We start from the raw sequence: 57359 nt of genomic DNA, 5'->3' as shown, positions 1-57359 counted from the left end.
TTTATATTCAGGATGGCACTTTGGTTCAGGCGGGTCAAAAGCTGGCTTTACTCAGCAGTGACGAATATCTTGCTGCAGGCGAAAGTCTGACCGATCACCTGCAAAGCAGCCTTGCACTTCAATTGGCATTAAACTCTCAGAAACAGCATGAACTTTTACAGAGTTTTGCTCAGCAGCGTGAACAATTGTCAGCGCAAATTACTAATGTCAAACGACAACTGGCAGAGAATCAACGCCAGCAGCAGCTATTGTCTCAGCGTATTGATATACAAAATCAACGCCTGTTGTCTCAGCAGGAACTGGCACTAAAAGGCCATGTGCCAAAACTACAACTGGAGCAGCAGCAAGATCAGCACCTGATGTTGCTGCAACAGTTAGCTGAGGTGCAAACTCTGGCTCAATCCATCCTTCAGCAACAGATCCAGTGGGACAATCAACTTCAGGCGTTACCCCTTGAACAGCAACGTCAGCTGCAGCAATTACAGGCCGAGCGGCTTAGTTTTGAGCAACAAAAAACTGAACTGCTGGCTCGTAAAGAGGTTGTACTGACAGCTCCTGTTGCAGGCAGAGTGACAAATTTAGTGGTGAGCACAGGCCAGCATCTGCAGGGCAGCCAGGTCTTGATGCAATTGCTGCCCGAATCAGGATTTTTATACGCTCAATTATTAGTTCCGACCCGGGCTTTTGGTTTTATTCAGCCAGGCCAGACGACCTGGCTGCGTTTTGATGCTTTTCCTTACCAGCGCTTTGGTTTGTATCAGGGCGAAATCAGCCAGCTTTCAAAAGCTGTATTAATGGCACAAGACCCCGACAGCCCAGTGCAAATTCAGGAACCTGTGTATCAGGTACAAGTGCAGCTAAATCAGCAATTTATAGAGGCTTATGGTGAGCAAATGCCGCTGCAGGCTGGCATGCTGCTAAGTGCAGACATAGTGCTGGAACAAAGATCGGTGCTGAGTTGGTTGCTGGAACCTTTAGTTAGCCTAAGAGGGCGTTTTCAGATTTGAATCAGGCTCTGTAGCAACAGATACATTACTTCGGGTGGCTGCCGGGCGAGAATCTCAGCTTAGTAGTGATCACCGATGGAACTAAAGTCGCTGACCATCAGGGTTTAAATTAGATAGCTATAGCGATGAAGGAGGGCCAATGAAAAGGATTAGCGGACGGCAGGGGCTGAGCGTTTTTGTGTTTGTCTCCATGCTTGGATTTGTTCATTCAATCTTTGTTGATGATCTGTGGGGCTTTCTGTCGTGGAGCGGGATGCTGCTGTTTTTTACCACCAGCTATTTTCACAGTGATTTGATGGACGCTCCGGTTTCGTCACTTAAGCAACTGTTGCAACTCAGGTTTGAATTGGAAGTTATTCCTGCATTGTTGCTGTGGATCGGTCAGCTGCTATGGATTGCCGGGCTGTTGGGCCCGGTTTATTTTGTATAAGCGGGAATGCTGCGATGCAAACTATCTACCAATCCGAAGCTGCTGAATGCGGATTAGCCTGTCTGGCTATGGTGGCTGGTGCTTATGGTTATAAAACCGATATGGCCAATTTGCGTCAACGTTATCCTTTGTCGCTTAAAGGCTTAACTTTGCAACATCTGATGCAACTGGCTGATAATCTGGGGCTGGCGGGCCGGGCTTTACGACTGGAGCCTGAAGAGCTGGCTCAGTTGAAGTTACCCTGTATTTTGCATTGGCAAATGAGCCACTTTGTTGTGCTGGTTAAAGTGAAAGGGCAAAAAATTCAGATCCATGACCCTGCTTTTGGTAAACGAGAGCTGAGCTTTGCCGACGTTGATCAGTGTTTTACCGGTATTGCCCTTGAGCTGAGTCCTACCACTGAGTTTAAAAAACAAGATCAACGGCAAAAGTTAAGTGTGCGGCAGTTTTGGTCTTCGGCGTCAGGTTTATGGTCTGCATTATTCAGAATACTGTTGATGTCGCTGGTGCTGCAGTTTTTCTTACTGGTGGCACCTTATTACATGCAATTGGTGGTTGATGAAGTGCTGGTAAGCAGAGACCTGGATTTATTGCATGTGCTGGCCATAGGTTTTGCCTTATTGCTGTTGTTGCAAATTCTGACCAATATTCTGCGCAGCTGGCTGGTACTGCATTTAGGGTCGGTATTAAATCTGCAGTTGGCTACTAATCTGTTCCGGCATTTATTGCATTTGCCTATGAGTTTTTTTGAGAAACGTCATATGGGCGATATTGTGTCGCGTTTTGGTTCTTTGCAGCAGTTGCGGGACTTGTTGACCAATAGCCTGATTGAAGCGCTGATCGATGGTCTTATGGCTTGTACTGTGCTGGTGCTGTTATTTGTTTATCATCCGGTGTTAGCCGCTGTTGTGCTGGCGGCTGTACTGCTTTACGCGCTGCTACGATATATTTTTTACTCACCACTGAAGCAATGTACTGAGCAAGGCATAGTGGCTCAGGCTAAAGAACAATCCGGTTTTATGGAAAGTGTTCGTGCCATCCAATGTTTGCAGCTGTTCTCAAAACAAAGCCAAAGGTTAAGCCTGTGGCAAAATCAGTACTCAGATGCTGTGGATCAGCAGTTCAGGCTGGGACGCTGGCACTTATCATTGCAGGCTGTGCATCAACTGTTATTTGGTATTGAGCATATAGTAGTGATTTATCTGGCGGCTTTGGCCGTAATAGATAATGCCTTTAGTGTCGGAATGTTATTTGCTTTTGCCAGTTACAAAAGCCAGTTTACCCAAAGAGCTGCCGCTTTTATTGATCACTGGATTGAATTCCGCATGCTTGAGCTACACCTGCAACGTCTGGCGGATATTGCTCTGACCGATACAGAGAACTTAGGAGAAAGTCAGACTTATTTACAGCTGCAAGGTCATATTGAATTACGTGATCTGAGCTTTCAGCAGACAGCACAGGACCCCTGGCTGTTTCATCAACTGAGTTTCAGATTATCTCCCGGTGAAAGCGTGGCTATTGTAGGGCCATCCGGTTGTGGCAAAACCAGCCTGTTAAAAATTATGCTTGGACTGGCAACAGCACAACAAGGCAAAGTACTGATAGATGGTATGGAACTGAGCAGCTTTGGTCTGCAGCATTATCGCAGTCAGATTGCCGCAGTGATGCAAAATGATCAGTTGTTATCCGGTTCTGTGATGGACAATATCAGTTTTTTTAGTCCTAAACCTGATGTGCAGCATCTGATGCATTGTGCAGAGCTTGCAGCCATTCATCAGGATATTATTGCCATGCCTATGGGCTACAACACCTTAATTGGAGATATGGGATCGGCCTTGTCTGGCGGGCAAAAACAACGTTTACTGATCGCCAGAGCTTTATACCACAAGCCCAGGGTATTGCTGTTGGACGAAGCGACCAGTCATCTGGATCTGGCGCTGGAAGTCAGGGTTAATCAGGCTATCCGGCAGCTACAGATAGCCCGCATTATAGTGGCGCATAGGCCTGACAGTATTTTAACTGCAGATCGGATCCTGTTGTTGCAGCAAGGGCAACTGACTGATATCAGCTGCGAGTTTCGTCAGCTGCATAGGTCAGCGAAGCCGATTCTCCATGGACAGGAGCTTTAGGTTTTGGGTTGCCAGAGTTCAAATCTGTTGCCTTCTGGGTCCATAGCCCAGCCAAATTTTCCATAATCGCCATCTTCAATCTGATCATCAACCCAGACATCAGCTGCCTTGAGTTGCTTTAACATAGCCTCTAAATCAGTCACCCTGTAATTGATCATACTTTGCTGGTTCGCTGAGCCAAAATAAGCAGTGTCGGCAGCAAAGGCCGACCAGACAGTTTCATCTCCAGTTTTAGCTATAAAACTGCCATAAGGAGCCTCAGGGCAAAGTGGAATGCCTAAATGCTGCTGATACCAAAGTGCCAGCGCCTGCGGGTCTTTGGCCCGGATAAAGACTCCGCCAATGCCTGTTACTTTTTGCATAAATCACCTCTGTTATTCTGCAGTTTTTGATAATAAATCCTGCAAAGTCATATGCTTACGCTCTGTGATTAAAGATTGGCCTAATGCCAGTATTTGCTGCTGAGCCTGCTGTTTAAAAGGGCCGTCTTTTAGCTGTGTTAATTCTTCTGCTGCTGCCCAGCCGATAGTGCGGCGGATCAGTTCACAGCCTGCGTAGCCTAAGGTATCCTGCCACAATTGCTGCAGGTACCAGTCTTGGTATGATTCATTCTGAAAGCTCTGATCTGTGGTTTGCTTTTGCATCAGGTTGCTGAAAACAGTGGAGAATTCATGCCAGAACACTTCGATTTGGCTTAATAAGTAGTGGCGCCGGGAGCTTGCTTCGGTTTGCTCCTGAGTCAGCAGGTTTAAAATAACACTTGCCAAAAAAGTTCCGGTATCAAAACCTATAGGGCCGTAGCAGCCGAATTCGGCGCCTATTATTTTATGCTGCTGATGATTCACTAACACATTGCCACACTGCAAATCTCCATGCAGCAAGGCCTGAGGTTTTGTCAGAAAACCGGCTTTCAGCTGGGCCACTTCGGCTTGCAGGGCTTCATTGCGCCATAAATCCCGGACTTGTGGCAGTTGCGCTAAACTCAGGCTGTTACGCTCATGGTTACAGTAGGGGTCGGTAAATACCAAATCCTCAAGCACTAAACACAGTTCCGGATTATTAAACTGCAGCTGCCTGGATTTTTTCACTGGGCCTGTTAAGACAAAGTCACTACTGTAAAAACTGGTATTGGCCAGATAACGACCCAGATGCAGTCCGGTATCCTGTGGTAATACCCCTGTCCTGATGGCATCTCTCAAACTCATGCAATCAGATAAATCTTCCAGTAATAATGCACACAACTCTGCATCATAAAATAAGACTTCCACCAGATAATCCGGACATACTTTGGCATGGTGTTTTAATACGTCCGCTTCAATTTTTGCCCTGTCTAAGCTGACAAGCCAGTGTTGGGTCAAATCTGAAGGTTCAGGTAAAGCCTGTTTAACAATAAGGCTGGTGCCTCTGTTATTTTTTACCCTGAACACCTGATTCAGGCCATCGTTTTTCAGTAGCTCAGTGGTTAATTGACTATGGTCACCAAACAAATCGCTGTATTTGTCAGCGAATAATGCAGCTTCTTTTGGGGTTAATACGTGGTAAGGCATCAGATAAAAGATCCATAAAAAAGCAAAAGGCCATCATCGCAAACCCCTTTGGGTAGCACAATGGCCTTTTTGTACTGCTGAACGTCAGTTTATGGCGATGGGGTTTAAGGCTGCACTTGTACTGCAGTAAAACGTGCCAAAGCTGCTGTACGGGCTTTATAAAACGCCAAACCTGAGTCACTCAGACTGTAATTGTCTATGCCCTGAATGGTGCTGAGAAATTGATCTTCTACAGAGCCATTCAGACAGGCTTTTTGTGTGGTGGCCATAGGTTTAAACTGTAAACCTAAACCTTCAGTCTCGTAAGCACCAGTAAACTGGTTACAGCCTGCAAAACCACTGACTCTGTTATCTGCTGTAAACTCCAGATAAGGCGTCATATCGGGTTCTGTCGCCGGAACCGGTTGCCCCATTAATTCGGTGAGTTTCCAGCGAACTCCTGTCAGTTGGACTTGCGCTTGCTGAGCTTGCTTGTTCAGTTTGTAATTTTCCGCTAAATCACCAGTGATGACCTGACCAGCCATATCCAATTGAAACAGCTGATTTTCTCCCACTTTATACAAAGCCGGACCCTCTTTCTGGTTCAGCAACTGAATCACTGAACCCTTAGCATCCCATTCAAAGGTACCTTGTTGCTGTATAGCATCGCCTTCTTTACCCAGATAAGTAGTACTGAGCAGATAGCTGTTATCCATATTCAGTGTTAACAGGGTGTCGATACCTTCGCAGTCGGCACAAGGTACTACACCTCTGTATGTTCCTGCCCAGTCCAGAGAATTCTGGCTGTTATGCTGATCGACCTGAGTTTCTGTTTTTGCTGGTTCAGCAGGTGTTGTTGCTGACTGCTCTGTGGGTGCAGGTCCGCACGCTGCTAATACTAACCAGGCGGTCAGGCACAAGATCAGGGGTTTAGACATAAAAAATCTCCTTGTTTCTGGTGATACAAATCTTTGCATTTCGCAGCAGTTTAAAGGTGTTGGGCTTTACCAAAACTGAATTAACCGGAAAAAAGCAGCCTCAACCTATATTCACAACCACTGGTCACAGCAGGCTGGAGTGCATTTAGGACACTGTTAGACTTTTAGTGAATTGCTATCTTATCCATAAAAAGCAGAGCAGCGGAATGAACTTAACCCGAGCCAGTATAAAAAATCCTGCGGCCATTGTAGTGGTCAGCCTGATTATGGTGTTATTTGGTTTGCTTGCTGTGGCTAAATTGCCCGTTCAGCTTTTGCCTTCCATAGAGCAACCACAAATTTTTATCCAGAATGGCTGGCGTGCGGCAGCACCTGAAGAAATGGAATCCACTATTATTGAACCGCAGGAAGCGGCGCTTCGCACTGTGCCTGGTGTAACGGAAAGCAGCAGCTTTATTGGTGCTGGTTTTGGTTTTATTACCCTGACCTTTGATGTGGGGCAGGATATGCAGCAGGCCATGCTGAATGTGATCAATGCGCTGAATCAGGCACCGCCTCGTCCAAGGGAAGCTGCTGAACCAGTTGTCTCGCTGAACAGTGGTACAGGTCCTGTCGCCAGTTTGTTGATCCGTAAGTTAAATGAAGACGCTGATGCTGATTTTACCGCCTTGCAACCTGTGATTGATGATGTGGTTTATCCGAGGTTAAAAGCTATAGCTGGTGTATCACAGGTTGATTTAGCCAGCCGCAGGGCAAAAGAGCTACATATAGTATTTGACCCTTATCGGCTGGCGGCTATGGGGTTGTCTGTCGATCAATTAAGTTCCCGCATTGGCAGGGCTGGTAATGTGACAGGGGGCTTTGCAGAAGTGGGGCGGCGTGAATACACAGTGCGTTTTGTCGGCCAGTACGAGCCTGCCCAATACGAGCAAATGGTGGTGGCCTATCAGAACGACAGGCCAGTGTATTTGCATGAAGTGGCCGAAGTGCGGGTTGAATACGCCGAACAGGCAGGTTTTACCAAACGTAATGGTTTTCCGGCATTTTATCTGACGTTACAGCGTGCAGCAGGTTCCAATACAGTCGAAATTCTTGACAGTGTGAACAGAGAAATCGCTGATTTAAATCAACATGAACTGAAAAATAAAGGCATTGAAATAGTGCTGAGTTTTGATGCTTCAGTACATATCAAAAGAGCTATAGAGCTGGTGAATGGCAATCTGGTGTTAGGTATAGTGCTGGCGCTGGTTATTCTCTATCTGTTTTTACGCGGCTGGCAGGCCACTTTGCTGATCGGCCTGACCATCCCTGTGTCGCTGATGATGTCCATTATGGCGCTGGATTTATTTGGCCGTTCACTGAATGTAGTATCTTTGGCTGGCCTGGCTTTTGCGGTAGGTATGGTGTTGGACGCTGCCATCATAGTGCAGGAAAACATAGTGCGGTTGTTACAGCAGGGGCTGGCACTGCAGCACGCTGTGAAAAAAGGCACAGCTCAGGTCAGCAGCGCACTTTGGGCTTCCACAGCCACTACAGTCGCTATTTTTGTACCAGTTCTGTTTATGCAAGGTGTGGAAGGTCAGCTGTTTTACGATTTGGCGCTTACGCTGGCGGTGGCTGTGATGGCCTCTTTGCTGGTGGCCTTAACTGTATTGCCTGTTGCCTCATTATTCTGGTTAAAACCACAAGCCAGCGCTGTGACCTCCGCTTTTTTCTGGCAAAAACTAGCCAGACGTTTTTGCCGTTTCACTCAGAATCGCAGGCTGGCATCAGGCTGGGTGCTCTTTTTTGTGCCCGGAGCTGTGTTACTGGCAGCCTTATTGTTACCTAAAGCCGACTTTTTGCCCCAGGCTTCTATTGATACGGTATTTTCGGGTTTCTCCTTACCTCCAGGTGCCAATATGCAGGTATTGGAGCAAGAAATTGGTGATCTGCTGGTGGCTCGTCTGCGGCCTTATTATCAGGACAAAAAATACCCGGCAATCAAAGGCTATAACTTGTCGATCAACAGAGGTTTTAATGTCTTGTTTGTTTATGCAGAAGATCCGGACAGTATCGACGATATGATTAAACTGCTGCGCGAAGAGATCCTGGTGGGGCTGCCTGACACCCGTTCTTTTAGTGTGCAGGGGTCGTTGTTTAACTTTGGATTTGGCAGTGGCCGTGAGTTAAATCTGGATTTCCAGGGGCCTGATGTGCCGCAGTTGATGGAACAAGCCGCAGCCGCCATGCCAAAAATAGAAAAATTATTGCCTGGCGCTACAGTGCGGCCCGTGCCTGATTTAGCATTAGCTCAGCCTGAATTACGTTTAACTCCTGATGAAAACCGTATAGCTCAAAGTGGCGTGGATCGTTTTACTGTAGCCAATATGGTGCGTGCAGTCACAGACGGTATTTACATAGGTGAATACTTTGATGGCAACGAACGGATGGACATTATTCTTAAAGGTCAGGGCTGGCAGACTCCTGAGCAATTAACTGCAACACCTTTATATACACCTGGTGCTGGTGGTCAGACTCTGGGCCAGCTCAGTGAGCTGACTTACACCACAGGCCCCACTTCCTTGCAGCGGATCAATGGCCTGCGCACCATCAGTCTGCAAGTGACACCACCTGCGACTATGGCATTGGATGAAGCAATGCAGATTCTGCAGCGCGACTTGATGACGGCATTACGTGAATCAATGCCAGCTCAGAGTTCAGTGCAATTCCGTGGTAATGCCGATCGGTTGTCTCATGCCATGACAGAAATGGGCAAAAACTTTGCGGTGGCAGTGTTTATTCTGTTCCTGCTGATGGCCGCTTTGTTTCGCTCAGCCAAAGACAGTTTACTGGTGGTTCTGGCTATGCCTATGGCCATTCTGGGTGGTGTAGTAGCGCTACGTTTATTAAATCTGGTGACTTTTCAGTCGCTGGACCTGCTGACCATGATTGGTTTTGTCATTCTGCTTGGATTGGTGGTGAACAACGCTATTTTATTAGTGGACCAGTGCCGGCAAAGCCAAAGGGAAGGATACTCTGTGGATCAAGCCTTGTATCAGGCCATTTTAACCCGAGCCAGGCCCATATTTATGAGCACCTTAACCAGTATCTTTGGCATGCTACCGCTGGTACTGGTACCAGGTGTTGGCTCCGAAATTTACCGGGGTTTAGCTGCGGTCATAGTGGGCGGTATGACTTTTAGTATGTTGTTCAGTCTGGTGTTGATCCCGGCGTTGTTACGTTTGACCTCGACAGTTCAGCACACTGAACGGACAGCCCCTTCTTTGGAGATCTCTGATGCAGCTTAATACACTAGTTTTAACCGCAGTTTTGTTGTACTCCACTGCTCTTGTGGCGCAAACGCCATCAGAAAAAGTGGTCAGTGTAGCGCAAGTGCAACAACAGGTGATGTTGCCTCATACTATGGTGACAGCTCAGGTGCAAAGCCGTTATCAGGCCGATGTGACTGCAGGGGTTGAGGGGCGTTTATTGTGGTTGGCTGAACCCGGCACTCAGATTAAACAGGATGAAGTTATAGCCAGGCTGGACATCACCCCTTTGCAATTGCGGGTTGATGAAATGAATGCCCGTATCAGCAGGGCTGATATTCAGTGGCGGCGTTTGCAAAAAGACACAGCCCGGCTGTTAGAGCTGAGCAAAAACAATAGTGTGGCTCTAACTCAACTGGATCAAATCAGTGCTGACCGCGACAGCGCTGAAGCTGAACTGAAATTACTACGGGCTCAACTGGCGCAACTGCAGGATCAAATCAACCGCAGCTCAGTCAAAGCACCTTTTGCCGGAGTGGTGGCGCAACGTTTTCATCAGCACGGAGAAGATATCAGCAGAACCGACGCTTTAGTGCGGTTGGTGAATTTAAATGATCTGGAAGTTGTGGTGTTTGCTCCGCTGAAATATGCCGCATTTTTACAGCACAATCAGTTGCTGCAGGTATTTCACAGTGGAGGTGAAAGTCAGTTGCCAGTACGTAATCTGATCCCTGTGTCCGATATGCGTTCGCAAACCTTTGAAGCCCGGATTAAAGTGCCGGAACAATTACTGGCGAACTTTCAGGTTGGACAACTTGTTTCTGTCGCAGTACCCACGGCTTTAGCCCGTCAGCAGTTGTTAGTGCCACGGGATGCTGTGGTGGTGAAAAGTGAAGGTCAGTTTGTGTTTGTGGTGGATAACGAACAAAAAGCTCAGCAAAAGGCTGTGCTGTTAGGACAGGGCATGGGCAAACTGATAGCTGTAGATGCAGAGCTGTCGGCTGGTGAACAAATCGTGATACGAGGTGGCGACACCTTAACCCAGGGCGACAAAGTTAAGGTGCTGACCGATCAGGAGTTTCCGGTAAAAACCTAAGGTGTTTTTACTGCAGGAGCTTGCCAGGCCGCTGTGCCCCAAAGTGGCACGCTGGTCAGCGAATGTTTGTAGCTGCCAGTCGTTTCTTTGGTGGAGTAAGACAAGTACAACAAAGTCTGACTGCTGCTGTCCAGAATACGGCGAATTTTTAAGTTCTTAAATAAAATGCTTTTGGATGTGCTGAAAATCACTTCGCCGTTTTTAGAACGATCGATGTCCTTCAGCATAGCTGCTGTGATTTCACCGGTTTGACGACAGGCAATAGACATATCGGACGGGTCTGCAAAATCCAGATTGGCTTCAACATGGCTGATATGGCAAGTGACACCGGGAATTTTCGGGTCGTCAAAGGTCTGTACTTTAATGTCTTTGGTGGTAAATAAACCTAAACTGACATCTGCTACTTCTTTGTCAGAACAGGCCACCAGGCCCAAAGCGGTAAAAACCAAAAGCCATTTTTTCATAGTCATATCATCCTTTTTAGCCTTGATAACAAAACGGAGTCTTGCGACTCCGTTTGATTCTGTTTAGTGACCAGCGTGGCCGTCTAAACCATGCACATGGCCATGGGCCAGTTCTTCGTCTGTCGCATCGCGGACTAAAATCACTTCCACATCAAACGTCAGATCAATACCTGACAGTGGGTGATTACCGTCTACAACTACTTCGTCTTCTGTAACGTCTAAAACAATTACAGATTGCTCACGGCCGTCCGGGCCTGCAGCGCGAAAACGCATGCCAACCTGTACATCCATGCCTTCGAATAAATTACGTGGCACCGCCTGAGTTAATTCATCATGACGCTCGCCGTACGCTTCTGCTGCTGGTACTTCAGCTTTGAATTTGTCGCCGACAGCTTTACCTAATAAAGCCTGCTCTAAACCGTGAATTAAAGCGCCCGTACCAAAAATAAATACCAGCGGTTCTCCGCCAGCTGAACTATCTAATTCGTTGCCTGCTTTGTCTGCCACAGTGTAATGAATGGCGACTACTTTTTCTGCTTGTATGCTCATGCAAACCTCAGTTACGCGAGTGAATAGGGCAAAGGTGATATAACTACAACCGATGCATCCGGAGTTGCTAATCGCAGTGGATCAGCTGGGTTGATATCGTTCGGTAACACCGCCAACACCCAAAGTTGCCCCTGAATATTCACCGCATTAATGACCTGGCCAACCCGACGCCAGTTTTCCGACCATTGTACTTCAATATCTGTGCCGCTGGCCGGAGTTTCCTCAGTTTGACCTTTAAGGATGTACGCAGCTCTTTTATTTTTACCCAGATATTTCATTCGGGCCACAGTTTCCTGCCCTATGTAACAGCCTTTGGTAAAACTAATGGCATCCAGAGCCTGTAAATTCAGCATCTGTGGTACGTATTCGCCAATCACGGCCTGCTCTAAACAGGACAAGCCTTGCTGAATATGCCGGGCTAACCATAAGGTTGGAGCCGCCAAAAACGCTGATTGTTCCGCTAAAAGTTGTCGGGCGTGGCCAAAATCCAGCACTAACAGGTAATGCTCGTCCGCCAAACGCATCAGCTTACCGCCGGGCACTGAACTTAACTGACCCACAGAGGCAGGCTGTGCATAACCTAATTTATTCAGTAAAGCTGCAGTATCAGGACCACTGATACCTAAAATCGCCAGACTGTCATGACCTGCTTCAAAACTGACTTTGGAAAAGACGCCAAACTTTTTCAGTTGAGTGGCCGAGGCTTGTAGTTCGTCACGAAAGCCGATGTACCATAAGTTTTCGCCTTCGGCACATAAATGAAACTGAGCCCACATTTTACCCTTGGCATCACAATGTGCGCCACGCAGAAAATTTTCCGCTGTCAACGTATTCAGATCTGCGGTCACCTGACCCTGCAGGTATTTACGGCTGTCCGGACCCGCAATAATCAGGCTTTCAAAGCCGGGTAAGGGGCTGATAAAGGCGCCTTGGACTGAAGTTGATAAAGCGGCGAGTTGATCGGCACTGATCCAGGATGCTTGCATATAGGTAAGTCTCTTAGAATACTAAGATGATCATTGGGGGAATTGGCCAAAAGCTCAACCCCTCTATGGTTTTTTTGTTAGAATCCGGCCAGTATCATCAAAAGGAAAGCAGTATATGACTGAATTAATGGGCAAACCCCGTCTGCGTTGGGCCTGCCGTCGTGGCATGCTGGAGCTGGATGTTTTGTTGGCGCCTTTTGTTGAAGAAGGCTATGACGCTTTAACAGATACACAAAAATACACCTTCGAAGCTTTATTAGCCTGTGACGACCCGGATTTGTTCGCATGGTTTATGGGGCATGGTAAGTCAACTGATCCAGAGCTGCAGGCAATGGTGAATATCATTGTTAACAGAGTACGGGTATAACCTTAGTTTTGTGCCATCCCGCATGCGCCGGATTGTCTATCTGGCGCAAAGCTTATTGATCCTGCTTATTTTTTTACTTCAGCCTTTTTATGCGCTGTGGTGGCTGTTGCTTTGGCCCTGGCTGTTTTTCTGCTTTTATCAGCTGTTACGACAGTGGCAACAACCTGTCAAAGCGCGTTTATTGTTTTTAACTGAAAAAGGCCAGCTGAAATGGTGGCAGGATGAACTGCCGGCAGGGCAGTTGTCGGCAGGATCTTTGGTGTCACAACTGGGAATTTGGTTACGCTGGCAGGATACAACACAACAACCCAGGCAATTATGGGTCTACCGGGATAATTTATCTGAAGAGCATTTTCGCAGTCTGGCACGGGTATGCCAGACCGTAAAATGGCAGCAGCAAGCCGGTTCTGTCAACCGGCGTTAGGGCTTCAATATGGTTGGCGTAGGCTCTGCCAGTTGATCCGGATAATCCAGATTATAATGCAGACCACGGCTTTCTTTACGCTCCATGGCACTGCGGATAATCAGTTCAGCCACCATGGTTAAATTGCGCAGTTCCAGCAAATTATTGCTGACACGGAAGTTGCGGTAATAATCCTGAATTTCACGTTGCAATAATTCTACTCTGTGTAAAGCGCGCTCTAAGCGTTTTTCAGTGCGAACTATACCGACATAATCCCACATAAAAAGCCGTAATTCGTGCCAGTTGTGAGTAATCACTACCTCTTCATCTGAATCAATGACACGGCTTTCATCCCAGCAAGGCAGTTCAGTGACTAAGCGGGCTGACTCCAGTTGCTGTTTAATATGCCGGGCTGCCGATTGAGCAAAAACCACACATTCTAACAAGGAATTGCTGGCCATACGGTTAGCGCCATGCAGTCCTGTATAAGCCACTTCACCAATAGCATAAAGATTAGAAATATCGGTTTGGCCATTTAAATTGGTCACCACGCCACCACAAGTGTAATGCGCAGCTGGCACCACTGGAATAGGTTGTCTGGTGATGTCGATACCCACACTTAAACATTTGGCATAAATGGTGGGGAAATGCTCGATGATAAAGTCTTTTGGTTTGTGGCTGATGTCCAGATACACACACTGAGCGCCGAGCTTTTTCATTTCATAGTCGATAGCACGGGCGACTATGTCGCGCGGTGCTAATTCGGCGCGCTCGTCAAAATCCGGCATAAAACGGCTGCCATCCGGCCGTTTTAAATAAGCACCTTCACCCCGCATGGCCTCAGTGATCAGGTAATTCTGCGCTTCAGGGTGATACAAACTGGTGGGGTGGAATTGATTAAATTCCATATTGGCCACACTACAACCTGCGCGCCACGCCATAGCAATACCGTCACCGCTGGCGACATCAGGATTGCTGGTATAGAGATAAACTTTACTGGCTCCGCCTGTGGCAAGTGCAATACATTTAGCACCTATCACTTCCACATGTTCTTCTTCACGGTTCCAGACATAAGCGCCATGGCATTTTTGTTCAGCTAAGCCCAGCTTGCTGGAGGTGATCAAATCAATAGCGTTGTAGTTTTCCAACAATTGAATATTCGGGTGGCCTTTGACTTGTTCTACCAAGGTTATTTGCACAGCCCGGCCTGTCGCATCAGCTGCATGCAAAATACGTCTGTGGCTATGACCGCCTTCCCGGGTCAGGTGATATTTCAGTACACCGTCTTCGTCTTTGTACTGATCAAAAGGCACACCCTGAGCAATTAACCATTCCATCGCGTCTTTGGCATGTTCAGCGGTAAACTGCACTGCTGCGGCTTCACATAAGCCAGCACCTGCAATTAAAGTGTCGTCGACATGAGAGGCAATACTGTCGTTTTCATCAAATACGGCAGCTATGCCACCCTGAGCATATAGGGTAGAGCCTTCACGCAAAGGACCTTTGCTCAGCACTATCACTTTAGCACTGTCCGCCAGATGTAAAGCCAGCGATAAACCTGCAGCGCCACTGCCTATAATTAATACGTCACAAAGATGTTTTTTTTGTTGTTGCATGGGATACACTTATTCAGTCAAAAACACATAAATGTCTGTAATTTGGGTCTTTATACGCTACTTTCTGGCAGCTGGCCGTGCTATTTGCGGCAAATTGTAACTTTTTTTACTTATTCCAAGAACTATTCATATAGCTTCCAGTCATAAGGGTACGCTTGACGAGCGCCAGTTGCAAAAAGAAAGTAGTATTTAGCATTAGGGGAAAGGCTCGGATGAGCGAGCAAGAATTGGATTGGCAAATTGTCCAGCGGGTACAACAAGGGGATAAAGCAGCCTTTAATGTGTTGGTAAAAAAATACCAGCATCGTATTGCGAACTTAATCTCGCGTTATGTCTCTAACCATGGCGATGTGGCGGATGTAGCTCAGGAAGCCTTTATTAAAGCTTACCGTGCTATTCCCGGCTTTCGTGGCGAGAGTGCATTTTACACCTGGTTGTACCGTATAGCTGTGAACAGCGCTAAAAATTACCTGGTAGCGACAGGACGCAAGCCGCCATCTACAGACGTAGATGCGGACGATGCCGAGTTTTATGACGGTAGCGATGCGTTAAAAGAGCAGGATTCTCCGGAGAAACTTTTGTTATCCGATGAAATCCGTAACGTAGTGTTCGATACCATTGAAAAGTTGCCGGACGAATTACGCACTGCTATTACTTTGCGTGAATTGGATGGCTTAAGTTACGAAGAGATTGCGGAAGTGATGGGCTGTCCTATAGGGACAGTAAGAAGTCGGATTTTCCGTGCACGTGAAGCTATTGATGCGCAGTTAAAACCGCTCATTAGCTGAACCTCTACTATACAGGAATCGGTATGTCGTCAGAAAAATCAGATTGGATCTCGGCTGCTAGTGATAACCAAGCAATTAGCCCTGAACAATTAGACAGATTACTGCAAGATGCTGAAGTACAGCAAAGTTTTGCGCGTTATCATTTGATTGGCGCTGCCATTCGCAATGAGTTACCGGCCAAGCTTGATATGCAGTTTGCAGATAACTTTGCCAGCCTGTTGGATCAGGAGCCTGCTTATCAGTTAGAAAGCAGCCCTGTAGTGCACCATCAAAAAGCGCCAGTGTCGTTCTGGACAAAACTGGGCGAAGCAGCCAATACGGGCTGGTTTAAAACAGGTTTTCAGGGCACTGTCGCGGCCAGCGTGGCATTAGTTGCTGTGTTGGGTGTGCAACAGTTCCAGGGTGCTGGTCAGGATGCAGATCTGAATTCACCTTTACCTGTGTTACAAACTCAGCCAGTGGCTGGTTTTGCCACTCCGGTCAGCTTAAGCCAGACTTCGGTAAATTCCCGTTTTGAACAGGAACAACGTCAGGCTATGCTGGAACAGCAACAACGTTTGCAGCAATTACTGCAGGCACATCGTCAGCAAATCAGGGTGATGGACACTGCACAGCAGAAAGCCCCGGAAACCCCAGCTGAGAAACCAAGACAAGAGCAATAAATATGGGTTGGAAAGGCTTAAGCAGTGCCTTGATCATCTTGTGTTACTCCAGCCTGAGCTTCGCCGAAGTCTCGGGGTGGGAGTGGTTTGAGCGAAGTCAGAGTTCAGTTCGTCAATATAATTTCGAAGCCTCTTTTGTTGTTATTAAACCCAATCAGGTGGATAGCTACCGTTGGATCCATGGTGTACAGGATGATTCAGAAATAGAACAACTGATGCCGCTGGAGCAAAGTGGCGTCGAAATTTTGCGTCGTGATCAGATGGTGTATTACATAGCACCTGAAAAAACACCCTTGGCGACCAGCAGCAGTACCATCAAAGAATTACCAGCGCTGTTGTACCGTGATATTGAGTCGATCAAAAGCTTGTACGATGCAGTGCCAGGTGGAGCGACGCAACTATCGGGTCGGTCTGCGCAATTGTTGCGTTTAACGCCACTGCAAAATGGCCGGCCAGGTTATTGGTTGTGGTTAGACAGCCAGACAGGTTTTCCGCTGAAAATAGATACCTTAACGGTTCAGAATGAAGTGCTGGAGCGTTGGGTTATCACCCATATTTTGCCCCATGCCACTTTACCTGAAGCATTAAATGTTGCAGCGAGCGCTGAATTGCCAGCAGCTGCAGAAACAATGCCGGCAGTAGCTTTGCCTGAAACTCCGCTGGAATTGTCCTGGTTGCCGGAAGGTTATCAGGAGGTTTCTGTAACTTCTGCCATGGTGCCACAGCAGGTGTTGGAGCAATGGTTGTTGTCCGATGGGTTGCATCAGGTGTCCGTTTTTGTGCAGCACAGTGCCAGTTTGCCGGCTCAGGCCTTCCGCGATGGCGCGACCACTATTTTTGTTATGCCAAACAACCAGTTTGATGTCACAGTCATAGGCCCTGTGTCTATTGAGACGGCCAGACAAATAGCTGAATCGGTGCGTTAAATGCTGGAAGAAATAGCCACTGTGATGAAAAGCCAAAGCGATGGTGTCTGGCTGAAAACTCAAAGTGTCAGCAGCTGCAACGCCTGTCAGTCGAATAACGACTGTGGTACCGGTGTGGTGGCTAAAGCTTTAACCCCACGTGAAAATCTGTTTTTTGTCAAAAGCCCATTGCAGTTGCTGGAAGGGCAAAAAGTTAAAATTGCCGTCAGCGAACAACATCTGTTGTCTGCTGCGGCTTTATTGTATTTATTCCCCTTGTTTTGCCTGATTGCTGTGGCTGCTTTATTAAGCCGGCTGCAGCTGGCTGAGACGGCTATAGTACTGGGTTCTTTCACTGCTTTAGCTGCTGGTTTTGCCGTGGCGCGACTGATAAGTGGCCCATCAGCACAGCAGGAACAGATTGAGATCCTTGCGGTATTGCCAGAACTGGCTGTGCAACATGTCCGCATTACAGATTAATCCTCTGCTGAAATCCGCTGTAACATCTGAACACATAGCAACCAATGCCGAGATCGAGTACAATTCGCGGCAAATTTATCTGAATCAACTTTGGTGTTCGCCCGGTTTGTGACCATAAGGGTCAGAGTGGGGCCACCTGATAGCAGCTTTAGCGGAAAAAATGCCAAAAATTACTCATATTCGTAACTTTTCAGTCATAGCCCACATAGACCACGGCAAATCTACGCTGTCGGATCGTCTGATCCAGTTTTGTGGTGGTTTAACCGATCGTGAAATGCAGGCGCAGGTTTTAGATTCAATGGATCTGGAACGTGAGCGTGGTATCACCATTAAAGCGCAAAGCGTAACTTTGCATTACAAAGCCAAAGACGGTGAAACTTACCAGCTGAACTTTATCGATACGCCGGGCCACGTTGACTTTACCTATGAAGTCAGTCGTTCTTTAGCTGCCTGCGAAGGTGCTTTATTGGTAGTTGATGCGGGGCAGGGCGTTGAAGCTCAAACCGTAGCCAACTGCTACACAGCCTTGGAAATGAACCTCGAAGTCTTGCCAATTCTGAATAAAATCGACTTACCTCAAGCCGATCCGGATCGTGTTGCCGAAGAAATTGAAGACATTATTGGTATCGAAGCCATAGGCGCAGTGCAGTGTTCTGCCAAAACCGGTTTAGGTATCGAAGATGTACTGGAGACTATAGTCGCCAATATTCCATGCCCTGAAGGTAATCCGGATGGCCCAACTCAGGCGCTGATTATCGATTCCTGGTTTGACCCTTACCAGGGCGTTGTGTCGCTGGTACGTGTAAAACACGGCAAAATTCAGTTAAAAGACAAAATCAAAGTCATGTCGACTGGCATGGTCTACGAAGTGGACAAAGTGGGTGTATTTACCCCTAAAGCCAACAACACAGGTATTTTAAATACAGGTGAAGTAGGTTTTGTCATCTGTGGTATTAAAGAAATTAAAGGCGCGCCAGTTGGCGATACGTTAACGCTGTCGAAAAACTCAGCCACTGAGCCTTTACCTGGTTTTAAACGTATTAAGCCTCAGGTATATGCAGGTGTATTCCCTGTCTCTTCAGACGACTACGAAGATTTCCGTGATGCGCTGGAAAAACTCAGCTTAAACGACTCTTCACTGTTTTATGAACCAGAAAGCTCAGGCGCTTTAGGTTTTGGTTTCCGTATTGGTTTCCTTGGTATGTTACATATGGAAATCATTCAGGAACGTTTAGAGCGTGAATACGATCTGGATTTAATCACTACAGCGCCGACCGTAGTGTATGAAGTGATCACCAAAAATGGTGAAACAGTGATGGTCGATAACCCAAGTGCATTACCGCCAGTGGGTAATATTGATGAAATTCGTGAGCCTATAGTTGAAGCTCATATTCTGGTGCCACAAGAATACTTAGGTAACGTCATTAACCTTTGTATTGAAAAACGTGGTGTGCAGATGAATATGACCTACCATGGTCGTCAGGTGGCAGTGGTCTATGAACTGCCAATGGCTGAAGTGGTGATGGACTTCTTCGACCGCTTAAAGTCGACCAGCCGCGGTTATGCGTCGCTGGATTATGCCTTTAAACGTTTCCAGACCTCAGAAATGTCACGGGTTGATATTCTGATCAACGGTGAGCGGGTAGATGCTTTGGCTATTATCAGCCATAAAGACTTTGCTCAGGGCCGTGGTCGTGAGCTGGCTGAAAAACTGAAAGAGCTGATCCCTCGTCAGATGTTTGATATCGCTATTCAGGCTGCTATAGGTGCACACGTGATTGCCCGTACTACGGTAAAACAATTACGTAAAAACGTATTAGCCAAATGTTATGGCGGCGATATCAGCCGGAAGAAAAAGCTGTTGCAGAAACAGAAAGACGGTAAAAAACGTATGAAGCAGGTAGGTAATGTGGAAGTTCCACAGGAAGCCTTCCTTGCCATTCTGAAAGTCGGTAAATAACAACAAGGGTAGTTATGGCAGGTTATTTTGCAATTTTCCTCGTAGTATTGACCTTAGTCAGTGGTTTGATCTGGCTGATTGATATACTGGTATTTGCTCCAAAACGTAAAGTTAAAGTTGCGACCGCTCAGGCGGCTGCAGCGGGTGGCCTGCCATTAAGCGCTATTGAAGAGCTGGAAAAACCTTCTTATCTGGCAGAAACTGCCAAAGAAATTTTCCCGCTGATTTTAGCCATTACCATTATCCGTTCGTTTTTATACGAGCCCTTCCAGATCCCATCAGGTTCTATGATGCCTACCTTATTGGTCGGCGACTTTATTCTGGTGGAAAAGTACTCCTACGACGTGAAGGATCCAGTCTGGCGTAAGCCGCTGATCACCACAGGCCGGCCAGAACGGGGTGATGTGATTGTATTTAAATACCCGGAACAACCTACTATTGATTTTATCAAGCGTACTGTAGGTTTACCTGGTGATCGCATTATCTACAAAAACAAGCAGCTGTTTATTCAGCCTGCTTGTACCGCAGCTGACAAAAGTACCTGCCCTGGTTTAGAAGCAGTGCCTTTAACCTTGCAGGCCGAAGGCGAGTTTATGGATGGCGAACTGCCAACCAAACGCTACTCTGAGCAATTTGGCGAGCATACACACCACATACTGCAGCATCCGTTTAAAGCCGAAGATTTAATGCAGTACTACAAACAGCCAGGGACTGCCATCGAAGAGTTTATTGTGCCTGAAGGCCACTATTTTGCGATGGGCGATAACCGCGATAACAGCCGTGACAGCCGTGCCTGGGGTTTTGTGCCTGAAGAAAATCTGGTGGGTAAAGCTGTATTTATCTGGATGAGTTTTGAATTTAGTGAAGACCCGGACAACTGGTTGCCTTCATGGGTGCCTGTTGGCGTGCGTTTTGAACGTTTAGGCAAAATTAATTAATGCAAAAACCTGTTAGCGGCCTGATGAAAAAACTGGGTTACCAGTTTCAGCAGGTCGCGTTACTCGAACAAGCCCTGACTCACCGCAGCTGCAAAGGTGAGCACAACGAGCGGCTGGAATTTTTAGGCGACGCCATATTAAGTATGGTGATTGCCGAAGCCTTGTATATCCATTTTCCGAAAGCCCGCGAAGGCGACTTAACCCGCATGCGTTCGTCTTTAGTGAAAGGCGTGACTCTGGCTGAAATTGCCAAAGAACTGGAGCTGGCCGAATTCCTGCGCTTAGGCCCTGGTGAAATGAAAAGCGGTGGCTTACGCCGTGAATCCATTCAGGCCGACGCAGTGGAAGCCATTTTAGGTGCTATCTTTTTAGATGCTGGCATTGAAGCCTGTAAAGAGCGGATATTAAGCTGGTATGGCAGCCGTTTAACTGTGATTCAGCCCGGTGTGCATAAGGACAGTAAAACCCAGTTGCAGGAATATCTGCAAGGGCGTCGTTTGCCTTTACCTTTGTATGAAGTGATAGATACGCAAGGCGACGATCACGATCAAATATTTACCGTGCGTTGTACTGTGCAGGGCAGAGCGCCTGTTACCGCGTCTGGCAACTCCAGACGTAAAGCTGAACAGGATTCAGCGCGGATTTTGTTGGAACAAGTAAAAAATGACCTCTGAGACTTTTGCAGGATTGGTTGCCATAGTTGGCCGTCCGAACGTGGGTAAATCCACTCTATTAAACCAGTTGGTGGGTCAGAAGGTCAGTATTACATCGCGTAAACCACAGACCACCCGCCACCGTATTGTTGGTATAGACACACAGGATAATTACCAGACTGTGTATGTCGACACCCCAGGTTTACATATCGAAGAAAAGCGCGCCATTAACCGTCTGATGAATAAAGCTGCCGCCAGCACCATACTGGATGTAGAGCTGATTATTTTTGTCGTTGAAGGCACACGCTGGACGGACGACGATCAGATGGTATTAAACCGTTTGATCGCGGCAAAAAAACCAGTGCTGTTGGTGGTGAATAAAGTCGATTTATACAAAGACAAAGAAGACTTGCTGCCCCATTTACAGTGGCTTGGCAGTCAGCTTGAGTTTCAACAAATCATCCCTTTATCCGCGGAGAAGGGCACCAATGTGCAGACATTACGCGAACTGGTGCAAAAACAATTACCCCCTTGTGAATTTTTCTTCCCTGAAGAATATGTGACTGACCGCAGCAGCCGCTTTATGGCCTCGGAAATAGTGCGCGAAAAGCTGATGCGTTTCCTTGGCGATGAATTGCCTTATGCAGTGACAGTTGAAATTGAACGCTTTAAATGGGAAGAAAAACATTACCATATCGCCGCTTTAGTGCTGGTTGAACGTGACACACAAAAGCAGATGGTGATAGGTAAAAAAGGCGAACGGATAAAAACCATAGCTACGGAAGCCCGTAAAGATATGGAAACCCTGTTTGAACAGCCGGTATTTTTGCAGGTATGGGTGAAAGTGAAATCAGGTTGGGCTGATGACGAGCGCGCTTTACGCAGCTTAGGTTACGGCGAAGACTAAAATGGACAATCGCAGCTGGCCAGCTTTTATTCTGCACAGCCGCGCTTTTAAGGAACAGCAGTTGTTATTGCAGCTGCTGGTACCTGAACTGGGTCGGGTCAGCGCTGTGATCCGCAAATCCAGCAGTAAAAAACAACAACGTTTGTCATTGCAGCCTTTCCAGTTATTGCAGCTGGAACTGCTGGGTCGTTCTGAATTAAAAACTGTCAGTAAAGCTGAAGAAGCAGGCCCAGCCTTTTTGCTGCAAGGTGAAAAGCTGTTTGGTGCCATGTACTTAAACGAGCTGATTTGCCGCTTGTGGCCAGAAAACGTTGGTTCCGACGCTTTATTTGAGTTTTACCAGCAGACCTTGCAGCAACTGTTAACTAACGATCTGGAGCCTTGTTTACGTCAGTTTGAGTTTTCATTACTGACCGAATTAGGGCAGCCGGTGGACTGGGATTACGATTCACAAGGTGAAGCTTTACAGGACGGCGCTTTGTATCAGTGGTGGCCCGAGCAAGGCTGGCAAATTGCTGGCAAAGGTTGGAAAGGCGAGGTGCTCAAAGCCATAGGCCAACAGCACTGGCAACAGCACGACGTATTAAAAACCGCCAAACAGTTAAGCCGCTTATTATTAGCCCCTTTGCTTGGCAGCAAACCTTTAACCAGCAGAGCATTATTTCAACCGATCAGGAACTAGTTATGAGCGCCATTTATTTAGGTATCAATATCGATCACGTCGCCACTTTACGTCAGGCCCGTGGCACTTATTACCCTGAACCTGTGCATGCGGCTTTATTGGCTGAGCAATTTGGCGCTGATGGTATTACTGTGCATTTACGCGAAGACCGCCGCCATATTCAGGACCGCGATTTATTTGTATTGCGCGAAACTATTGCCACCCGCTTAAATTTTGAAATGGCAGTGACTGAAGAAATGTTAGGTATTGCCGCTCAGTTAAAACCTGAATTCTGCTGTTTAGTGCCGGAAAAACGCCAGGAACTGACCACAGAAGGTGGCTTAGAAGTGGCAGGCCAGTTCGATAAAATTCAGGATGCTGTGTTACGCCTGCAGCAGGACAATATTTTAGTCTCGTTGTTTATCGACGCCGATGAAAAACAAATAGCAGCAGCAGCTAAAGCTGGTGCTCCTTATATTGAAATTCATACAGGCCAGTATGCAGAAGCGACGGATCCGAAAAAGCAAAAAGTAGAGCTGGATCGCATTACTGAAGCCGCTGCTTATGCCGCCTCTTTGGGTTTAACAGTGAATGCTGGTCATGGCCTGCATTACCATAATGTGCAGCCTATAGCCGCTATTCCTCAAATGTACGAGCTGAATATTGGTCATGCTATTGTGGCCCGCGCCATTTTCTCTGGCTTAGGCCCTGCTGTGGCTGAAATGAAACGCCTGATGGTGGAGGCACGCCGTTAATGGCTATTGTTGGTTTAGGCACCGACATCATCGAAATTGCGCGCATAGAGCAAAGCCTGGCGCGTTCACCCCGTTTAGTACAAAGGGTATTGACTGAATCGGAGCAGCAAATTTTAGCTGTTCATGGCCAGCCAGCCCGTTATTTCGCCAAACGTTTTGCCGCCAAAGAAGCAGCGGCTAAAGCCCTTGGTACTGGCATAGGCCGTGGTATCTCCTTCCAGCATTTTATTGTCAGCAACGACCCTTCAGGTCGCCCTCAACTTGAATTGACAGGCCCGGCCAAAGAGCTGGCTGACTCAATGCAAGTGCGTTCGGTCTGGCTCTCCATCAGCGACGAACAGGCTTATGCCTGTGCTACCGTTATTCTCGAATCCTGATTTTTGCGGGCGGGGATAAAGCCGCGGCCCAACCAGACATAATAAAACTGGTCAAAAGTACAGACTCAGCGTTAGTATCGAAACGGGCACATTAGAGTTGCCTGAACGGGCTATATTATTTATGCCCCGTAATGAGCTTATTTATTAAGGAAATTCAAATGTCTACAGTGATCAGCTTATTGGAAAAAATGGGCCAGGACGCCAATTTACGTTATGCCGATAAAACCACAGTGACAGCAGAGTTAGACCCGGCTTTAGCCGCTGCTATTCTGGCTGGCTCTCAGGAGCAACTGGCTGCAGTTTTAGGCGCCCGCACTAACGTAGTCTGCGGTGTATATGCAGCAGAAGAAACTGACGAGCAGGAAGAAATTACATCATTGGCCAAAGTTGGCTAATCTGGTATCAAAGCTGCCTGCGGGCAGCTTTTTCGCAACTGTGGCAGCAGGAGAAATTAATGCAAAAAGGTAGTTTGGTGTGTGTAGGCACTGGTATGACTTTGGGTTCTCATATCAGCCCTTTATCCCGCAGTTATATAGAACAAGCCGATGTGGTTTTTGTATTAATGGCAGATGGCACTACTGAGCTGTGGATCCAGGGCATGAATGCCGATGTGCGTAGCTTGCAGCCTTATTATTCTGAAGGCCAATCCCGTATGATCACCTATAAACAAATGGTGGCTGCTATGCTGGCTGAAGTGCATGCAGGCAAAAAAGTTTGTGGTGCTTTTTATGGCCATCCCGGCGTCTTTGCCTGGGTGCCGCATCAGGCTATTAAAGAAGCGGTAGCTGAAGGTTATATGGCTCATATGGAACCAGGTATTTCAGCTGAAGACTGTTTATATGCCGATTTGGGGTTAGACCCCGGCACTTATGGTTGCCAGCATTATGAAGCCAGCAACCTGATGTTTTATCAGCGTACTATAGACACTGCCGCTTATCTGATTTTATGGCAAATAGGAGTAGCTGGTGATAAGTCGCTGGCTAAATTCACTACAGGCAGCGCCTATCGCGACGTCTTGGTAGAGTTGTTAAGCCAATGGTATCCGCTGGATCATCAGGTGATTTTATACGAAGCCGTGACTTTACCTATTCAGCAACCCCGGATTGAGCGGTTGGCTTTATCTGACTTACCTAAAGCACAAATGGATTTAAAAACTACCTTAGTTATACCGCCGGCCACTGTAGCTAAAGCCAATCAGCTGGTTTTGGATAAACTAAAAGCTGTGGTGGCGCAAGAAGGCCAGCTATGACAGCGGACTGGACCAAAGTTGCTGTTGCAGATCACTTTATGATCCAGACCAGCCGTTTACTGATCAGGCCTTTAACTACGCAGGACCAGCAACTCTATCTGGATTTATACACCAGCACAGCTGTGATGGCCTTTATTGGCCCGCCGCTGCAGTTGGAAAAAGCCAAAAACAGCTTTCAGATTGCGTTGCGCCTCAATGCCAAAGTACCTTTTAAGCGCTTATTTTTGGCGATATGCCGTGATAACCAGCCCATAGGGTTGTGTGCTATTAACCAATGGAGTGCCCAGTTGGCCACTGTTGAAGTGGGGTTGATGTTATTGCCCGCCTGGCAAGGTCAGGGTTACGGTACAGAAGCCAAGCTGGCATTAAGTCAAAAAGTGCAACAGCTCTTTAGCGGGGGGCAAGTCTGGACTCAAACCAACCCAAATAACAAAGCCGCAGTTCAGTCGAATATCACAGCAGGTTATCAGGCTGATCCCATTCAATCCGGTATATTTTGGTTTAAGCCAGACTAAATTAGCTTTGAATGTAGCGATAAATGAACCAGGATAATCTTCCGCTCTTGTACTTTTAATTTTATCGTTTTACAGTGGTTTCAGTTGTTGAGCCTGTCTGCGGTAAGTCGCAGATGTTTTGCTTAAATTCAGGGGAGTACCTATGTCTGTTATTATTCAGTTATTAGAAAAAATGGGTCAGAGTTCAGAGTTGCGTTATGCCGATGCAGAGCAATTAGCAAAGCTAATGGCGGATACAGATCCTGCATTAATTGCAGCTGTTAGTGCAGGCGATCAGCATGCTATTGAAACGCTGTTAGGAGCCAGAACTAATGTGGTGTGTGGAATTCATCCGGCTGATCAGCCTGAGCAGGATGAACCTGCTGAACCTGAGCAAGAGCCAGAGCAAGAAAAAATCAGCTTTTTGAATGTGGGCTAAACTTTGTTTGCAAGGGCAAATACAGTGTTGATTAAAGTTGGGCGGGTCATTTTGATTCCGCTCATTTTTATGCTGTCTCCCGTAAATGCCTTTGCTACAGTTTGGGTCGATAGCCTCTTGCATTTAGATAAATTGAAGAGCAGTGACTTCAATAGCTTTTCGATAAAACTAGATGAGCTGATAGCCGAAGAAAATAAGTTGTCAGACTTTGAGCAAGACTACTTAACCCTTATGAAAGCCTATAGGGAAGCATATAGAGGCAATACCCAATCAACACTTTCGATTTTAACCCCATTAATTGAAAACTCCGATCTTGTGATTTCATTCAGAGCAAAAGCTTTGGCGATCAACAGCCTGGTGGTAGCTCGCCGATATCTTGATGCCTTTGTTTATCTTGAACAACTGATCACTCAGTTAAACAAGGTGTCTCAGCCAGAAGCGCGTGAGCAAGGGCTGCGAGTCATTGCGCTGATGTATAATCTGATTGGTAAATATGATTTTTCATTAAGTTTTATTGAACAGTTAATTGATGAAAGTCCAAGTTCAAATGCTGTGTGTGCTGCACATCAACTCAGAGCAGAAGCGCTTTATTTATCTGGTCGGACAGATGATTTTAAATTGAAGTCTGTTGAAGGACTGGGCTACTGCACACAACATAATGAGCCTTTGTGGGCTAATATAATAGTGTCGCTTATCGCTCAGAATATGATGGACGAGAAGGATTACCAAGGTGCGGTCAGTTTGCTGCAGTCTCATAATAATCAAGTTGAATCTACTCGCTATAACTCATTGATACTGAAATTTAATAGTATTCTTGCACAAAGCTACTACGGTCTTGGTGACTTTTCTTTAGCAAAAGAAAATGCTTTGAAAGTTATAGGTGCTGCAAAACAAGACAGAGTTAGCTTGGTCGCAGTGGAAACATTTGCGGTATTGCATCAAATAGCCAAAACCGAAAAAAACTACCAACAAGCTCTGGAGTACCACGAGCACTATATGGCCGCTTTTACCGCTTATATGGATGATAAATCGGCGCAACAGATGGCTTACCATACGGCTCACTCGGAAATTCTGGCGCAAAATCAAAAAATATCTTTGCTGGATAAAGACAATCGACTGTTGCAACTGGAGCAGGAAGCGCTTAAGCATCAGGCTGCTTTTAATAAGCTGATGATCGCAGCTTTAGTGGCGCTGGTGCTGGGGCTGGCCTTTTTGGCTTATCGCAGTTTTATTGCCCGTCAGCGTTTTAAAGCTTTGGCTGAGTACGACGATTTAACCGCTATCAGCAACAGATATCACTTTTCAGCTTCGGCCAAAGAAGCGCTGACTTTATGCGAAAAGGGCCAATTACCTGCCGCCCTTATAGTGTTTGATTTAGACCATTTTAAGCAAATTAACGACCAGTATGGTCATGCGGCAGGCGACTGGGCTTTGCGCCAGACTGTGGATACCTGTCGCAATTTTATGCGGAATAACGACGTATTTGGCCGTATTGGTGGTGAAGAGTTTTCCATTTTGTTGCCTGGTTGCCAAAGCGATAAAGCCCACTTACTGGCCGATATTTGTCGGGATGCTATTTACAGTATCGATACTGCAGCTTCGGGTTATGAGTTTAAGTTAAGCGCCAGTTTTGGTGTTACTTCGGCAGAGATCTCCGGTTACCATTTAACCAAACTGATTGAGGATGCAGACACCGCCATGTATCAGGCTAAGCAGTTGGGTCGCAACAGGGTGCATTTTTTCCAGGGCTAAGTTTGTCTGTTTATGGTGACTTTTGTGCAGTTTGGGGGCTGGCTACTTTGGATCGGCAAAAATCCTGCTGAATGAATAGGGAGATGTGTTGAAAGCATTTTTGTGGTCATTGTGTTTGCACATAGTGCTGTTAGGTTTGCTGACCTATCATCATTTTGCGCCGGATGATGCCGCAAAAGTAACAGCAGAACCTCCTATTCTGGCTTACGCTTATCAGCCAGTGAAAGCCAAACCTGCTCCTGTAGTAGCAACGCCTGTAGCTGTTCCTGCCAAAGTAACTGCAGCAAAACCCGCTGTGAAGCCCGTGCAAAAAACACCAGCAAAAGCAGCCGTTAAAAAGGCTGTAGTTAAGAAGCCGCCAGCGAAAAAACCACCGGAGAAAAAGCCAGCTGTAAAGGCTAAACCTCAAGCCAAAACAAAACCTGCCCCAGCCAAAGCCAAAACAGCAGTTGTTCAGCCGCCGCCACGTAAACCTTTTGTGCCTGTGCGTAAGCCTGCTATGGTCAAGCCTATGCCTGTAGCAGCAAAACCTGTACCAGCGCCCAAGCCCATGCCAAAACCAGCTGAAGTAATAGCGGCTAAGCCTTTGCCCGCACCCCTACCAGCTGAAGTAGTAGCAGCTAAGCCTGCACCTGTGCCCAAACCCGTTGAAGTAGTTGCAGCTAAGCCTTTGCCTGCGCCTGTGCCCAAACCAGCTGAAGTAGTAGCAGCTAAGCCTTTGCCTGCACCTGTGCCCAAACCAGTTGAAGTAGTAGCAGCCAAGGCTTTGCCTGCACCTGTGCCAAAACCAGTTGAAGTAGTAGCGGCTAAGCCTTTGCCTGCACCCCTACCCGTTGAAGTGGTAGCGGCTAAGCCGTTGCCTGCGCCTAAACCAGCAGCTGTGATCCCTGAACCCAGGTCAGCCGGGGTAGCAAGCACTGCTGCTGATATCAATACAGTGGAACAGAAAGCGGCGTCAAATGCAGTTGCTGCCAGCCTGGATCAACGCAAAAGCATGGCAAACAGCGCGCTACGAGCGGCCAGACAAGGAGACGCTTCAGGTTCTGCAACCTGGAAAGAAAAACAAAAACAGCTGGCGCTGGAAATTACTGCAACAAAAAGCGAACAAAAACCAGAGGTGGGTAGAAAAGTAAAAACTTTTGCCGACGGCAGTGCATTAATTGATACCAATCCAGGTTGCTGGAAAGTACCTCCGCCTGAATCGCGTAAAGACGCTATCTGGTTACATACCGGCATCCCTTGTAAACCAGATACCACAGTGGAACAAATAGAGGCTATTCTGGAAAAACGCCGCAGTTACCGCAGAGATTAAACTGCAGCAGGATTAGCCCGGCACTTTTGTCTCTGCTTGCTCTGTCACCAACACAGGCCAGCTTTTAGCGTCCTGCAGCAAGGACTGAACCCTGTCTTGTAATTCAAATAACTCAGGCTCCAGTTGCAGCGGTTGTTTGCCTTTTTTCAGTTCAGTTTCAATCAGTTCTGTCAGTTGTTTGAGTACGGGCAAGCCGGTGTAGCAGCTGGCACCATGTAATTTATGGATATGTTGCAGCAGCTGTTCTGCATCCTGTTGTTGCATGGCCTGCTGAATTAAGGCCAGGCTTTCAGGTAAAGACTGCACCAGCATCCATAACATCTCTTTGGCTAAATCCAGTTTGCCGCCTGCTCTTTGCAAGGCCAAGGTCCAGTCCAGTTGTTTGCTTTGGGGCAGTTGGTTTTCGCCAACAGAAGCAGCTAAAGCCTGCTGAAAATCCGGGCAGCATTCACGCAAAGTGTAATGCAGTAGTTTTTCATCCAGAGGTTTGGTTAAAAACTCACAAAAACCTAAAGCTAACAGCCGGTCTCTTTCGCCGTCTAAGGCATGAGCTGTTACAGCAATAATAGGGGTAGCTTCGTTTAACGAACTTTGCTGAATACGCTGACAAGCCTGAATGCCGTCCATCACCGGCATATTAATATCCATAAAAATCAGATCGTAATGTTGCTGATTGGCTTTTTGCCATGCTTCAGCACCATTACGGGCTGAATCGACCTGCTCGACCATTTCAGACAACAAGGTATTAATCAGTTTTAAGTTGGCTTCGTTATCGTCCACTGACAACACCCGTAAGCGGGCTTTGGGTTTGTCCTGCAATGGGTTTTGTTCAGGGAAATCTAAATAAGGCTGAGCCAGCGTCATCGCCAGTTTGCGGTAATGCGCGGGTTTGGATAACACAGCTTTGGCGCCTGAGGCCTGTAATACTTCACGTAAATTCGGCGATAAAGTGTTGACCAGTAAATACAGCTGTTCGCTGTGCAGCTGTAACTGCTGCAGCAATTCAATCACCTGATTCACCTGATTCAGTGAAATAGAGCGGCCAATCAAGGCCATATCAATTTGTGGCTGTAAAGCCAGGGTTTGGCTAAGCTGGCTCATATTGCTGCAACTGATAATATTGAGCCCCCAATGATCCAGCTGGGCCAGCATGGCCTCGCGGGAATACTGTTGAGGTTCAAAATACAACACAGTTTTTTGTTTCAGCTCGGCCAGAGGCAAAGGCTCAGCTATGGATAAATGGTGGCGTTTGCACATCAGGGTAAACCAGAAGGTTGAACCTTCACCTGCTTTACTGTCAAAGCCAATTTTGCCGCCCATAGCCGAAACTAAACGCTGTGAAATCACTAAACCTAAGCCTGTGCCCCCATAACGGCGGCCTATGCTGTTGTCGGCCTGAGCAAAACCGCCAAATAAACTTTTTTGCTGATCTTCATGAATACCAATGCCGGTATCCTGCACTGAAAAACGCAGTTGCCATTGTTCATCCGGCATAGGGCGACAACTAACACGGATCACTACACTGCCTTGTTCGGTAAATTTAATCGCATTGCCGGCAATATTGGTCAGAATTTGGTTAATCCGCATAGGGTCTGCTATTAAATCGTCCGGACAGCTGTTTTCAATCAGCAAAACTAATTCCAGCTGTTTATCAAAGGCATTGGACGCCAGCAATTCCACCGAATCGTTTAATAAATCGCGTAATGAAAAAGGCTCTGGGTTAATTGGCATCCGGCCTTCTTCCAGTTTGGCGTAATCCAACACGTCATTGACCAGGCTGAGTAAACTGTTGGCTGATTTTTGAATAGTGGCCAGATAATCCTGCTGGTTATGGGTCAGATTGGTTTTCAGCAACTGGCGGGCAAAACCAATAACGGCATTCAGCGGTGTGCGTAATTCGTGGCTCATTTTGGCGAGGAAGTCAGATTTGCTGCGGTTATCTTCCATGGCTTTTTTACGGGACAGATCCAGCTCGATATTCTGCATCTCCAGCTGTTCCATACTTTGTTGCAAGTCGCTGGTGGCCTGTTCAATGCTTTGCTGCATTTCTTCGTCATGGGTTTTCAGTGCTGTCGCCAGTGCATTAATACCAGAACGTAATTGTTCCAGCTCACCTAAAAAAGGTTGCTGCAATTGGCTTTGATACTGACCTTCGCGTAGTTGATCAATCACATCACCCATTTGCTGCAAAGGCTGGCTGACTCTTTTGATCAGGCGCAAGCTGAAATACACACAAGCGCCAAGCCCTGCCAAAATAATCAGCAGGCTGCTCAGTAAAGAGGTTTGTTGCGCCAGCATGACTTTGTCTTTGGCTACCTGCACTGAGATATAACCCAAAGGCTGGTCGGCCGGATCTGTGCTGAAATCCGCCTGTTCCGGCAAAATAGGAGTGCGGATCACCAGCCAGTCGCCAAGATCGGTGATGGTACTTTGCTGTGGAATAGCGCTGTCTGGCGCATATTTCAGCATGGCAAAATCTTTATGATAATTGGTGGTGACAAAGAGCTCGTGGTCGGCGTTAAAAATGGCGATACTTTTTACCAGCGCTGAGTTTTTTCTGTGGCTGACATCCAGCAAACGTTTGACGTCTTGTCTGCTGTTGTGTAATAAGGCATGTTCACTGGCAATAGCTAAAGGCACAGCAATGTTTTCAGCCTGATCTTCCAGATACTGGGCCAAATCATGATGGCGGGCATAGCTAAAATAACCCCCAAGGAATAAACTGACCAACAAGGTCGGTACCAGGGTGGTCAATAAGACCCAATCTCTTAAACCAATTTTCGTCATCTGTAGCGCTGCTTGATAGAATAGTCCGGAGCGAATTTATAATGACACAAGGCTTACCAAAAGCCCACCACAGGTACTAAGTCCAGATGGTCAAAATTTATCAGGCTGCCAAAGGCACCAGAGATAAACCTCAACAGTTAAAACAAATCGAAATACAGATCGAACGTCTGGATCACGAAGCTCAGGGCATTGGCTTTGAGCAAAAGCGTATTGTGTTTGTCAGCGGCGCTTTACCCGGAGAGCGGGTGAAAGTGCAGCTTACTGAACAAAAAGATAAATCGGCCAAAGCCAAAGTGGTGAAAGTGCTGCAGGCTTCGCCATTGCGTCAGGCTCCGCTATGTAAGCATTTTGCCGACTGCGGTGGTTGTCAGCTGCAGTATCTGTCGGTTGAACACCAGCTGGAATTAAAACAGCAGGGTGTGGATCAGTTGATCCGCCATCAAACCGGCTTAACCAGTTTACCCTGGCAGGCAGCGCTAAAAAGCGCTGGTGAAGGTTACCGCCGTAAAGCCCGTATTGGCGTCTGGTTTGACAAAAAAACGCAGCAGTTTACTGTAGGTTTTCGCAAAGCTAACGACAAAGTCATTACCTCTATTGAGCACTGTTTAGTGCTAAGCCCGGCTTTGGCTTCAGTCTTTACTCTGTTACAACAGCAACTGCCAAAACTGCAACAAGGCTCTGCTATTACTCATGTGGAAGCGCTGGATGCCGATGGGCAGGTGTATTTAATAGTGCGGCATATCCGGCCCTTGCCAGAATCTGATCAACAAGCACTGATCCAGGCCTGGCCTGAAGCCATATGGATAGGCGAAGCAGAGCCTGAACTTTATCAGCATTGGCAAGTCGGAACAGCAGAACCTTGTTATGAGTTGCCAGCATTGGGTTTAAAGCTGAAGTTTTCTGCCGCTGATTTTATTCAGGTGAATCAGGGTATCAATCAGCAAATGGTGCAGCAGGCACTGGATTGGCTCAATCCGCAACCTCAGGATCAGGTGCTGGAGCTTTATTCCGGTATAGGCAATTTCAGTCTGGCTTTAGCGCAGCGCGCCAAATGGGTGCATGCGCTGGAAGGTGTCACCACTATGGTGCAAAGGGCAGAAAGCAATGCGGTATTGAATGGCCTGACCAACCTGAGTTTTAGTCAGGCAGATTTGCATTTGCCCTGGCCCAAAGCCGACTGGAATAAGCCGCAGTATCAAAAAGTACTGCTCGATCCAGCCCGGGCCGGTGCTGTGGGGGCAGTAGAGCAAATAGCGGCTTTAAGTCCGGCACAGATATTGTACGTGTCCTGCTATCCGGTCACTTTTGCCCGTGATGCAAAAGTTTTACTGGCTTGTGGTTATCAGCTGGATAAAATCAGTGTGATGGACATGTTTCCACAAACCAGCCATCTGGAGTTGATGGCGTTGTTTCAAAGGAGAAAGTAGCGAATGGTAACGGTAAGGCAATCACATAGCGCCGAATACCACCCAGGCGGCACTCAAAGCTGGTTAAGTGCATTAGGTTTGCCAGAAGCAAAAATTAATGCGCTGCTGGATGCTGAGCTCTGGTTACATCAACAGAATTTAACCGACCAGGAACCCGAAGTACAAACGGGCTGGGAAATGGTCGAAATTCTGGCTGATTTGCGTATGGACAAAGATGCCTTAACTGCTGCCTTGTTATTCCCTTTGGTCGAAGCAAAGTTGCTGGATTTAGAGCAGGTGGAAGCACAATTTTGCCCTGCAGTGCTGACGATGTTAAATGCAGTGCGCCAGATGGAAGCCATTCGTTCTATTCCTGTAGGGCCAAATCAAAGCAGTAACCCACAACAAGCCGATAACCTGCGTCGTATGTTATTGGCCATGGTGGAAGATGTGCGCGCTGTGGTGTTAAAGCTCGCGGCACAAATTTGTTACCTGCGGGGCGTAAAAAACGCCGACGAAGAAACCCGGGTTTTGGCGGCCAAAGAAACCAATGCTATTTTTGGCCCACTCGCTAACCGCCTGGGCATAGGCCAGATCAAATGGGAGCTGGAAGATTTAGCTTTTCGTTATCTGCACCCACAAACCTATAAACAAATTGCCAGTTTGCTGGAAGAAAAACGTTTAGACCGTGAACAATATATGCAGGATTTTGTCGGCTCAGTGCGGCAAAAAATGCAGGACGCTGCTATTTCGGTGGAAGTGTACGGCAGGCCTAAACATATTTTCAGTATCTGGAAAAAGATGCAGAAAAAACAGCTGGCTTTTGATCAACTGTACGACATTCGTGCCGTGCGTATTGTTACCACCAAAGTGCAGGACTGCTATGCCGCTTTGGGTATAGTGCATACCTCCTGGCGCCATCTGCCCAAAGAATTCGACGACTATATAGCCACGCCAAAACAAAATGGCTATCAGTCTATTCATACAGTGGTACTTGGCCCTGCCGGACGCCCTGTGGAAATTCAAATTCGTACTCATCAGATGCACGACGATGCCGAACTCGGGGTTGCTGCACACTGGCGTTATAAAGAAGGGGCCGGCCATGCGGCTAAAGAAGGCCAACTGGATGAAAAAATCAGCTGGTTACGTAAACTGCTGGCCTGGCAGGAAGAGCTGGTGGATGGCTCTGATTTAGCCGAAGAGTTAAAAAATCAGGTCACCGAAGACAGGGTTTATGTCTTTACCCCTAAAGGCGATATTGTTGACTTGCCAGTCGGCTCCACGCCACTGGATTTTGCATATTATGTGCATTCCAACGTAGGCCACCGCTGCATAGGCGCTAAAATTTCCGGCCGTATAGTGCCTTTTACCTATCAGCTGAAAACCGGCGATCAAATTGAAATATTAACAGGCCGCGAACCTAACCCAAGCCGCGACTGGTTAAACCCAAACTCAGGTTATTTAAAATCCAGCCGTGCCCGCTCCAAGGTGCAGTACTGGTTCCGCCTGCAGGACAGAGATAAAAACATAGCGGCAGGTAAAGATCTGCTGGATACCGAATTAAACCGGCTGAATTTGAGCATCGACAGCCTGCCTAAAGTGCTGGCGCGTTTTAACGTCAACAGCATGGAAGAGTTGCTAGCCGGTATTGGTGGCGGTGAAATTAAAGTCACGCAAGTGGTGCATTATGTGCAAAGTCAGTCGGGTAAATTGCAACAACCAGAGATTGATCCACGCCTGATCAGCAAGCCTATTTCCACTCAGCCGAAAAGCCATGTGGTGGTGCAGGGCGTAGGTAACTTATTGACTCATATGGCCGGTTGCTGTCAGCCTTTGCCTGGTGATGCCATAGTGGGTTATATCACTCAGGGCCGTGGTATAGCTGTGCACCGCGACGACTGCGACCAGTTTAAAACCTTGCAGGAAGCGCATCGTGAGCGTGTGGTTGAAGCCACCTGGGGCGATAAATACGCTTCAGGGTATGAAGTGACTATTCGCATTGTGGCGCATGACCGCAACGGCTTATTACGGGATATCACCAGCATTCTGGCCAATGAAAAAGCCAACGTGCTGCGTATGAGCAGTAACTCGGATATCTCTCAGCAAACCGCCACTATCATTATGACGATGGAGCTGTATAACCTGGATTCACTGAACAAACTGCTGACCAAAGTCAGCCAGATTGATGATGTAATAGAAGCCAAACGTTTCCATTAACTGATGAATTGAACAACCAACAGCACCGGAGTTTTAGCTCCGGTTGCTTCTTCTGCAGGACAAACTGTGTCACAACCACTTCAGCAATTATTAACCATCATGGCCAGACTTCGGGACCCACAAAACGGCTGCCCATGGGACAAAGAACAAAGCTACCAGACCATAGTGCCTTATACGCTGGAAGAAGCCTATGAAGTGGCTGACGCTATAGCCCGTGAAGACTATGCTGAGCTTAAAGACGAGCTGGGCGACTTATTATTCCAGGTGGTGTTTTACGCTCAGATAGCCAAAGAAGAAGGTCGTTTTGAGTTTGACGATTGCGCTGCCGCCATTAACGACAAGCTGATCCGCCGCCACCCTCATGTCTTTGCCGATATGAATTTAGACAGCAGCAAAGCTGTGCTGCAAAACTGGGAGGCCATCAAAACCACAGAACGCACTGCCTCTGGCAAAACCTCTGTGCTGGATAATATTCCACTCGCCATGCCTGCTTTAAGCCGTGCTTACAAACTGCAAAAACGTTGTGCCCAGGTGGGTTTTGACTGGCCTGATGTACAAGGTGCATGGGATAAAGTGCAGGAAGAAATTCAGGAAGTGGCTGAATTACCTGCAGGAGCAGCTGAACTGGAAGAAGAGTTGGGTGATTTGATGTTTGCGCTGGTGAATGTAGTGCGTAAACAAGGTTTTGATCCGGAAAAAGTAATGCGTCAGGCCAATCAGAAGTTTGAACGACGTTTCCGGCAGGTGGAGCAGGCTTTAGTGGATCAAGGCTCTAGTCCGGCGCAGAGTAATCTGGTAGAAATGGATGGGTTGTGGGAGAGGGTGAAGAGGCAGGAGAAGCTGGGGAAAGCATAAAGGCTTGTGTTGAACGGCGTAGGTTCTAATCGCCTCGAAGCTGTAGGTTGTACTCGACGCGAAGCGGCAGTACAACAGGGCAACGTGCAGCAACAATTCAGATAAAGCATTGACTTCAAAGCTTTCGCCTTTGGCGAGCCGCTTTCTTTTGCGTAGCCAAAAGAAAGTATCCAAAGCAAGAAAGTGCAGGAAGCACTTTCTAACAGCCGAAGGCTGGCCCGCAGGGTGAATTGCAGGGATGCAATTCATAAAACGCGACCCAATGGGGATTTGGTGCCAGTAGTTGGAAATAATTGGTCGCAAACGTTGCTGTCAAATATTTCCCGATATTAACGGGATCCGACAACGTAAACTAGCTAAACTCAACCATAACAATCTTAAGCACAATTTCTCATTTGGAAAAAAAACGCGTTGCCAATCCCATTTTAACTGCTTGTTATACATACTTATTTAAAGTGAATCGTCACTTTCAAACCAAACATCTGGACGACGAAACTGTTTCGACTGGATGTAATGTTCGAGATCTAAAAGCTCTTCTTTAAGCGCCCCACTAAGTTCAGCCCTGTCACTATCTAGCAGTACAGTGGAGCTAACTATAAAGTTTTTAACTGATTCGACCATTTTGGTTTGGTCTCTTTGTTGCCACATGTCTTTGATAAATTCTATTTCTTTATGGATCTCTCCATTTCTTTTACACAATGCCTCATGTGCTTCATATTTGTCTGGGGTGATTGTGCCAAAACCTTTGAATTTTTCTTGATGCTCGCTTTGACGATTTTTGAGTACTTTGATTAATTGCTGAAAGATCGGTGTAGCTAAATCAAAAGTATTGAAAAAATGCCAGTCAACTTTAGCCGCTTCAAGTTGTTCTAAAGAGACACCACACTTCTGAAGTTCACGTTCAATTTGATTCAGCAATCCGTATCGTTGTCTGCGAGGCATTATGGTTCCTAAACGCCCCATCCTTGCTGTTGATGAAAGCAACATTTCAGCAATTGGGATTGTTATGCCTCTCAGTCGACTAATTAGGTCATCTGCTTCTTCTATTTTTCTATCTAAAAGCTCTGCCTCAATACCAAGCCCTTTAAAAGTTTTGAATTCCGTCAAAAATGCGAATATTAAAGCTAATATCGCAGCGCCGTATGTAGCAGTGGCTGCGGCGACTTGATCAATCAAACTAAAATACGCTCCACAGCAAAATAGACAAATTGCCATAATAAAAATTACGATTTTCAATATACTCTCCATTGTTTGCCTAATGGGCTCACCCCATAGGGTCAAGTCGTGCCCTTGCCCTAAGAAACGTCAACATGGCAAATGCCCGAAATACGCTCGAGATTTGAGTATGTAATTCATCTCAGTAAGAGACGTTGCTAACGTTGTAACTACTTAAAAAGCATACGCTTAAACAGACATTTATAGTAAAAAACTAAATCACTTTAAATTCAGGGTACGGGAAAATACTAGACCATGAAGGTTTCTAGTAGCCCATTGACGCTATAAATTCTAAAGCCATATTTGCGCGATCTACATATTCAGTTTCATTAGGGAAGTTGGTTATGGCGTATTCAAAGTAGTGCTTAGCCTCCGGGTATTGTCTAGCATTACAATAACAACCTGCTAGCTCAAACCAAGGCAAGTGATAGTCTGACTCAATCTCAATACTTTGGCGATAATTCCCTATTGCACCTTCAAGGTCACCGATTTGTATTTTAGCGGAGGCTAGCTGATTGAAATATAAACCATCTATTTCGTGATCCAGACTTGGATTTTCAAGGATATCAATAGCCTCCTGATATTTTTCGGTATTAATTAGGGACACGGCAAGGCAATAACCGTATTTGCTGGGCTCTTTTTCATAGGCCTTTTGATAGCACTTTAAAGCATTGAGCCAATCACCGTCATACTGAGCCCAATGGCCAGCACGATCCCACAGGAAGCTCACATTTTCCATATGTTCTGAAGCATATACCGTTATCAATTCTTTAAAAGAATCAAAGGTATATTGATTGGAAACACCTAGCTGCTTCAGACGAAAGATAGTAAGTATTTTGTAATAATGACCTTGAAATCTGCTAGGGAAGCATTCGATAAATTTTTCCCAAAACGTCAGCGCGTATTGATAATAGTATGTGTCTTCGGATCGATGTTTTAGAATTAGCTGGTAACACCAAGGCCAAATCCATTGCTCTTTATCCGCTTCGAGCAATAGTGCGTTGACCTCACGGAAAGCCGATCTATATTCTCCTAGATTGAACAGTACGTCAGCTCGCCAACCTTGAAGGGTCGCAGTTTTAACGTGTTTGTTATCAGAGATCGTGACTCTGTCCAGATGATCGAGCGCTTCAGCAAAATTATTTTCGCGAAGATGCCACATACCAAGAGAAAAATGAGCTTCAACTAACTGAGGTGATAAAGCTATTGCTTGCTGGTAGTGCCGAAAGGCTTTTTTTGGTCTGCCCATTTCCTGATAACAGCCACCAAGGTTTTTGTGGCACTGTGCTTTAAAAGCTTTTCTTTCACCAAATTTCCTAAGTGAGATAATAAAATTACGTCGGGCTTTTGGGTAGTCTTTCAATCCTAAGTAGGCATTACCTAAATTGTAATAATTGCCTGCAAGATTTATTTTGGGGTTGGTATTGTTTGACTCAAGAACGGGAATTGCTTGTCGAATAATGTCGTTAGAATACGGCCGGTGGCATACCGCCAAGTTGATTTCTGCTAAATAGACTAAACCAAATTCTTGGATATCTCCTGAATCTAATATCGCTGAAAATTGATTATGTGCCTTACTTATGATGGCATCGTGCCCTTTATCATATAATTCGCGAAGATAGGTAAGAGCTAGCTGTTTATCGTTTGGAACGTCAATGTTAGGAACATATTCTTCCATAACCCTCAATAAATGTTCTGGGGGCGTATTGAGTAAATTCAGCCTGTCTTGGTCCCGTATTTTTGCGCTAGCAATGACGCGTTTGTGAAAACAGGTTTGTGCCTCTGGTGTAAACAGGTCCCGAAACCGAACCGTAATGGTGTCCTGCTGACGCCATGCAGGATTAGTGTGCTCCAAATCTCGAATAAGATCTTCAACCACCTTAAAAAATAATTGTCCCGAAGGAACATGGTAGCCAATGTATAAAGAATGCGGTTGCCGGAATAAGTAATTAACGTTAGCGATATCAATATCCGAGATACTGAGAGATCCATCATTATTTAAGTTACTTTCTGTTCCTTTTACTTGGGTGTGAATGCGGATATTGGTTGCACTGTCCGAGGTCATGGCTTCAATGTGAATATCTGTACCGTAATCTTTTTCATCGGAACAACTTTGCTCCAAAAACAATTGATCGCTTAATTGTAATCGTAACGCGTTGACCGCTCTGCTTTCCGTTTTGTGTTGTTGCGGGCGTTTGGGAAGCTTATCAAAAGAATCACTCATGTTACGACCTCATCACATAGTCAATTGTAGTAATGTTGAATGAGCTATATTTTGCCTGTAATCCTCCTCCCAAAACCTAAGGCATCCCGCTGGTCGGTAGTCTTGGGGGAACTTGCTACTATCCATTCAGTTATCTCGATTTAATGGGTTGTAGGAATAATGCTTACCGGAAGGCTCCGCGCCCACAAGCCGAACATTTATTTGCCTTCTTTCCTGATTTTTACTTATATCAAACTAGCGCCAATGTACCTGTTGTTCAATGTTTTTTTCTAAACCCCGCTAAATGGATTCTGACAAAGTTTATAAAGGCCATACGCAAGTTGTGCTTCAATTCACTCAAGCGCCACAGCTGAAGATTTAACCAGTTATTGTCTAAGGTTTTAGACGACTGAAGCCCTGTTTTCCAGATATCAGAGGCGGCACATCATCCCGCTTTAACAACTTATTCACCAAACTAAACCAATACTCTGTGGTCTGCGTATAATATTGACTATTGATAACAAGCGGCGAGAGCTTTTATGTTAACTGAATCTGCTTTAGTGGTGCGCAGCGCTCTGGAAGCTGCTGGGCTGGAAACGCCTATGCTGGATAATGGTCTGTCGAATGATCAGAAAAAACAGCGTTTAACTGAATTGATGACGCAGGTGGTGCATACCCTTGGGCTGGATTTAACAGATGATAGTCTGGCGGAAACGCCTGCCCGTATTGCCAAAATGTATGTGGATGAAGTGTTTTCTGGTTTGGATTACAGCACTTTTCCGAAGATTTCGATGATCGACAATAAGATGCGCACTGAAGAAATGGTGAAGGTGCAAAACATTAGTTTTACCAGCACCTGCGAGCATCATTTTGTCACTATAGATGGCACTGCTACTGTGGCTTATATACCGGGCCAGAAAATTATTGGTTTGTCGAAGCTGAACCGTATAGTGCGGTTTTTTGCGCAGCGGCCGCAGGTGCAGGAGCGTTTAACTCAGCAAATTCAGGTGTCGTTACAAGCTTTGTTGGGTGTGAAGGATGTGGCTGTCAGTATTGATGCTGTGCATTATTGTGTGAAATCCCGTGGTGTTATGGATACCAGTTCCAGCACTAAAACTATGGCTTTGGGTGGAACCTTTAAAACCAATGCCGGAACACGTTCTGAGTTTTTATCGAAGTTTTAAGCTGGCTGATCCCTTCTTCAACTGGCACACTGGCAAGTAGTATTATTGCCAGAGACTAAAAGCATGCTGGCCGGTATTCACCATGTGGCGCTGATTTGTAGTGACTATCAGCGCTCAAAACATTTTTACACTGAAATTCTGGGTCTGACAGTTTTGGCTGAACACTACAGGGCTGAACGTTTGTCTTACAAATTGGACTTGCAGCTGCCTGATGGTTGTCAGCTCGAGTTATTTTCTTTTCCCAATCCACAGCCTCGGCCCAGCACACCTGAAGCTCAGGGTTTACGCCATCTGGCCTTTCAGGTGCTGGATGTAGCTCAGGTGGTCACGTATTTAGAACAGCATGGCATTGCAGTAGAGCCAGTACGGATAGACCCTTACACAGAGCGTGCTTATACCTTTTTTAAAGACCCTGACGGTTTGCCGCTGGAGTTATATCAGATACTGCCAGCTGAGCTGAGGCGTTAAACTCAAAAGCAGGTGCAGCTTTAGGTTGTACTGCCTGATAATCAAAACCCAGAGCCGCCGCCATAGTTGCGGCCATCTGGCCTTGTTGCCAGCTTTGTGTTGTACGTATTAAACCTGCGGCCGGAATGCCTGGCCCTATAGCCGCCAGCCACACCTGTTCTGAACCTGCAATTTGAGGTTTTGGGCCTTTGTAACCCGGTACTGCAGCAGCTTTACCATGAGATCGCCACTGGGCTGCTTCACCACGACCATGATCAGTGCTGATCAATAAAGTGGTTTGGTCACGGTAATAAGGGTCGTTTTGTAATTCCTGCCATAAGTCGGCAATAAACTGATCGCTGCGGTGAATAGCCGCCAGATACTGATCGTATTGGCCTAAATGGGCAAAATCGTCGGCTTCGCCCAGGGCTATATACAGCAATTTAGGTTTATGTAAGCGCATATGCTCCAGTGCAAATTCCTGAGTAAAAACATCCAGCCGCACAGTCGCAAAAGGGCTGGGCGTTTTGGCCTGCAACTGGTTCAGGTACTGTTGTTTTTCGCTGAGTTTGCCTTGCTCTGGCATAAAACCGGCATTGACCGTCAGGCCTGAACGCTCTGTATTCAAAATATAAGGGAATAACTCCCATGAACCAAAAGCTGCCACTTTATGCTGTAGTTGTGGCTGTTGATTTAGCCATTCGAGCACTGTGACATTGGGGTTAGCTATTTTGTGGTTGCTGCGAATAGCGGGGTCGGCAAAACCGGCCAGTAATTCCTGATAACCAGGGTAAGAAATCTGATACGAGTTGCTCACATTGATCTGTGAACCCTGAGTACGGTCGCCTACTGTAATGCCTTGTTGCTTGACTGTGTTATGCAAGAAGGGCATTAACAGCTCTGCTTTGCCTGGTGTAAAAGGGCGGATCAGTTCTGGTGTTTTGACCCACTCTGGCTGCTGATAAAGTTTTGGGTCTGCTCCGGCAAAGACTTCCTGCCAGCGCACACCATCTATACTCACCAGTACTACTTTAGGTTCTGCTTTTACACTAAGAGGTAACAGGACCAACAAGCCGATAAGCCAGTTTAACTTCATCAGTAAGCCCCCAACAGCAGTGGATTGGGGCTGATACTGCCAGCAGAAGATGACAATAAAGCTTTAAAGCCATGGCAATTCGGTGACAGGATGGTTGGCGAGGTTAAAAAAGCTTGCGTTGCTTCTGTTCAGCGCTGAAGATAGTCCTCTATAAAAATAGCCGTCTGGATGTATATCAGGCGGTCATAAGCCCTGAAGGGCCTTTATCCAAGGTGCGTGTGTATGTCCGATTTTAGTTTTCAGCAGGCCTTTGAATGGCTGAGTTCTGCCATAGCCTCACTAGTGTTTTATGCCATTCCTGTTAATGGTGCTGCTTTGCCTGTCACTGTGTTGTGGCTGGTGCTGGGCGCTGTGGTCTTTACCTGTTATTTAGGTTTTATCAATATCCGCGGTTTTCGCCATGCCATCCGTGTACTGCGGGGGGATTACGCCGATAAAACCGCTAAAGGTGAGATCACCCAGTTTCAGGCGTTGTCAGCGGCTTTATCCGGCACAGTGGGCACAGGCAATATTGCTGGCGTGGCTGTGGCCATTGCTTTGGGCGGACCTGGCGCTACCTTCTGGATGATAGTGGCGGGCTTTTTGGGCATGACCACTAAGTTTGTGGAATGCACGCTGGCGGTGAAATACAGGGTTTATAACGCTGATGGTTCGACCTCTGGTGGCCCTATGTATTACATCAAAGCGGCGTTGGATAAATATGGCCTGCCACGGCTGGGCAGTTTTTTAGCTGCTTTTTTTGCTATTGCCTGCGTCTTTGGCTCTGCTGGTTTTGTCCATGTGAATCAGGGCTTTTCTCAGGTTAAATTAGTGACAGGTTTCAACAATGCCTGGGTGTTTGGCCTGGTGTATTCGTTTTTAGTGGGGCTGGTGATCGTAGGTGGTATTCAAAGTATTGCCCGTGTTACCAGTAAATTAGTGCCTTTGATGTGCGCTATTTATTTGTCGGCCGCTTTTGTATTTTTGGTGCTGCACTTTGATGCTATTCCTGCTGCAGTCTGGACCATATTACACAGTGCTTTTGCACCCGAAGCTGCTTATGGTGGTGTGATAGGTGTAATTATTCAGGGCTTTCGTCGTGCTGCTTATTCCAACGAAGCCGGTATAGGTTCATCCCCTATAGCGCATTCGGCGGCCCGTACTAAAGATCCTGTGTCTGAAGGTTTTGTTGGTTTGCTGGAGCCTTTTATCGACACAGTGGTGATTTGTACTATATCGGCACTGGTGATAGTGGTCAGTGGTGTGTATTTGCAGCCAGGTTTAGATGGGGTGCAAATGACTTCCGCTGCTTTTGGCTCTGTGTTTGACTGGTTCCCGCTGGTGCTGATGGTGGCGCTATTGTTATTTGGCTATTCCACTGTGGTGAGCTGGTCTTTTTATGGCTTAAAGTCCTGGACTTACCTCTTTGGTCACAGCGATTTTACCCAGCGCAGTTTTAAAGTGCTGTTTTGTTCAGTCGTGGCTATTGGCGCTGTGCCTAATATGCTGGCCGTGTTTGATTTTATCGACTCAATGATTTTTTTAATGGCAGTGCCCAATATTCTGGCCTTGTATTTGTTATTGCCGGAAGTGAAGCAGGATTTAAAAGCCTACCTTTTAAAACATAAGGGTTAAAACATAAGCGCTGAAGCACAAAGCTCTAAAACGAAAAAGGCAGCAAGAGATTGCTGCCTTTTTGTTTAAAGCCGGATCTTACTTAGCGAGGTAAGCGTAGGCTGTAATAAAAGCCGTTTCCTGAAAACCTTTTAAACCCGTTTCTTTAAATACGATAGGCACAGGATGACGCGCCAGTTGCTCTTTAATAAAAGAGCTGGTCAGAATTTCGGTGTTCACATCAGGCAACAACTGCAGCGCTGCTTCCATTTTAAAGCCTATAGCACCACCGGCAAACTTGCCTTTTTGTGGCCGTTCACGGATCACAAAAGTGTCGATTTTGTAGTCTTCTGCCAGCTTGGCAAAGACAAACTGAAATTTTTTCATCTGCTCGCTGTCCTGATCTTTTAACAGCGGCAAACGCACAGTGCGGCAATCCGGAATATCAAACAGACCGCTATCTACAGCCAATAAACACAAAATGGCTTCACTGCCTTTCATTTCAACACCACAAACGCGCATAAGGATTTCTCTGACTAACTCAAGTTGGGGATATTATGACAGCTTAATAAGGAAAAACTATAGCCAAATGTTTGGGGTTCAAACCAATGCCAATTGTAGGGGCGCAGGTTTATCTCGCCTGTGTGGCTGCTGTAGGGCGCGGGCTTGTCCCCGCCCGTCGCGCGTTCAAACCAATGCCAAATGTACGGGCGGGGATAAACCCTAAGTAATTGCTGTTGCAGCTAGGCGACAAGGGATTGAGACCCGGGGAGCATAGTCCACTATGCGACTTGGGCGAAAGCACGCAGTCAACAACGCTGCGGCTGCAAGTACGACGGGTATAATAAAAAAGCAGACAAACCTGACAGGGGGGCGGTTTGTCTGCTCACAGTGATTTCAGACAGCAACTTCAATTCAGGCCGGGGAGCCACGCGAATTGCAATCACAGTCTTTTACTGCTGAAAATCTTCGTTTTCGATATCCCACTGGCTTACCGAAAGCTGTCGGTAAAAAGACCAGTGCTGTAACAACCAATTTAACCAATGCTCATAAACATCATGATCTTGCGGTATATGGAATGACATATCAGTCTCCTTCTAAACCCGGGCGCTTAAGTGAACGGCGCCCAGTTTAGTGTCTTTAGATGACAATACCTTTTCAGTCTGTCACTTTTAAGGTTGACGCTGTGTACACAGGGCTGACGGCTTTAATCTTTTCATTTAAAAGCGCCAGGTTGTGCTGATTGATTTCGCTTTGCTCTAATGTGGTGGCCTGTTGAAAATCAGCTAAAGCTGCAACAGGATCCTGACCCATCAAACGGGCCACACCACGGTTAGTGTGAGCAAAAGAGCGCATTTCGCGTTTGTAGCTGCTGTCTGTGCCTTCGGCGCGACGGGCGGCATAAATGGCTGAACTGCATGCTTGCTCTGCCTGTTTAAACTCCGCCATATGAGTGTATGCCACACATAAGCTCATATGTTTGCTGAATGCATCAGCCTGCTTTTCTGTAGCTGCTGCTGCTTCTGCAACACCTTCCTGATACAGACCAGCTTTAATTTTGCTAACGCCCGGGGTGTCTTCAATTAACACCATTTTGAAACCGCCGGTGGTTGCTGTGGCGACAAAAGAACTTGAGGCCAACAGCATCACTGCTACTTTTTTGCCAAAGCTAAAGGATGTCGCTTTCATAATTCACTCTCCAGTAATTTCATTTTAAAGTGCAGGTTGTTCACTGCACTGTGCTTACTTTAGAAAGTTACTGGCGAACTGACAAAGGATATAAATCCACCTGACAGGTGAGCAAAATTCATCTGTCCGGTTTTCGGAAGGCATGATTGGGTTGGCTCTGTGGTTAAAACAAGCTGTTGGACAGGAATTAAAATTGAAATTTAGCAACAGACGGGCTGCTGCAGGCTTACATCCCTGTAGGCCGCAAAAGCTCTGATTAGCAGTAGTCTGGCTCAGCCAGTGCGCTGGAAACTTTGTAAAATCCAATCCACCAGCAACTGGATTTGTGGTTTATTTGGATCGGTTTCGTGTTGCACCAGATAATATTTATCGCGGCTTTCCAGTTCTTCACTAAACAAACGCTTTAAGCTGCCGCTGGCAAACCAGGAATGACTGATAGGCCAGGGCACCAGAGCTATACCTAATCCTTGCTGAGCTGCCCGCGCTACGCTGAACATACTGTCGAGCTGGATCACCTGTTTAGGGGTAAATACTTCCATTTCCAACTGTTCAGCCCATTGATGCCAGGACCAGGGTCTGGCCTGGTGCACCAGACAAGGCACTTTGGTTAAAGCCTCAAAACCCAAACTGCTGAGTTGCTGATATAAAGCCGGGTTACAGGCCGGGACATAGCTTATCGGAAATAACTCGTAGGCTATTTTGTCGCTGGGTTTACTGCTGGCCAATAAAATTTGCAGATCGGTATGTTTAGCCGGATCCTGCCGCGATTTAATGGTTTCAACTTTCAGGTTGATATCCGGATGTTGTTCTGACCAGCCGACTAAACGTGGCACAAACAGCTCACTGGCAAAAAACTCCGGCATCGAAATGCTGATTTCAGTCGGGTTTTTCTGCTGGCTAAAAGTACGTAAGGTTTGTTCCAGCTCCCGCATCAAAGGCAGCAATGCCTGATAAAAGGCTTTACCTTGAGCTGTCAGCTCTACTGACCGGGTTTGCCGCAAAAACAAGTCCAGCCCAAGCTCAGATTCCAGCTGTTTAATTTGATGGCTGACCGCAGAAGGGGTCAGATACAGCTGGCGGGCGGTTTCTTTAAAACTTAAACAGTCGGCGGCGACACAAAAACAGCGCAGGCCGCGCATCGAGCTATGGATGGCCATAGGGATTCACAATTGTTACCAAAGACGCAGAACTTAAGCAAAAATGGAACCACAAGTGCATACCTTTGATTACCAATAAGTTTTTTACCCTGTCGCGCAGGGGCTGACCCTGCTGCGGTCAGTGGTGCACCAAAATGAAGCAATGTAGTCAGTGCAGCTATAAATTGCCGGCAGCTTGTGGTGGTGATTAATTCAACAAAGCGCTCGCTTTAATGCGTTCCAATTCGCAGGCAATTAAAAATTGCCATGTTTCCAGATGCCGCTTCGCGCTGTCAATACTGTCTCCCCAGACATAAAGGCCATGGCCACGGATCAAAAAGGCATAAGCTAAAGTTTCGCGCTCAAAGCGTTGGTGCAATTCCTGCAAAGTAAGCTCGGTACTTTGTGGATCCAAAATAGCCAGAGGGCAACAGCTGCGTTGTGCTGCAGTGGCCGCTACTTGCTGCTGCAATTCGTAGCCTACAAACAGATGCTGGTCTGCTTTGATTAAGCGGGAGAACACCGTCGCTTGCAGATCATGAGTTTGCAGCACTACTTTATGTTGAGGCTTTAACTGATACAAAAACTGATGGATAGCTGTTGCGGTATCCCTTTCGTTTGGGTTTGCCCAATGGTACGACACTAAATCAGCAGGGCTTAACTCGCTTTTATCTTTATCAGCCGCAGTGAAAAGCGCGCTATGCTCTGAGGTGCGAACAGAAAAAAGTCCGCTGCCACAAGGCAACCATTGGCGCTGTGTTATCCAGCGGCCTAAAGTACAAAGCTGGATCGCATAAGGGTTTAATTGATGTGTTTGCAGAGATTGATTCATCTTGATGTTTAGACGTCTACACATGAAACTGTCTGGATGATAGCATTCGTTCCATTGTCAGGCCAGTCAGTTTTGTACTGTTTTTGTGCTGTTTTGAGATTAACTTATGAAGTTACAAAGTAAATTACCCGCCTTAGGTACCACTATTTTCAGCCAAATGTCGCAGTTGGCAGCAGAGCATCAGGCTATTAATTTATCTCAGGGTTTTCCTGATTTTCCATCCAACCCTCGACTGATCGAGTTATTGACGGCATCAGCTCAGGCAGGCCTGAATCAGTATGCGCCCATGCCCGGTGTTCTGGCGCTGCGACAACAAATCGCTGCTTTGGTGCAAAGCTGTTATCAACGGGAGCTTTGTGCTGAGCAGCAAATTACAGTCACCAGTGGTGCCACTGAAGCTTTATTTGTGGCTATTCAGGCTTTGGTTCGTGCCGGTGATGAAGTGATCGTCTTTGATCCTGCATATGACAGTTATCAACCTGCTGTGGAGCTGGCGGGCGGTTTTACTGTGCATGTGCCTTTGCTGCCGCCTTTGTACCAGGTGGATTGGGCTCAGCTGGAAAAACAAATCAGCAAAAAAACTCGGTTGATTATAGTCAACAGCCCGCATAACCCAACAGGGGCGGTATTCAGTCATCAGGATTGGTTAGCGTTGCAGGCGCTGGTGTTAAAACACCGTTTGTATTGCATCAGCGACGAAGTGTATGAGCATCTGGTATTTGATGGTCAGCCGCAACACAGTGCCAATCAGTACCCTGAACTGGCTGATCGCACAGTGATAGTTTCGTCTTTTGGTAAAACCTTTCATGTCACCGGCTGGAAGCTAGGTTATGCCGTAGCTCCGGTTGAGCTGACTACGGAATTTCGTAAAATTCATCAGTACGTCACTTTCTCCAGCTTTACACCAGCTCAGCATGCGATAGCCCAATTACTGACTGAACAGCCAGATGAGGTGAAAGGGCTGGCCGCTTTTTATCAACAAAAACGTGATCAGTTCCGGCTGGGCTTAGCGAATTCGGCCTGGAGTTTATTACCTTGTCGTGGCAGTTATTTTCAACTGGCGGATTACAGTGCATTCAGCGATTTAGATGATGTGGCATTTTGTCACTGGTTAACCCGCGAGCATAAAGTGGCCGCTATTCCGTTGTCGGTGTTTTACCGACAACCACCCAGTCAGCGTATAATTCGTTTTTGTTTTGCCAAAGAGCCTCAGACTTTAACTTTGGCGACGGAGATTTTATGTCAGTTATCCAGGTTGCGTTAATTCAGTCCGAACTGGTTTGGCAGAACAGTGCTGCAAACCAAAAGTACTTTGAGCAGCAGATCCAAAAGCATAAAGATGTGCAGCTTTTTATCCTGCCAGAGATGTTTAATTCAGGTTTTAGCATGGATTCAACTCTTATTGCTGAAGCTATGGAAGGGCTTACAGTGCAATGGATGCAGCAGCAAGCTAAGTTATCAGCTGCTGCTATTTGTGGTTCTGTGGCTATTGCTGCACAAGGCCAGATTTTTAACAGATTTTTGTTTGTTAGCCCTGACGGCGCAGTGCAGTTTTACGATAAACGCCATTTATTCCGGATGGGGGGCGAGCCACAACATTATCAGGCGGGTACAGAGCGGGTGATCGTCTCTTACCTTGGCTTTCGGTTTTGTTTGCAGGTTTGTTACGACTTACGTTTTCCGGTTTTTGCCCGTAATCAGCAGGATTACGATGTGCTGATTTATGTGGCGAACTGGCCCGAACCACGGCGTCAGGTCTGGCGCACTTTATTGCAAGCCCGGGCTATTGAAAATCAGGCTTATGTATTGGGTTGTAACCGTATTGGTTCAGATGACAACGGCTTAAGTTACAGCGGTGACAGCATGGTGGTGGATTATTTTGGTCAAATTCAGGCTGAGCTGCCCATCAGCCAAAATGGTGTAGTGCTTGCACAACTGGATTTAACCGCCTTGCAGCAATTTAAACAGAAATTTCCAGCTTATCTGGACGCAGACTCTTTTGTATTCACGCCTTCATTTTAGGGAGAACCCATGTATCAGCGGCAGGTGACGGTACTGGTGTATTTAAGTTTTATGTTATTGGGTTTACTCAGTATTTTATGGGGCATTTTGTTGCCCGATATGATGAAGCAACTGCAGATGTCGCCCGCTGCCAGTGGGTTGTTTTTTGCCTGTCTGTCGATGGGTTCTATTACCGGTGCCTTTTTAGGCGGAAAATATGTGCAAAAATTTGAATTTGTGCCCTTGTTTGCCGTGTTGTTACTGACGCTGGTGGTGCTGATTATCGGTGCGTCTCTGGTGCAGTTCTGGCCTTTGTTATTGGTTTTTGTCTTTGCTTTGGGTTTGACCTGTTCAGGCCTCTTTACTATAGGTCATACCCTGATCGCCCGGCTTTATGTGGCAAAACGCGCTCGTATGATGGGTTTTATGGATTTTATGTTCAGCTTAGGCACTTTAGCTGCACCTTTGTATGTGGTGGTGTTGTATTGGGGTATTGAAGACTGGCGCTGGCCGCTGCGTTTATTAGCCCTGATGCTGGCAGGTACAGCAGCTTATGCCTGGTATCTGGGCCGTACCCATCAAAGTCCTGCTCATATGACGTACACCAAAGGCAGTTTGTCGTACCGTCAGGTGATGAAAAAACCGGTATTTTTTGCTTTGGCTTTAATGATGTTTGGTTATGGTGCAGTGGAGTGGGGCCATGGCAATTGGTTTGTCACTTATGCCAGCCAGGGTTTAGCTTTAAGTACTGAGCAGTCGCGCTTAATTTTTGCCTTTTTTACCGGCGGTATGGTGCTGAGCCGGTTAAGTTTTTCATTATTTTTACGTTGGTTTAGCAGCGCGCAGTTGCTGATGATGCTGGTGATTTGTGCCTTTTGTGGTGCTGTTTTAGTAAAAATCACCGCTGTACCCGCTTTATTGCAATTAGGTAACTTTGCTTTGGGTTTTGGTTTAGGCGCAATATTCCCGCTGATGTTAACGGCCGCTATGGATCTGGACAGTGACAACGGTCCTGTATTGTCTGGTCTTGCCAATATTGGCGGTGCCATTGGTTATCAGGCGGCAGCTTTGGGCACAGGTTTAGCGGCTCAGCAAGTGGGCATCGCCACAGCCTATTGGCTGATCCCTATACTGGCCGTCTGGCTTTTGGGCACTGTCAGTTATTTCAGCTATTTGTTGCATAAAAAACATACGCAAGCAGTACAAGTTTAACTTTTTTGCTGCATTTGTTGGTTTTATCACCAGCTGGCTCTTGATTCTGAGCGGCTTTAGGCGCATAACCTAAGGCCGTATGACCTGCAAAAATTTAAACTATGACTACAAGTATTCAATGGGCTGAATTAGCCCTCGCTGCCAAAGCAGCATCCGAACAGGCCTATGCGCCTTACAGCAAATTTCCGGTAGGTGTCGCAGTACAAGCCAGCAGTGGCAAAATCTATTCTGGTTGTAATGTTGAAAACGCGTCTTATGGCGGCACTATTTGTGCCGAACGTAATGCTATAGCTGCTGCTGTAGTGGCCGGTGAGCGTCAGTTTGTTGGCCTGATGGTCTACACACCACAAGATCAGCTCACCCCGCCTTGTGGCATTTGTCGTCAGGTGATCGCTGAGTTTTTTACGCCGGACAGTCCGGTACGCAGCTGCAATCATTTAGAACAACAGCAGGAATGGACGCTGGAACAATTGTTACCCAGCGCTTTTACCCCTTTGTTTCTGGCCAATAGCAAAAAAATCTGACTCTGGAGTGCATAGTGTTATTACCTCAGGAAATTATTAAACAAAAACGTAATGGTGGCGCTTTGACAGAAGCGGCTATACAGCAATTTGTCCGTGGCCTAACGGACCAGAGCTTCAGTGAAGGCCAGACCGCAGCATTGGCTATGGCGATTTATCTGAACGGCATGAGCACAGCGGAAACTGTGGCTTTAACCCGTGCTATGCAGCATTCAGGTGCAGTGATGAACTGGACAGAGATGCTGGATGGCCCAGTGGTGGATAAACACAGTACAGGCGGTGTGGGTGATAAAGTCAGTTTAATGCTGGCACCTATGATTGCAGCCTGTGGCGCTTATGTGCCTATGATTGCAGGTCGTGGCTTAGGCCATACCGGTGGTACTATCGACAAACTGGAAGCTATTCCGGGTTATCAGTGCCAGCAACCGCTGGATAAAATTCAGCAGTTAGTGAAACAACAAGGTTGCGTTATCGTGTCGCAAAGTGGCGAGCTGGCTCCTGCTGACCGGCGTTTGTATTTGATCCGTGATGTTACTGCCACTGTCGAATCTATTCCTTTGATCACCGCTTCTATTTTGTCGAAAAAACTGGCCGCTGGCCTGCAAGCGCTGACAATGGATGTGAAGATTGGCTCTGGCGCTATTATGAAAAATGTTGCCGATGCTTCAGCTTTGGCAAAAAGCATAGTGAACACGGCCAAAGGCGCTGGTGTACCCACTCAGGCTTTACTCACAGATATGAACCAGACCTTGGGTGCTACCGCTGGTAATGCGCTGGAAATACTGGAAACTCTGGATTATTTGACCGGCAAATACCGTGAGTCTCGTTTGCATCAGGTGACCTTAGAACTGGGTGCTAGCATGTTGCAATTAGGCGGCTTGTTTAAAGATAAAGCCAGCGCTATAGCTGCTTTGGAGCAGAGCTTAACTTCAGGTAAAGCAGCGGAGATTTTCAGCAAAATGGTGGCGGCTCAGGGCGGACCAGCAGACTTACTGGAAAAACCGGAGCTGTATCTGGCCAAAGCCAAAGTGGTGCTGGATATCACGTCACCTGTAGCTGGTTATCTGAACAAAGCCGACACCACTGCTATTGGTATGGCTGTGGTGCGTTTAGGCGGTGGCCGTGCTCACCCGGATCAGGTGATCAATATGGCTGTGGGTTTCAGCGACGTCAAAGCTTTGGGCGCAAAAGTGGTCGCAGGCGACCTGTTGGCCAGGGTTCATGCCGATACAACCGAAGCCGCAGAACATGCCAAAGCTGAATACCTGGCGGCCTTAACCATTGAAACAACAGCAGCGACTATTGATCCAATTATTCATTTAGTGATTGATTAATCATCAGCGTTTTTGTTTATAAAAAAGCCACTTGATGTGGCTTTTTTGCTGTTGGGCTTGCGACGAGTGGCCTTGTTGCTGATCAAAGCATTTGTTAATGTACTGGCTTCTTTGCAGGGAGGCTGGATGAAGAAGTTAAGTGGTTGTATCGTATTGATGTTATGGGCATTCTTTGCCTCTGCTCAACCCTCAATGGTCTGGTACACCAGCCATTGGCCACCTTATCGTATCAGTGAAGGACCTTATGCCGGACAAGGTTCTTTTGATTTGATGTTGAGTCAATTGATTAAAGCGTTGCCGCAGTATCAGCATCAGATCAATCAAATCCATCAGGCCCGTATCGTTAAAGTGTCGGCCACTACCAGCGAAAATCATTGCACCTTTGGCTTACGTTATACGCCAGAGCGGGATAAACGCACTTATTTTTCTCAGCCTGCCGGCATGTTACCTAACCTGGCCATCAATATTTTACCCAATCAGCGCAAGCTTAACAGGCTGAACTCAGTTCAGTCTGTACAGATGGAAACACTGGTGAAGGATGCGGATCTGTTGGGTCTGATTGAAAATGACAGAGCTTATCCTGTTGTTATTGCTGAGCAGATTAATAAAGAAGGCAGTAATCTGGGCAGCAGTTCCATGACCACCATGAATCCGGCTCAGTTATTGGCTGCAAAAAGAGTTGATTATGTAGTGGATTATCCAAACCGTTTACGTTTTTTCAGTATAGAAGCAGGGCAGGACCTCCAACTTGAATTCAAACCTATAGCTGACATTCCGGGCTTTTCTTACACCTATGTCAGTTGTTCAAAATCGGCAACAGGCAAAGGCTGGATTACAGATATTGATCAGGCACTGAGCGAATTAAAACAAAAAACCGAATACAAAAATGCCATGTACCGTTGGTTTTCGGAGCAGGAACAGCAGCTGTTGGAACCTCACTATAACGGATTTCAGCAAAACAGGCATTTTGTACCTGAGCAAGCTGAAACCCGCTTTAGTGAAAGGTAATCAGGTATTAATGCAGCTTTAATCGTGGTCTGATGATTTTGTTGATTTTACCTATCACCGAAATCACTATAGTACGGAACCAGCCGTGCAAGGCCACCTGGTGCATACGATAGAGGGAGATATAAGCCAGCCGGGCAATACGGCCTTCTATCATCATGGCGCCACCCACCAGATTTCCCATCAGATTGCCCACAGTACCAAAACGGCTCAACGAAATCAGTGAGCCGTGATCTCGGTAGTGGTAAGCCGATTGGGCTTTACCGCTTAAGGCTGCAGTCAGGTTTTTGGCGACATGGCTGGCCATTTGGTGCGCAGACTGAGCACGTGGTGGCACCCATTTGTTATCCGGCAACGGACAACCGGCACAGTCACCTATCACATAAATCTGACTGTCTATGCTGCTTTGTAGTGTAGGCAATACCATCAGTTGATTAATACGGTTGGTTTCTAAACCATCTAAGTCTTTTAAGAAATCCGGCGCTTTAATACCAGCAGCCCAGACCATCAGCTCAGCTGGTAGATGTTCGTCACCCAGCTGCAAACCATTTTCATCCGCTGCTGTAACTTTGGTATTGACCCGAACATCCACACCCAATTTGAGTAATTCTTTGTGCGCTGCTGCGGCTATACGTTCCGGCAGAGCAGGTAAAATACGAGGGCCGGCTTCAATCACTGAGATTTTTAAGCGGTCACGTTTCATATCGTTAAAGCCGTACAAATTCAACTCGGCAGCGGCATGATGCAACTCTGCTGCCAGTTCAACGCCAGTAGCGCCTGCGCCAACTATGGCGATATTCAGGTTGTCTTTCGGATGCAAAGGCGAGTTCAGTTTTAAATAGGCCTCAAGCAAGCGGCGGTGGAAACGGTTGGCCTGAGCCGGGCTGTCGAGGAAAATACAATGTTCCTGCACACCTGGGGTATTGAAGTGATTAGAGATACTACCAATCGCCAGCACCAGATAATCGTAATGAATACGGCGCTCTTCCAGCACAACTTCGCCAGCTTCATCCAGCACAGGGGCTAAGGTAACCTGACGTTGTGCTCTGTCTAATCCGGTAAAGGTGCCCAGCTGAAAGTCAAAACCATGAGCTCTGGCATGAGCACGGTAAGTCACCTGATCAATATCCACATCCAGAGTACCGGTAGCGACTTCGTGTAATAAAGGTTTCCAGATATGAGTGGAGTTTCTGTCGATAAGGGTAATAGTTGCTTTGCCCTTGCGGCCAAATTTATTACCAAGGCGGGTTGCCAATTCCAGTCCACCGGCACCACCACCAATGACTACGATCTGCGGGCTTATCATCTCTGTATTCTCACATAAAAAAAACCGGCAACGAGGCCGGTTTTCTGGGGATTAACTATTTTTTTGCCGTTTCATCGAATCAAAAAACTCGTCGTTGGTTTTGGTCATCGACAGTTTATCGATCAGGAATTCCATGCAATCTGTTTCATCCATTGGATGCAGAATTTTGCGCAGGATCCACATTTTTTGCAGCTCTTCCGGCGACGCCAGCAGTTCTTCACGACGGGTGCCTGAACGGTTAAATTCAATAGCCGGGAAAATACGACGTTCAGCAATTTTACGGGACAGGTGTAATTCCATATTACCTGTACCTTTAAATTCTTCGTAAATCACTTCGTCCATCTTCGAGCCGGTATCGACCAAAGCAGTAGCGATAATGGTTAAGCTGCCACCTTCTTCCACGTTACGGGCCGCACCAAAAAAGCGTTTTGGTTTGTGTAAGGCGTTGGCATCCACACCACCTGTTAACACCTTGCCTGAGCTTGGGATCACAGTATTGTAAGCACGGGCTAAACGAGTGATGGAGTCGAGTAAAATGATCACGTCTTTTTTGTGTTCAACTAAACGCTTGGCTTTTTCAATCACCATCTCAGCAACCTGAACGTGGCGGCTGGCTGGTTCGTCGAAGGTAGAAGCAACCACTTCACCTTTAACCAGACGCTGCATCTCGGTGACTTCTTCCGGACGTTCGTCAATCAACAATACCATCAGCACACATTCAGGGTGATTGGCTGCAATAGACTGGGCAATGTTTTGCAACAGTATAGTTTTACCAGCTTTTGGCGGTGCCACAATCAAACCACGTTGACCACGGCCAATAGGCGAAGCCAAATCTAATACGCGTGCTGTGATGTCTTCTTTACTGCCGTTACCACGTTCCATCCGTAAACGGGAATTGGCGTGCAGCGGCGTTAAGTTTTCAAACAGAATTTTGTTACGTGCCTGCTCAGGGCGACCGAAGTTCACTTCGTTCACTTTTAGCAATGCAAAATAACGTTCGCCTTCTTTTGGCGGGCGAATTAAGCCAGAAATGGTGTCACCAGTACGCAGGTTAAAGCGTCTGATTTGGCTTGGTGAGACGTAAATGTCGTCCGGGCCAGCCAAATAGGAGCTGTCTGAAGAACGCAGGAAACCGAAGCCATCGGTCAGGATTTCAACAACGCCGTCGCCAAAAATCTCTTCGCCGTTTTTGGCGTGGGATTTCAGGATAGCGAAAATAATGTCTTGCTTACGCAAGCGGGCCATGTTTTCCAGGCCCATAGACTCGGCTAAATCAACCAGCTCGTTAATAGGCTTCAGTTTTAGTTCGGTTAAATGCATATGATGGGTTCTTGTTGGTCAAACAGAATTAAATTGCTTGCCGCTGATTAAAAGGAAGTAGGCTTAGGTTTAGTCAACGGAAAAGCGTGGTTACAGGGATTTGTTGCTGCGTTACACATTAGCAGGATAATTTTCAGTCGTCCAGCCGTAAAAAACAAAAAGGCGTATAAAAAATACGCCTTTTTGTTACAAGCCTAGATATTGCTGTCTAAAAACTCTTTTAACTGAGTTTTGGACAGAGCACCTACTTTCGTCGCTGCAACCTGACCATTTTTAAATAACAGTAAAGTTGGGATACCACGAATACCAAATTTTGGTGGTGTGCCAGGGTTATGGTCAATATTAACCTTAGCCACTGTTACTTTACCTGCGTATTCTTGCGCTACTTCGTTGAGGATAGGTGCAATCATTTTGCACGGACCACACCACTCAGCCCAAAAATCGACCAGAACAGGCTCAGCAGCTTTTAACACGTCGGTTTCGAAGCTGTCGTCTGACACCTGCAGAATATGTTCACTCATTTCATTCTCCAATTGCTTTGGGCGTAACTATAAAAAAGTATTGTCAATTTTATCCGGACTGTTTCTTATTGCAAGCGTAACGGTTATGCTAAGCGCGTATGAATAAAACACACTTAACTCAGCATAAATTTGCCGATTTCGCATTGGCTCCACAGGTTCTTGCCGCTTTGGCCGCGCAAGGTTATGACCATTGTACCCCAATCCAGGCTCAATGTTTGCCTCTTGCGTTAGCTGGCAAAGATATTGCGGGCCAGGCTCAAACCGGTACAGGTAAAACGCTCGCCTTTCTGACGGCAACTTTCCATCATTTGTTAACTCACGAGCCTAAAGCCAAAGGTCAACCTCGTGCCATCATTATGGCCCCTACGCGCGAACTGGCGGTTCA

At 46.7% G+C, this 57359-nt stretch carries 56 protein-coding genes (2 of these 56 cut by a window edge); 37 read left to right on the top strand and 19 right to left on the bottom strand.

Annotation, left to right across the window (positions count from 1 at the left end; translation table 11 throughout):
• The 3 genes from RHEIN_RS05765 to RHEIN_RS05755 form a co-directional block, all read left to right on the top strand.
• Positions 1–1007 carry the 3' portion of an HlyD family secretion protein gene (locus tag RHEIN_RS05765; RefSeq protein WP_008898036.1) on the top strand. It extends 253 nt beyond the left edge of the window, so only the last 1007 of its 1260 coding nucleotides appear in the window; its start codon lies beyond the left edge, outside the window; it ends in the stop codon at positions 1005–1007.
• A gap of 139 nt (positions 1008–1146) precedes the next feature.
• Positions 1147–1437, top strand: a complete 291-nt coding sequence (locus RHEIN_RS05760; protein WP_008898035.1) for a hypothetical protein — start codon at positions 1147–1149, stop codon at positions 1435–1437.
• A gap of 14 nt (positions 1438–1451) precedes the next feature.
• Positions 1452–3566, top strand: coding sequence for a peptidase domain-containing ABC transporter (locus RHEIN_RS05755; protein ID WP_008898034.1), 2115 nt, complete (start codon positions 1452–1454; stop codon positions 3564–3566).
• On the opposite strand, the gene RHEIN_RS05750 is transcribed toward RHEIN_RS05755, so the two are convergent.
• From RHEIN_RS05750 to RHEIN_RS20825, 3 genes are all read right to left on the bottom strand, one after another.
• Positions 3563–3928, bottom strand: coding sequence for a VOC family protein (locus tag RHEIN_RS05750; RefSeq protein WP_008898033.1), 366 nt, complete (start codon positions 3926–3928; stop codon positions 3563–3565). The two genes, RHEIN_RS05755 and RHEIN_RS05750, sit on opposite strands and share 4 nt — an antisense overlap.
• Before the next feature lie 12 nt (positions 3929–3940).
• Entirely contained in the window at positions 3941–5113 is a 1173-nt protein-coding gene (mtnK, locus tag RHEIN_RS05745; RefSeq protein ID WP_008898032.1) for an S-methyl-5-thioribose kinase, read from the bottom strand.
• Positions 5114–5217: 104 nt separating this feature from the next.
• On the bottom strand, positions 5218–6030 hold the full coding sequence (locus RHEIN_RS20825) for a copper resistance protein NlpE N-terminal domain-containing protein (protein WP_008898031.1): 813 nt from the start codon (positions 6028–6030) through the stop codon (positions 5218–5220).
• 206 nt (positions 6031–6236) lie between these two features.
• Between RHEIN_RS20825 and RHEIN_RS05735 the strand changes: the two genes are divergently transcribed.
• Positions 6237–9320 (top strand): efflux RND transporter permease subunit, encoded by a 3084-nt coding sequence (locus tag RHEIN_RS05735; RefSeq protein WP_008898030.1) that lies wholly within the window; start codon positions 6237–6239, stop codon positions 9318–9320.
• The gene (locus RHEIN_RS05730) at positions 9310–10377 is read left to right on the top strand and encodes an efflux RND transporter periplasmic adaptor subunit (RefSeq protein ID WP_008898029.1); all 1068 of its coding nucleotides are present in this window, start codon (positions 9310–9312) and stop codon (positions 10375–10377) included. The genes RHEIN_RS05735 and RHEIN_RS05730 overlap by 11 nt, the downstream gene beginning before the upstream one ends.
• Here the strand turns inward: RHEIN_RS05730 and RHEIN_RS05725 are convergent.
• The 3 genes from RHEIN_RS05725 to ygfZ all read right to left on the bottom strand — a co-directional run bounded on the left by RHEIN_RS05725 (position 10374) and on the right by ygfZ (position 12376).
• Entirely contained in the window at positions 10374–10841 is a 468-nt protein-coding gene (locus RHEIN_RS05725) for a CreA family protein (protein WP_008898028.1), read from the bottom strand. The genes RHEIN_RS05730 and RHEIN_RS05725 overlap by 4 nt on opposite strands.
• 63 nt (positions 10842–10904) lie before the next feature.
• The gene (locus RHEIN_RS05720; protein ID WP_008898027.1) at positions 10905–11390 is read right to left on the bottom strand and encodes an FKBP-type peptidyl-prolyl cis-trans isomerase; all 486 of its coding nucleotides are present in this window, start codon (positions 11388–11390) and stop codon (positions 10905–10907) included.
• Between the two features lie 11 nt (positions 11391–11401).
• A complete protein-coding gene (gene ygfZ, locus RHEIN_RS05715) occupies positions 11402–12376 on the bottom strand; it encodes a tRNA-modifying protein YgfZ (protein ID WP_008898026.1) in 975 nt (324 codons plus the stop codon).
• 115 nt (positions 12377–12491) lie between these two features.
• Here ygfZ and RHEIN_RS05710 point away from each other — a divergent pair, with 115 nt between their 5' ends.
• Together RHEIN_RS05710 and RHEIN_RS05705 are read left to right on the top strand one after the other, a co-directional pair.
• Complete coding sequence (locus tag RHEIN_RS05710; RefSeq protein ID WP_008898025.1) at positions 12492–12743, top strand: FAD assembly factor SdhE; 252 nt, start codon at positions 12492–12494, stop codon at positions 12741–12743.
• On the top strand, positions 12721–13167 hold the full coding sequence (locus tag RHEIN_RS05705; protein WP_139056413.1) for a protein YgfX: 447 nt from the start codon (positions 12721–12723) through the stop codon (positions 13165–13167). The genes RHEIN_RS05710 and RHEIN_RS05705 overlap by 23 nt, the downstream gene beginning before the upstream one ends.
• Here RHEIN_RS05705 and nadB read toward each other — a convergent pair.
• On the bottom strand, positions 13164–14762 hold the full coding sequence (gene nadB / locus RHEIN_RS05700; RefSeq protein ID WP_008898023.1) for an L-aspartate oxidase: 1599 nt from the start codon (positions 14760–14762) through the stop codon (positions 13164–13166). The two genes, RHEIN_RS05705 and nadB, sit on opposite strands and share 4 nt — an antisense overlap.
• A 212-nt stretch (positions 14763–14974) precedes the next feature.
• Here nadB and rpoE point away from each other — a divergent pair, with 212 nt between their 5' ends.
• From rpoE to RHEIN_RS05615, 17 genes are all read left to right on the top strand, one after another.
• Positions 14975–15550, top strand: a complete 576-nt coding sequence (rpoE, locus tag RHEIN_RS05695) for an RNA polymerase sigma factor RpoE (protein WP_008898022.1) — start codon at positions 14975–14977, stop codon at positions 15548–15550.
• Between the two features lie 23 nt (positions 15551–15573).
• Positions 15574–16212: a sigma-E factor negative regulatory protein gene (locus RHEIN_RS05690; RefSeq protein ID WP_008898021.1), complete on the top strand. Its 639-nt coding sequence runs from the start codon at positions 15574–15576 to the stop codon at positions 16210–16212.
• A 2-nt stretch (positions 16213–16214) separates the two neighbouring features.
• The gene (locus RHEIN_RS05685) at positions 16215–17138 is read left to right on the top strand and encodes a MucB/RseB C-terminal domain-containing protein (protein WP_008898020.1); all 924 of its coding nucleotides are present in this window, start codon (positions 16215–16217) and stop codon (positions 17136–17138) included.
• Positions 17139–17597 (top strand): SoxR reducing system RseC family protein, encoded by a 459-nt coding sequence (locus tag RHEIN_RS05680; RefSeq protein WP_008898019.1) that lies wholly within the window; start codon positions 17139–17141, stop codon positions 17595–17597. It begins immediately after the preceding gene.
• Between the two features lie 160 nt (positions 17598–17757).
• Positions 17758–19557 (top strand): translation elongation factor 4, encoded by a 1800-nt coding sequence (lepA, locus tag RHEIN_RS05675; RefSeq protein WP_008898018.1) that lies wholly within the window; start codon positions 17758–17760, stop codon positions 19555–19557.
• A gap of 14 nt (positions 19558–19571) precedes the next feature.
• On the top strand, positions 19572–20495 hold the full coding sequence (gene lepB / locus RHEIN_RS05670) for a signal peptidase I (RefSeq protein ID WP_008898017.1): 924 nt from the start codon (positions 19572–19574) through the stop codon (positions 20493–20495).
• Positions 20495–21169, top strand: coding sequence for a ribonuclease III (gene rnc / locus RHEIN_RS05665; RefSeq protein ID WP_008898016.1), 675 nt, complete (start codon positions 20495–20497; stop codon positions 21167–21169). The genes lepB and rnc overlap by 1 nt, the downstream gene beginning before the upstream one ends.
• Complete coding sequence (era, locus tag RHEIN_RS05660) at positions 21159–22055, top strand: GTPase Era (RefSeq protein ID WP_008898015.1); 897 nt, start codon at positions 21159–21161, stop codon at positions 22053–22055. The genes rnc and era overlap by 11 nt, the downstream gene beginning before the upstream one ends.
• A 1-nt stretch (position 22056) precedes the next feature.
• On the top strand, positions 22057–22737 hold the full coding sequence (gene recO / locus RHEIN_RS05655; RefSeq protein ID WP_008898014.1) for a DNA repair protein RecO: 681 nt from the start codon (positions 22057–22059) through the stop codon (positions 22735–22737).
• 2 nt (positions 22738–22739) lie between these two features.
• Complete coding sequence (gene pdxJ / locus RHEIN_RS05650; protein ID WP_008898013.1) at positions 22740–23471, top strand: pyridoxine 5'-phosphate synthase; 732 nt, start codon at positions 22740–22742, stop codon at positions 23469–23471.
• Positions 23471–23848, top strand: coding sequence for a holo-ACP synthase (acpS, locus tag RHEIN_RS05645; RefSeq protein WP_008898012.1), 378 nt, complete (start codon positions 23471–23473; stop codon positions 23846–23848). Before pdxJ ends, acpS begins: the two co-directional genes overlap by 1 nt.
• A 158-nt stretch (positions 23849–24006) precedes the next feature.
• Positions 24007–24243 carry a hypothetical protein gene (locus tag RHEIN_RS05640; protein ID WP_008898011.1) on the top strand — a complete coding sequence of 79 codons (237 nt, stop codon included), beginning with the start codon at positions 24007–24009 and terminating at the stop codon, positions 24241–24243.
• 59 nt (positions 24244–24302) lie between these two features.
• Positions 24303–25097 carry an SAM-dependent methyltransferase gene (locus RHEIN_RS05635; RefSeq protein WP_008898010.1) on the top strand — a complete coding sequence of 265 codons (795 nt, stop codon included), beginning with the start codon at positions 24303–24305 and terminating at the stop codon, positions 25095–25097.
• The gene (locus RHEIN_RS05630; RefSeq protein ID WP_008898009.1) at positions 25094–25612 is read left to right on the top strand and encodes a GNAT family N-acetyltransferase; all 519 of its coding nucleotides are present in this window, start codon (positions 25094–25096) and stop codon (positions 25610–25612) included. The genes RHEIN_RS05635 and RHEIN_RS05630 overlap by 4 nt, the downstream gene beginning before the upstream one ends.
• Positions 25613–25754: 142 nt before the next feature.
• Positions 25755–26030 (top strand): hypothetical protein, encoded by a 276-nt coding sequence (locus RHEIN_RS05625; RefSeq protein WP_008898008.1) that lies wholly within the window; start codon positions 25755–25757, stop codon positions 26028–26030.
• Positions 26031–26099: 69 nt separating this feature from the next.
• A complete protein-coding gene (locus RHEIN_RS05620) occupies positions 26100–27782 on the top strand; it encodes a GGDEF domain-containing protein (protein ID WP_139056412.1) in 1683 nt (560 codons plus the stop codon).
• An 88-nt stretch (positions 27783–27870) separates the two neighbouring features.
• Positions 27871–29094 (top strand): hypothetical protein, encoded by a 1224-nt coding sequence (locus tag RHEIN_RS05615; protein ID WP_008898006.1) that lies wholly within the window; start codon positions 27871–27873, stop codon positions 29092–29094.
• 12 nt (positions 29095–29106) lie between these two features.
• Here the strand turns inward: RHEIN_RS05615 and barA are convergent, their stop codons facing one another.
• Positions 29107–31881 (bottom strand): two-component sensor histidine kinase BarA, encoded by a 2775-nt coding sequence (barA, locus tag RHEIN_RS05610; protein WP_008898005.1) that lies wholly within the window; start codon positions 31879–31881, stop codon positions 29107–29109.
• Between the two features lie 86 nt (positions 31882–31967).
• Between barA and rlmD the strand changes: the two genes are divergently transcribed.
• The 3 genes from rlmD to mazG all read left to right on the top strand — a co-directional run bounded on the left by rlmD (position 31968) and on the right by mazG (position 36359).
• Positions 31968–33308 carry a 23S rRNA (uracil(1939)-C(5))-methyltransferase RlmD gene (rlmD, locus tag RHEIN_RS05605; protein WP_008898004.1) on the top strand — a complete coding sequence of 447 codons (1341 nt, stop codon included), beginning with the start codon at positions 31968–31970 and terminating at the stop codon, positions 33306–33308.
• 3 nt (positions 33309–33311) lie between these two features.
• The gene (gene relA, locus RHEIN_RS05600; protein WP_008898003.1) at positions 33312–35504 is read left to right on the top strand and encodes a GTP diphosphokinase; all 2193 of its coding nucleotides are present in this window, start codon (positions 33312–33314) and stop codon (positions 35502–35504) included.
• Positions 35505–35570: 66 nt separating this feature from the next.
• Positions 35571–36359 carry a nucleoside triphosphate pyrophosphohydrolase gene (mazG, locus tag RHEIN_RS05595; RefSeq protein WP_008898002.1) on the top strand — a complete coding sequence of 263 codons (789 nt, stop codon included), beginning with the start codon at positions 35571–35573 and terminating at the stop codon, positions 36357–36359.
• A gap of 450 nt (positions 36360–36809) precedes the next feature.
• On the opposite strand, the gene RHEIN_RS05590 is transcribed toward mazG, so the two are convergent.
• Together RHEIN_RS05590 and RHEIN_RS05585 are read right to left on the bottom strand one after the other, a co-directional pair.
• Positions 36810–37595: a hypothetical protein gene (locus RHEIN_RS05590; protein ID WP_139056411.1), complete on the bottom strand. Its 786-nt coding sequence runs from the start codon at positions 37593–37595 to the stop codon at positions 36810–36812.
• 244 nt (positions 37596–37839) lie between these two features.
• Positions 37840–39798, bottom strand: coding sequence for a tetratricopeptide repeat protein (locus RHEIN_RS05585; protein ID WP_008898000.1), 1959 nt, complete (start codon positions 39796–39798; stop codon positions 37840–37842).
• Positions 39799–40316: 518 nt separating this feature from the next.
• On the opposite strand from RHEIN_RS05585, the gene folE reads away from it, so the two are divergent.
• Positions 40317–40961, top strand: coding sequence for a GTP cyclohydrolase I FolE (gene folE, locus RHEIN_RS05580; RefSeq protein WP_008897999.1), 645 nt, complete (start codon positions 40317–40319; stop codon positions 40959–40961).
• Positions 40962–41006: 45 nt separating this feature from the next.
• The gene (gloA2, locus tag RHEIN_RS05575) at positions 41007–41429 is read left to right on the top strand and encodes an SMU1112c/YaeR family gloxylase I-like metalloprotein (RefSeq protein WP_237704342.1); all 423 of its coding nucleotides are present in this window, start codon (positions 41007–41009) and stop codon (positions 41427–41429) included.
• Here the strand turns inward: gloA2 and RHEIN_RS05570 are convergent.
• Positions 41365–42504 (bottom strand): alkaline phosphatase family protein, encoded by a 1140-nt coding sequence (locus tag RHEIN_RS05570; RefSeq protein WP_008897997.1) that lies wholly within the window; start codon positions 42502–42504, stop codon positions 41365–41367. The genes gloA2 and RHEIN_RS05570 overlap by 65 nt on opposite strands.
• A 222-nt stretch (positions 42505–42726) precedes the next feature.
• On the opposite strand from RHEIN_RS05570, the gene RHEIN_RS05565 reads away from it, so the two are divergent.
• On the top strand, positions 42727–44118 hold the full coding sequence (locus tag RHEIN_RS05565; protein WP_008897996.1) for an alanine/glycine:cation symporter family protein: 1392 nt from the start codon (positions 42727–42729) through the stop codon (positions 44116–44118).
• A gap of 78 nt (positions 44119–44196) precedes the next feature.
• Here the strand turns inward: RHEIN_RS05565 and RHEIN_RS05560 are convergent, their stop codons facing one another.
• The 5 genes from RHEIN_RS05560 to RHEIN_RS05545 form a co-directional block, all read right to left on the bottom strand.
• The gene (locus tag RHEIN_RS05560; RefSeq protein ID WP_008897995.1) at positions 44197–44619 is read right to left on the bottom strand and encodes a DUF3010 family protein; all 423 of its coding nucleotides are present in this window, start codon (positions 44617–44619) and stop codon (positions 44197–44199) included.
• A gap of 431 nt (positions 44620–45050) precedes the next feature.
• Positions 45051–45182 (bottom strand): hypothetical protein, encoded by a 132-nt coding sequence (locus RHEIN_RS21350; protein ID WP_008897994.1) that lies wholly within the window; start codon positions 45180–45182, stop codon positions 45051–45053.
• Between the two features lie 73 nt (positions 45183–45255).
• Positions 45256–45786, bottom strand: a complete 531-nt coding sequence (locus RHEIN_RS05555) for a hypothetical protein (RefSeq protein WP_008897993.1) — start codon at positions 45784–45786, stop codon at positions 45256–45258.
• A 272-nt stretch (positions 45787–46058) separates the two neighbouring features.
• Positions 46059–46943: a LysR family transcriptional regulator gene (locus RHEIN_RS05550; protein ID WP_008897992.1), complete on the bottom strand. Its 885-nt coding sequence runs from the start codon at positions 46941–46943 to the stop codon at positions 46059–46061.
• Between the two features lie 187 nt (positions 46944–47130).
• Positions 47131–47754, bottom strand: a complete 624-nt coding sequence (locus tag RHEIN_RS05545; RefSeq protein ID WP_008897991.1) for a class II aldolase/adducin family protein — start codon at positions 47752–47754, stop codon at positions 47131–47133.
• Positions 47755–47860: 106 nt separating this feature from the next.
• Here RHEIN_RS05545 and RHEIN_RS05540 point away from each other — a divergent pair, with 106 nt between their 5' ends.
• The 6 genes from RHEIN_RS05540 to RHEIN_RS20325 all read left to right on the top strand — a co-directional run bounded on the left by RHEIN_RS05540 (position 47861) and on the right by RHEIN_RS20325 (position 53830).
• Positions 47861–49018 (top strand): methionine aminotransferase, encoded by a 1158-nt coding sequence (locus RHEIN_RS05540; protein WP_008897990.1) that lies wholly within the window; start codon positions 47861–47863, stop codon positions 49016–49018.
• Complete coding sequence (locus tag RHEIN_RS05535; RefSeq protein WP_008897989.1) at positions 48994–49776, top strand: amidohydrolase; 783 nt, start codon at positions 48994–48996, stop codon at positions 49774–49776. Before RHEIN_RS05540 ends, RHEIN_RS05535 begins: the two co-directional genes overlap by 25 nt.
• A 9-nt stretch (positions 49777–49785) precedes the next feature.
• Positions 49786–50967 (top strand): MFS transporter, encoded by a 1182-nt coding sequence (locus RHEIN_RS05530; protein WP_008897988.1) that lies wholly within the window; start codon positions 49786–49788, stop codon positions 50965–50967.
• Between the two features lie 101 nt (positions 50968–51068).
• Positions 51069–51491: a cytidine deaminase gene (locus RHEIN_RS05525; RefSeq protein ID WP_008897987.1), complete on the top strand. Its 423-nt coding sequence runs from the start codon at positions 51069–51071 to the stop codon at positions 51489–51491.
• Between the two features lie 14 nt (positions 51492–51505).
• Positions 51506–52822, top strand: coding sequence for a thymidine phosphorylase (gene deoA / locus RHEIN_RS05520; RefSeq protein WP_008897986.1), 1317 nt, complete (start codon positions 51506–51508; stop codon positions 52820–52822).
• A 126-nt stretch (positions 52823–52948) separates the two neighbouring features.
• Complete coding sequence (locus tag RHEIN_RS20325) at positions 52949–53830, top strand: TIGR02285 family protein (RefSeq protein WP_008897985.1); 882 nt, start codon at positions 52949–52951, stop codon at positions 53828–53830.
• Positions 53831–53837: 7 nt separating this feature from the next.
• Here the strand turns inward: RHEIN_RS20325 and RHEIN_RS05510 are convergent, their stop codons facing one another.
• The 3 genes from RHEIN_RS05510 to trxA form a co-directional block, all read right to left on the bottom strand.
• On the bottom strand, positions 53838–55133 hold the full coding sequence (locus RHEIN_RS05510; protein WP_008897984.1) for an NAD(P)/FAD-dependent oxidoreductase: 1296 nt from the start codon (positions 55131–55133) through the stop codon (positions 53838–53840).
• A gap of 51 nt (positions 55134–55184) precedes the next feature.
• Complete coding sequence (gene rho / locus RHEIN_RS05505) at positions 55185–56453, bottom strand: transcription termination factor Rho (protein WP_008897983.1); 1269 nt, start codon at positions 56451–56453, stop codon at positions 55185–55187.
• A gap of 194 nt (positions 56454–56647) precedes the next feature.
• Positions 56648–56974 carry a thioredoxin TrxA gene (trxA, locus tag RHEIN_RS05500; protein ID WP_008897982.1) on the bottom strand — a complete coding sequence of 109 codons (327 nt, stop codon included), beginning with the start codon at positions 56972–56974 and terminating at the stop codon, positions 56648–56650.
• 98 nt (positions 56975–57072) lie between these two features.
• Between trxA and rhlB the strand changes: the two genes are divergently transcribed.
• A protein-coding gene (gene rhlB / locus RHEIN_RS05495) for an ATP-dependent RNA helicase RhlB (protein ID WP_008897981.1) crosses the window boundary here: on the top strand, positions 57073–57359 show its 5' end (the start). It continues 985 nt past the right edge of the window; only the first 287 of its 1272 coding nucleotides appear in the window; its start codon is at positions 57073–57075; its stop codon lies beyond the right edge, outside the window.

This window comes from Rheinheimera sp. A13L (genome assembly GCF_000217935.1).
GTDB lineage: Bacteria > Pseudomonadota > Gammaproteobacteria > Enterobacterales > Alteromonadaceae > Pararheinheimera.
This window is presented reverse-complemented; position numbering and strand designations above follow the sequence as displayed.

Bases quoted from the DNA above. Each gene is read 5' to 3' on its own strand.
- barA (WP_008898005.1), bottom strand. From the start codon at position 31,881: ATGACGAAAATTGGTTTAAGAGATTGGGTCTTATTGACCACCCTGGTA.
- RHEIN_RS05535 (WP_008897989.1), top strand. From the start codon at position 48,994: ATGTCAGTTATCCAGGTTGCGTTAATTCAGTCCGAACTGGTTTGGCAG.
- RHEIN_RS05755 (WP_008898034.1), top strand. From the start codon at position 1,452: ATGCAAACTATCTACCAATCCGAAGCTGCTGAATGCGGATTAGCCTGT.
- rho (WP_008897983.1), bottom strand. From the start codon at position 56,453: ATGCATTTAACCGAACTAAAACTGAAGCCTATTAACGAGCTGGTTGAT.
- era (WP_008898015.1), top strand. From the start codon at position 21,159: ATGACCTCTGAGACTTTTGCAGGATTGGTTGCCATAGTTGGCCGTCCG.
- RHEIN_RS05585 (WP_008898000.1), bottom strand. From the start codon at position 39,798: ATGAGTGATTCTTTTGATAAGCTTCCCAAACGCCCGCAACAACACAAA.
- RHEIN_RS05555 (WP_008897993.1), bottom strand. From the start codon at position 45,786: ATGAAAGCGACATCCTTTAGCTTTGGCAAAAAAGTAGCAGTGATGCTG.
- RHEIN_RS05625 (WP_008898008.1), top strand. From the start codon at position 25,755: ATGTCTGTTATTATTCAGTTATTAGAAAAAATGGGTCAGAGTTCAGAG.
- RHEIN_RS05525 (WP_008897987.1), top strand. From the start codon at position 51,069: ATGACTACAAGTATTCAATGGGCTGAATTAGCCCTCGCTGCCAAAGCA.
- pdxJ (WP_008898013.1), top strand. From the start codon at position 22,740: ATGAGCGCCATTTATTTAGGTATCAATATCGATCACGTCGCCACTTTA.
- RHEIN_RS05725 (WP_008898028.1), bottom strand. From the start codon at position 10,841: ATGAAAAAATGGCTTTTGGTTTTTACCGCTTTGGGCCTGGTGGCCTGT.
- rnc (WP_008898016.1), top strand. From the start codon at position 20,495: ATGCAAAAACCTGTTAGCGGCCTGATGAAAAAACTGGGTTACCAGTTT.
- RHEIN_RS05730 (WP_008898029.1), top strand. From the start codon at position 9,310: ATGCAGCTTAATACACTAGTTTTAACCGCAGTTTTGTTGTACTCCACT.
- recO (WP_008898014.1), top strand. From the start codon at position 22,057: ATGGACAATCGCAGCTGGCCAGCTTTTATTCTGCACAGCCGCGCTTTT.
- mtnK (WP_008898032.1), bottom strand. From the start codon at position 5,113: ATGCCTTACCACGTATTAACCCCAAAAGAAGCTGCATTATTCGCTGAC.
- RHEIN_RS20825 (WP_008898031.1), bottom strand. From the start codon at position 6,030: ATGTCTAAACCCCTGATCTTGTGCCTGACCGCCTGGTTAGTATTAGCA.
- nadB (WP_008898023.1), bottom strand. From the start codon at position 14,762: ATGCAACAACAAAAAAAACATCTTTGTGACGTATTAATTATAGGCAGT.
- RHEIN_RS05510 (WP_008897984.1), bottom strand. From the start codon at position 55,133: ATGATAAGCCCGCAGATCGTAGTCATTGGTGGTGGTGCCGGTGGACTG.
- ygfZ (WP_008898026.1), bottom strand. From the start codon at position 12,376: ATGCAAGCATCCTGGATCAGTGCCGATCAACTCGCCGCTTTATCAACT.
- RHEIN_RS05570 (WP_008897997.1), bottom strand. From the start codon at position 42,504: ATGAAGTTAAACTGGCTTATCGGCTTGTTGGTCCTGTTACCTCTTAGT.
- RHEIN_RS05710 (WP_008898025.1), top strand. From the start codon at position 12,492: ATGACTGAATTAATGGGCAAACCCCGTCTGCGTTGGGCCTGCCGTCGT.
- RHEIN_RS05690 (WP_008898021.1), top strand. From the start codon at position 15,574: ATGTCGTCAGAAAAATCAGATTGGATCTCGGCTGCTAGTGATAACCAA.
- RHEIN_RS05540 (WP_008897990.1), top strand. From the start codon at position 47,861: ATGAAGTTACAAAGTAAATTACCCGCCTTAGGTACCACTATTTTCAGC.
- RHEIN_RS05750 (WP_008898033.1), bottom strand. From the start codon at position 3,928: ATGCAAAAAGTAACAGGCATTGGCGGAGTCTTTATCCGGGCCAAAGAC.
- RHEIN_RS05565 (WP_008897996.1), top strand. From the start codon at position 42,727: ATGTCCGATTTTAGTTTTCAGCAGGCCTTTGAATGGCTGAGTTCTGCC.
- trxA (WP_008897982.1), bottom strand. From the start codon at position 56,974: ATGAGTGAACATATTCTGCAGGTGTCAGACGACAGCTTCGAAACCGAC.
- lepA (WP_008898018.1), top strand. From the start codon at position 17,758: ATGCCAAAAATTACTCATATTCGTAACTTTTCAGTCATAGCCCACATA.
- RHEIN_RS05640 (WP_008898011.1), top strand. From the start codon at position 24,007: ATGTCTACAGTGATCAGCTTATTGGAAAAAATGGGCCAGGACGCCAAT.
- folE (WP_008897999.1), top strand. From the start codon at position 40,317: ATGTTAACTGAATCTGCTTTAGTGGTGCGCAGCGCTCTGGAAGCTGCT.
- RHEIN_RS05620 (WP_139056412.1), top strand. From the start codon at position 26,100: ATGCTGTCTCCCGTAAATGCCTTTGCTACAGTTTGGGTCGATAGCCTC.
- RHEIN_RS05560 (WP_008897995.1), bottom strand. From the start codon at position 44,619: ATGCGCGTTTGTGGTGTTGAAATGAAAGGCAGTGAAGCCATTTTGTGT.
- RHEIN_RS05680 (WP_008898019.1), top strand. From the start codon at position 17,139: ATGCTGGAAGAAATAGCCACTGTGATGAAAAGCCAAAGCGATGGTGTC.
- RHEIN_RS21350 (WP_008897994.1), bottom strand. From the start codon at position 45,182: ATGTCATTCCATATACCGCAAGATCATGATGTTTATGAGCATTGGTTA.
- RHEIN_RS05545 (WP_008897991.1), bottom strand. From the start codon at position 47,754: ATGAATCAATCTCTGCAAACACATCAATTAAACCCTTATGCGATCCAG.
- RHEIN_RS05530 (WP_008897988.1), top strand. From the start codon at position 49,786: ATGTATCAGCGGCAGGTGACGGTACTGGTGTATTTAAGTTTTATGTTA.
- RHEIN_RS05685 (WP_008898020.1), top strand. From the start codon at position 16,215: ATGGGTTGGAAAGGCTTAAGCAGTGCCTTGATCATCTTGTGTTACTCC.
- lepB (WP_008898017.1), top strand. From the start codon at position 19,572: ATGGCAGGTTATTTTGCAATTTTCCTCGTAGTATTGACCTTAGTCAGT.
- acpS (WP_008898012.1), top strand. From the start codon at position 23,471: ATGGCTATTGTTGGTTTAGGCACCGACATCATCGAAATTGCGCGCATA.
- RHEIN_RS05735 (WP_008898030.1), top strand. From the start codon at position 6,237: ATGAACTTAACCCGAGCCAGTATAAAAAATCCTGCGGCCATTGTAGTG.
- RHEIN_RS05550 (WP_008897992.1), bottom strand. From the start codon at position 46,943: ATGGCCATCCATAGCTCGATGCGCGGCCTGCGCTGTTTTTGTGTCGCC.
- relA (WP_008898003.1), top strand. From the start codon at position 33,312: ATGGTAACGGTAAGGCAATCACATAGCGCCGAATACCACCCAGGCGGC.
- RHEIN_RS05635 (WP_008898010.1), top strand. From the start codon at position 24,303: ATGCAAAAAGGTAGTTTGGTGTGTGTAGGCACTGGTATGACTTTGGGT.
- RHEIN_RS20325 (WP_008897985.1), top strand. From the start codon at position 52,949: ATGAAGAAGTTAAGTGGTTGTATCGTATTGATGTTATGGGCATTCTTT.
- RHEIN_RS05720 (WP_008898027.1), bottom strand. From the start codon at position 11,390: ATGAGCATACAAGCAGAAAAAGTAGTCGCCATTCATTACACTGTGGCA.
- rpoE (WP_008898022.1), top strand. From the start codon at position 14,975: ATGAGCGAGCAAGAATTGGATTGGCAAATTGTCCAGCGGGTACAACAA.
- RHEIN_RS05760 (WP_008898035.1), top strand. From the start codon at position 1,147: ATGAAAAGGATTAGCGGACGGCAGGGGCTGAGCGTTTTTGTGTTTGTC.
- RHEIN_RS05630 (WP_008898009.1), top strand. From the start codon at position 25,094: ATGACAGCGGACTGGACCAAAGTTGCTGTTGCAGATCACTTTATGATC.
- rlmD (WP_008898004.1), top strand. From the start codon at position 31,968: ATGGTCAAAATTTATCAGGCTGCCAAAGGCACCAGAGATAAACCTCAA.